The organism is Actinotignum timonense (assembly GCF_900155575.1).
In the GTDB taxonomy this organism is placed as follows: Bacteria; Actinomycetota; Actinomycetes; order Actinomycetales; family Actinomycetaceae; genus Actinotignum; species Actinotignum timonense.
The window spans coordinates 233,807-291,168 of record NZ_LT706966.1 but is presented as its reverse complement, the minus strand read 5'-3'; the positions used below and the strand labels follow the sequence as shown (position 1 = coordinate 291,168).

At 63.1% G+C, this 57,362-nt stretch carries 53 protein-coding genes (2 of these 53 running past the window's edge); 37 read left to right on the top strand and 16 right to left on the bottom strand.

From position 1 onward, the window contains the following. Together argS and lysA are read left to right on the top strand one after the other, a co-directional pair. Positions 1-923: the 3' portion of an arginine--tRNA ligase gene (gene argS, locus CZ322_RS01245; RefSeq protein WP_087069886.1), read on the top strand. The gene continues 754 nt to the left of window position 1, outside the view; only the last 923 of its 1,677 coding nucleotides appear in the window; its start codon lies beyond the left edge, outside the window; it ends in the stop codon at positions 921-923. Further along, positions 920-2,437 carry a diaminopimelate decarboxylase gene (lysA, locus tag CZ322_RS01240; protein WP_234984405.1) on the top strand — a complete coding sequence of 506 codons (1,518 nt, stop codon included), beginning with the start codon at positions 920-922 and terminating at the stop codon, positions 2,435-2,437. Before argS ends, lysA begins: the two co-directional genes overlap by 4 nt. 51 nt (positions 2,438-2,488) lie before the next feature. Here lysA and aroD read toward each other — a convergent pair whose 3' ends face one another. Continuing rightward, complete coding sequence (gene aroD / locus CZ322_RS01235; protein WP_087069885.1) at positions 2,489-3,295, bottom strand: type I 3-dehydroquinate dehydratase; 807 nt, start codon at positions 3,293-3,295, stop codon at positions 2,489-2,491. 248 nt (positions 3,296-3,543) lie between these two features. Between aroD and CZ322_RS01230 the strand changes: the two genes are divergently transcribed. From CZ322_RS01230 to CZ322_RS01125, 22 genes are all read left to right on the top strand, one after another. Then, on the top strand, positions 3,544-4,830 hold the full coding sequence (locus CZ322_RS01230; RefSeq protein WP_087069884.1) for a homoserine dehydrogenase: 1,287 nt from the start codon (positions 3,544-3,546) through the stop codon (positions 4,828-4,830). Continuing rightward, on the top strand, positions 4,830-5,714 hold the full coding sequence (gene thrB, locus CZ322_RS01225) for a homoserine kinase (protein WP_087069883.1): 885 nt from the start codon (positions 4,830-4,832) through the stop codon (positions 5,712-5,714). Before CZ322_RS01230 ends, thrB begins: the two co-directional genes overlap by 1 nt. 98 nt (positions 5,715-5,812) lie before the next feature. Beyond that, positions 5,813-7,843, top strand: a complete 2,031-nt coding sequence (gene rho, locus CZ322_RS01220) for a transcription termination factor Rho (RefSeq protein ID WP_087069882.1) — start codon at positions 5,813-5,815, stop codon at positions 7,841-7,843. 195 nt (positions 7,844-8,038) lie between these two features. Next, a complete protein-coding gene (rpmE, locus tag CZ322_RS01215; RefSeq protein ID WP_016441737.1) occupies positions 8,039-8,251 on the top strand; it encodes a 50S ribosomal protein L31 in 213 nt (70 codons plus the stop codon). 124 nt (positions 8,252-8,375) lie between these two features. After that, positions 8,376-9,482 carry a peptide chain release factor 1 gene (prfA, locus tag CZ322_RS01210; RefSeq protein ID WP_087069881.1) on the top strand — a complete coding sequence of 369 codons (1,107 nt, stop codon included), beginning with the start codon at positions 8,376-8,378 and terminating at the stop codon, positions 9,480-9,482. 24 nt (positions 9,483-9,506) lie between these two features. Beyond that, on the top strand, positions 9,507-10,424 hold the full coding sequence (locus tag CZ322_RS01205) for a N5-glutamine methyltransferase family protein (protein WP_087069880.1): 918 nt from the start codon (positions 9,507-9,509) through the stop codon (positions 10,422-10,424). Continuing rightward, positions 10,411-11,007: an L-threonylcarbamoyladenylate synthase gene (locus tag CZ322_RS01200; protein ID WP_087069879.1), complete on the top strand. Its 597-nt coding sequence runs from the start codon at positions 10,411-10,413 to the stop codon at positions 11,005-11,007. The genes CZ322_RS01205 and CZ322_RS01200 overlap by 14 nt, the downstream gene beginning before the upstream one ends. A gap of 78 nt (positions 11,008-11,085) precedes the next feature. Continuing rightward, positions 11,086-12,345 (top strand): glycosyltransferase family 4 protein, encoded by a 1,260-nt coding sequence (locus CZ322_RS01195; RefSeq protein WP_234984404.1) that lies wholly within the window; start codon positions 11,086-11,088, stop codon positions 12,343-12,345. Continuing rightward, complete coding sequence (locus tag CZ322_RS01190; RefSeq protein WP_087069878.1) at positions 12,342-12,794, top strand: hypothetical protein; 453 nt, start codon at positions 12,342-12,344, stop codon at positions 12,792-12,794. Before CZ322_RS01195 ends, CZ322_RS01190 begins: the two co-directional genes overlap by 4 nt. 166 nt (positions 12,795-12,960) lie before the next feature. After that, positions 12,961-13,779 (top strand): F0F1 ATP synthase subunit A, encoded by an 819-nt coding sequence (atpB, locus tag CZ322_RS01185; RefSeq protein WP_016441731.1) that lies wholly within the window; start codon positions 12,961-12,963, stop codon positions 13,777-13,779. 23 nt (positions 13,780-13,802) lie between these two features. After that, positions 13,803-14,021, top strand: coding sequence for an ATP synthase F0 subunit C (gene atpE, locus CZ322_RS01180; protein ID WP_016441730.1), 219 nt, complete (start codon positions 13,803-13,805; stop codon positions 14,019-14,021). A 3-nt stretch (positions 14,022-14,024) separates the two neighbouring features. Beyond that, positions 14,025-14,555 carry a F0F1 ATP synthase subunit B gene (gene atpF / locus CZ322_RS01175; RefSeq protein ID WP_016441729.1) on the top strand — a complete coding sequence of 177 codons (531 nt, stop codon included), beginning with the start codon at positions 14,025-14,027 and terminating at the stop codon, positions 14,553-14,555. Further along, entirely contained in the window at positions 14,555-15,394 is an 840-nt protein-coding gene (locus tag CZ322_RS01170; protein ID WP_087069877.1) for a F0F1 ATP synthase subunit delta, read from the top strand. The genes atpF and CZ322_RS01170 overlap by 1 nt, the downstream gene beginning before the upstream one ends. A gap of 9 nt (positions 15,395-15,403) precedes the next feature. Continuing rightward, complete coding sequence (atpA, locus tag CZ322_RS01165) at positions 15,404-17,029, top strand: F0F1 ATP synthase subunit alpha (RefSeq protein ID WP_087069876.1); 1,626 nt, start codon at positions 15,404-15,406, stop codon at positions 17,027-17,029. A 3-nt stretch (positions 17,030-17,032) separates the two neighbouring features. Continuing rightward, positions 17,033-17,965 (top strand): F0F1 ATP synthase subunit gamma, encoded by a 933-nt coding sequence (locus tag CZ322_RS01160; RefSeq protein WP_026429106.1) that lies wholly within the window; start codon positions 17,033-17,035, stop codon positions 17,963-17,965. Positions 17,966-17,994: 29 nt separating this feature from the next. Next, positions 17,995-19,455 (top strand): F0F1 ATP synthase subunit beta, encoded by a 1,461-nt coding sequence (gene atpD / locus CZ322_RS01155; protein ID WP_026429107.1) that lies wholly within the window; start codon positions 17,995-17,997, stop codon positions 19,453-19,455. Then, positions 19,455-19,730, top strand: coding sequence for a F0F1 ATP synthase subunit epsilon (locus tag CZ322_RS01150; protein WP_035277070.1), 276 nt, complete (start codon positions 19,455-19,457; stop codon positions 19,728-19,730). Before atpD ends, CZ322_RS01150 begins: the two co-directional genes overlap by 1 nt. 12 nt (positions 19,731-19,742) lie before the next feature. Then, positions 19,743-20,132 carry a DUF2550 family protein gene (locus tag CZ322_RS01145; RefSeq protein WP_026429109.1) on the top strand — a complete coding sequence of 130 codons (390 nt, stop codon included), beginning with the start codon at positions 19,743-19,745 and terminating at the stop codon, positions 20,130-20,132. Then, positions 20,133-20,828 carry an endonuclease NucS gene (gene nucS, locus CZ322_RS01140; RefSeq protein WP_087069875.1) on the top strand — a complete coding sequence of 232 codons (696 nt, stop codon included), beginning with the start codon at positions 20,133-20,135 and terminating at the stop codon, positions 20,826-20,828. A 9-nt stretch (positions 20,829-20,837) separates the two neighbouring features. Then, complete coding sequence (locus CZ322_RS01135; RefSeq protein WP_087069874.1) at positions 20,838-22,109, top strand: N-acetylglucosamine-6-phosphate deacetylase; 1,272 nt, start codon at positions 20,838-20,840, stop codon at positions 22,107-22,109. A gap of 125 nt (positions 22,110-22,234) precedes the next feature. Continuing rightward, complete coding sequence (locus tag CZ322_RS01130; protein WP_087069871.1) at positions 22,235-22,519, top strand: LIM domain-containing protein; 285 nt, start codon at positions 22,235-22,237, stop codon at positions 22,517-22,519. Between the two features lie 47 nt (positions 22,520-22,566). After that, positions 22,567-22,827 carry a type II toxin-antitoxin system Phd/YefM family antitoxin gene (locus CZ322_RS01125; RefSeq protein WP_087069873.1) on the top strand — a complete coding sequence of 87 codons (261 nt, stop codon included), beginning with the start codon at positions 22,567-22,569 and terminating at the stop codon, positions 22,825-22,827. Here the strand turns inward: CZ322_RS01125 and CZ322_RS01120 are convergent. After that, entirely contained in the window at positions 22,807-24,372 is a 1,566-nt protein-coding gene (locus CZ322_RS01120; RefSeq protein ID WP_087069872.1) for an IS1634 family transposase, read from the bottom strand. The two genes, CZ322_RS01125 and CZ322_RS01120, sit on opposite strands and share 21 nt — an antisense overlap. Positions 24,373-24,500: 128 nt before the next feature. On the opposite strand from CZ322_RS01120, the gene CZ322_RS01115 reads away from it, so the two are divergent. From CZ322_RS01115 to CZ322_RS09800, 5 genes are all read left to right on the top strand, one after another. Then, entirely contained in the window at positions 24,501-24,785 is a 285-nt protein-coding gene (locus tag CZ322_RS01115) for an LIM domain-containing protein (RefSeq protein WP_087069871.1), read from the top strand. 47 nt (positions 24,786-24,832) lie between these two features. Then, complete coding sequence (locus tag CZ322_RS01110) at positions 24,833-25,102, top strand: type II toxin-antitoxin system Phd/YefM family antitoxin (RefSeq protein WP_087069870.1); 270 nt, start codon at positions 24,833-24,835, stop codon at positions 25,100-25,102. A 71-nt stretch (positions 25,103-25,173) separates the two neighbouring features. After that, positions 25,174-25,950, top strand: coding sequence for an alpha/beta fold hydrolase (locus CZ322_RS01105; RefSeq protein WP_087069869.1), 777 nt, complete (start codon positions 25,174-25,176; stop codon positions 25,948-25,950). Between the two features lie 246 nt (positions 25,951-26,196). Next, on the top strand, positions 26,197-26,496 hold the full coding sequence (locus CZ322_RS01100) for a hypothetical protein (protein ID WP_145989739.1): 300 nt from the start codon (positions 26,197-26,199) through the stop codon (positions 26,494-26,496). Continuing rightward, a complete protein-coding gene (locus tag CZ322_RS09800) occupies positions 26,483-27,301 on the top strand; it encodes a hypothetical protein (RefSeq protein ID WP_143231796.1) in 819 nt (272 codons plus the stop codon). The genes CZ322_RS01100 and CZ322_RS09800 overlap by 14 nt, the downstream gene beginning before the upstream one ends. A 497-nt stretch (positions 27,302-27,798) precedes the next feature. Here CZ322_RS09800 and CZ322_RS01095 read toward each other — a convergent pair whose 3' ends face one another. The 3 genes from CZ322_RS01095 to CZ322_RS01085 form a co-directional block, all read right to left on the bottom strand. Beyond that, positions 27,799-27,987, bottom strand: a complete 189-nt coding sequence (locus tag CZ322_RS01095; RefSeq protein WP_087069867.1) for a hypothetical protein — start codon at positions 27,985-27,987, stop codon at positions 27,799-27,801. A gap of 77 nt (positions 27,988-28,064) precedes the next feature. After that, a complete protein-coding gene (locus CZ322_RS01090) occupies positions 28,065-28,283 on the bottom strand; it encodes a hypothetical protein (RefSeq protein WP_087069866.1) in 219 nt (72 codons plus the stop codon). Positions 28,284-28,532: 249 nt separating this feature from the next. Further along, positions 28,533-29,861 (bottom strand): cell division protein DivIVA, encoded by a 1,329-nt coding sequence (locus tag CZ322_RS01085; protein WP_087069865.1) that lies wholly within the window; start codon positions 29,859-29,861, stop codon positions 28,533-28,535. A gap of 300 nt (positions 29,862-30,161) precedes the next feature. Between CZ322_RS01085 and CZ322_RS01080 the strand changes: the two genes are divergently transcribed. From CZ322_RS01080 to CZ322_RS01070, 3 genes are read left to right on the top strand one after another with little or no spacing between them, the layout of a single operon-like run. Beyond that, positions 30,162-31,427 (top strand): hypothetical protein, encoded by a 1,266-nt coding sequence (locus CZ322_RS01080; RefSeq protein ID WP_087069864.1) that lies wholly within the window; start codon positions 30,162-30,164, stop codon positions 31,425-31,427. After that, entirely contained in the window at positions 31,420-32,445 is a 1,026-nt protein-coding gene (locus tag CZ322_RS01075) for a hypothetical protein (protein ID WP_087069863.1), read from the top strand. Before CZ322_RS01080 ends, CZ322_RS01075 begins: the two co-directional genes overlap by 8 nt. Position 32,446: 1 nt before the next feature. Continuing rightward, positions 32,447-33,334, top strand: a complete 888-nt coding sequence (locus CZ322_RS01070; protein WP_087069862.1) for a tetratricopeptide repeat protein — start codon at positions 32,447-32,449, stop codon at positions 33,332-33,334. 16 nt (positions 33,335-33,350) lie between these two features. Here the strand turns inward: CZ322_RS01070 and CZ322_RS01065 are convergent, their stop codons facing one another. Continuing rightward, positions 33,351-35,078 carry a glycoside hydrolase family 13 protein gene (locus tag CZ322_RS01065; RefSeq protein WP_087069861.1) on the bottom strand — a complete coding sequence of 576 codons (1,728 nt, stop codon included), beginning with the start codon at positions 35,076-35,078 and terminating at the stop codon, positions 33,351-33,353. Between the two features lie 12 nt (positions 35,079-35,090). Then, positions 35,091-36,200, bottom strand: a complete 1,110-nt coding sequence (locus tag CZ322_RS01060; protein WP_087071118.1) for a LacI family DNA-binding transcriptional regulator — start codon at positions 36,198-36,200, stop codon at positions 35,091-35,093. Positions 36,201-36,601: 401 nt separating this feature from the next. Between CZ322_RS01060 and CZ322_RS01055 the strand changes: the two genes are divergently transcribed. The 3 genes from CZ322_RS01055 (at position 36,602) to CZ322_RS01045 (ending at position 40,534) form a co-directional block, all read left to right on the top strand. Beyond that, positions 36,602-37,852 (top strand): sugar ABC transporter substrate-binding protein, encoded by a 1,251-nt coding sequence (locus CZ322_RS01055; RefSeq protein ID WP_087069860.1) that lies wholly within the window; start codon positions 36,602-36,604, stop codon positions 37,850-37,852. A gap of 64 nt (positions 37,853-37,916) precedes the next feature. Beyond that, on the top strand, positions 37,917-39,530 hold the full coding sequence (locus CZ322_RS01050) for an ABC transporter permease subunit (RefSeq protein ID WP_087069859.1): 1,614 nt from the start codon (positions 37,917-37,919) through the stop codon (positions 39,528-39,530). Further along, the gene (locus CZ322_RS01045; RefSeq protein WP_087069858.1) at positions 39,530-40,534 is read left to right on the top strand and encodes a sugar ABC transporter permease; all 1,005 of its coding nucleotides are present in this window, start codon (positions 39,530-39,532) and stop codon (positions 40,532-40,534) included. The genes CZ322_RS01050 and CZ322_RS01045 overlap by 1 nt, the downstream gene beginning before the upstream one ends. Positions 40,535-40,998: 464 nt before the next feature. Here the strand turns inward: CZ322_RS01045 and glgB are convergent, their stop codons facing one another. The 7 genes from glgB to glgX form a co-directional block, all read right to left on the bottom strand. After that, positions 40,999-43,281: a 1,4-alpha-glucan branching protein GlgB gene (glgB, locus tag CZ322_RS01040; protein ID WP_087069857.1), complete on the bottom strand. Its 2,283-nt coding sequence runs from the start codon at positions 43,279-43,281 to the stop codon at positions 40,999-41,001. 288 nt (positions 43,282-43,569) lie between these two features. Further along, a complete protein-coding gene (locus tag CZ322_RS01035) occupies positions 43,570-43,926 on the bottom strand; it encodes a hypothetical protein (RefSeq protein ID WP_087069856.1) in 357 nt (118 codons plus the stop codon). Continuing rightward, a complete protein-coding gene (gene treS, locus CZ322_RS01030; RefSeq protein ID WP_234984403.1) occupies positions 43,892-45,778 on the bottom strand; it encodes a maltose alpha-D-glucosyltransferase in 1,887 nt (628 codons plus the stop codon). The genes CZ322_RS01035 and treS overlap by 35 nt, the downstream gene beginning before the upstream one ends. A gap of 4 nt (positions 45,779-45,782) precedes the next feature. Next, complete coding sequence (locus tag CZ322_RS01025) at positions 45,783-48,194, bottom strand: alpha-1,4-glucan--maltose-1-phosphate maltosyltransferase (protein ID WP_087069855.1); 2,412 nt, start codon at positions 48,192-48,194, stop codon at positions 45,783-45,785. Between the two features lie 618 nt (positions 48,195-48,812). Continuing rightward, the gene (locus CZ322_RS01020) at positions 48,813-49,022 is read right to left on the bottom strand and encodes a hypothetical protein (protein ID WP_087069854.1); all 210 of its coding nucleotides are present in this window, start codon (positions 49,020-49,022) and stop codon (positions 48,813-48,815) included. Positions 49,023-49,109: 87 nt separating this feature from the next. Further along, positions 49,110-50,210: a tryptophan--tRNA ligase gene (trpS, locus tag CZ322_RS01015; protein WP_087069853.1), complete on the bottom strand. Its 1,101-nt coding sequence runs from the start codon at positions 50,208-50,210 to the stop codon at positions 49,110-49,112. Between the two features lie 141 nt (positions 50,211-50,351). Further along, positions 50,352-52,586 (bottom strand): glycogen debranching protein GlgX, encoded by a 2,235-nt coding sequence (gene glgX / locus CZ322_RS01010; protein ID WP_234984402.1) that lies wholly within the window; start codon positions 52,584-52,586, stop codon positions 50,352-50,354. 109 nt (positions 52,587-52,695) lie between these two features. Between glgX and nudC the strand changes: the two genes are divergently transcribed. Next, the gene (nudC, locus tag CZ322_RS01005) at positions 52,696-53,658 is read left to right on the top strand and encodes an NAD(+) diphosphatase (protein ID WP_159454965.1); all 963 of its coding nucleotides are present in this window, start codon (positions 52,696-52,698) and stop codon (positions 53,656-53,658) included. 98 nt (positions 53,659-53,756) lie between these two features. Here nudC and CZ322_RS01000 read toward each other — a convergent pair whose 3' ends face one another. Beyond that, positions 53,757-54,014, bottom strand: a complete 258-nt coding sequence (locus tag CZ322_RS01000; protein ID WP_087071116.1) for a mycoredoxin — start codon at positions 54,012-54,014, stop codon at positions 53,757-53,759. 103 nt (positions 54,015-54,117) lie between these two features. Between CZ322_RS01000 and CZ322_RS00995 the strand changes: the two genes are divergently transcribed. Beyond that, on the top strand, positions 54,118-56,112 hold the full coding sequence (locus tag CZ322_RS00995) for an ATP-dependent DNA helicase UvrD2 (RefSeq protein ID WP_087069851.1): 1,995 nt from the start codon (positions 54,118-54,120) through the stop codon (positions 56,110-56,112). Positions 56,113-56,250: 138 nt separating this feature from the next. On the opposite strand, the gene CZ322_RS00990 is transcribed toward CZ322_RS00995, so the two are convergent. Beyond that, positions 56,251-57,362: the 3' portion of a hypothetical protein gene (locus CZ322_RS00990; protein ID WP_087069850.1), read on the bottom strand. Its footprint extends 31 nt past the window's final position; only the last 1,112 of its 1,143 coding nucleotides appear in the window; its start codon lies off the right edge, out of view — the gene reads right to left on this strand; the stop codon is at positions 56,251-56,253.

Below are 57,362 nucleotides of genomic sequence, written 5' to 3'. Positions count from 1 at the left end.
CCGAATTTGATGTGTTCTTCCACGAACAATCCCTCCACGATTCCGGAGCGGTTGCCGCCGCCATTGAAAAGCTGCGCGAACGCGGTGTTATTTACGAAGAAGATAACGCGGTATGGCTGCGCTCCACCGATTTCGGTGATGATAAAGACCGCGTCATCGTGAAATCGGACGGGGAAACCGCCTACTTCGCCGGTGACATCGCCTACTACCTCGATAAGCGCCACCGCGGTGCCGATCACGCCGTCTATATGCTCGGCGCGGATCACCACGGCTATATCGGGCGCATGTACGCCATGGCCCGCGCATTCGGGGATACCGCCGGCAAGGGCGGCAATATGGAAATCCTCATCGGCCAGCTGGTCAATCTCAAGCGCGATGGTGTTCCGGTGCGCATGTCCAAGCGCGCGGGCACCGTGGTCACCCTGGAGGACCTGGTGGAAGCCGTGGGCGTGGATGCGGCACGCTACTCGCTGGTGCGCGCCTCGGTGGATACCACCCTGGAGCTGGACCTCAATGTGCTGGCTTCGCACACCAATGACAACCCGGTCTACTACGTGCAATACGCGCACGCCCGCACCGCGAATGTGGCCCGCAATGCGGCTGAACACGGGGTGCAGCGCGCGGATGCCTTCACCCCGGAACTGCTTGAGCAAGCCGATTCCGATCTCATCGGGCAGCTCGCCCGCTTCCCCGAAGTGATTTCCCTGGCCGCGGCCAATCGCGAACCGCACCGGGTGGCCCGCTACCTGGAAGAACTGGCCGGCGCCTACCACACCTGGTACGGCAAGGCCCGAGTCACCCCGCGCGCGGATGAAGAAGTCAGCGATCTGCACCGCACCCGCCTCTGGGTGAACGACGCCACCCGCCAGGTCCTCGCCAATGGCTTGCACCTGCTCGGGGTGAGCGCCCCGGAGAAAATGTGAGTGGCCCGGTGAGCACCCCGGTAACTAATCTCGAGCAGCTGCCCGCGCCCCTTCCCGAGGGTTCGCCTACCGGGGTGTGGTCCACCACGGTACGCCGCCTTCCCGGTGACCTGGAGGTGGGCGGGTGCTCGGTGCGCGCCCTGGCGGAACGTTTCGGCACCCCGCTCTACATCCTGGATGAAGCCGATGCCCGCGCCCGGGCTGCCGCCTGGGTGAGCGCGATGCGGGAGGCTTTTGCCGAGTTGGCGGGAGCGGATGTTTACTACGCCTGCAAGGCTTTTGCCAGCGTGGGCGTGGCCAGGTGGATGCTGGAGGAAGGTCTCCACCTGGATACCTGCTCCGAAGGGGAGCTGCGCATCGCCCTGGCGGCCGGAGCGCGCGGGCACCAGCTCGGCTTGCACGGCAATAATAAATCCGCGGCGGAAATCGAGCTGGCCCTGGATCACCAGGTCGCCCACCTGGTAGTTGATTCCCTGGCCGAAGTGGATTTGGTGGCGGCCGCGGCCGCGCGGCGCGGGCAGGTTGCCGCCGTCGTGGTGCGGGTGACGTCCGGTATTCACGCGGGCGGCCACGATTTTATTGCCACGGCTCACGAGGACCAAAAATTCGGTCTTTCGCTCGCCATCGGCGCGGCCTGGGAGGCGATTGAGCGCATCGAGGCCAATCCGTGGCTGCGCCTGGTGGGATTGCATTCGCATATCGGCTCCCAAATTGTGGCGACGGAAGCTTTCGTGGCCGCGGCGCGCGCCATCCTGGACCTGCGGGCCCGGGTGGCCCGCGAGCTGGGAACCGTGATTCCCGAAATTGACCTGGGTGGTGGTTACGGGGTGCGCTATACCGGCGCGGACCCGATTCCGCCTACCCCGCGTGACTTCGCCGCGGTGCTCGCCGCGGAAGTGGCCCGGCACAGCGCCCACAGCGGCATCCCTGCCCCGCGCATCTCCGTGGAACCGGGCCGCTCCATTATTGCCCCGGCCGGGATGACGCTCTACACCGTGGGAACCGTCAAGAACGTCCACGTGGATGCCACCCGCACCCGCACCTACGTTTCGGTGGACGGAGGCATGTCCGATAACATCCGCCCCGCCCTCTACGGCGCCGATTACACCGCGGCCCTCGTGGACCGCGTGCCGGCGAGCACCTGCACGGGCACCACTATTGAGGCCGACGCCGCCGCCGCGGCAAGCGCGGCGGGTCCCGCTGCCGGCGCGGCTGCCACCCAGGGGAATCCCGGAGGCACGCGCGTCTGCCGAGTGGTCGGTAAGCATTGCGAATCGGGCGATATTGTGGTGTGCGCCGTCGCCCTCCCGGAGGATATTCACGCCGGTGACCTGCTTGTCACGCCGGCTACCGGCGCCTACGGGCGGGTCATGGCCTCGCATTACAATATGCTGCCCAGCCCGGGAGTTATTGCGGTGCGCGGTGGCCGGGCTCGCTGGCTTATTCGCGGGGAAACCGTGGCGGACCTCCTCGCGCTAGACGCGGATTACCCGGCAACCGCAACCGAAAACTAGAGCTGCCCGCGCGCCGGCGCACTAACAGCTAAGCGCCGGCGCGTGCGGCACCTAATCCTCCGGTAGCACGGCCTCGCTCACCTGAGCGGGCTTTTCCCAGGTATCCGGGGCGCTGCTCCACGCCGAGATCGCGTCCACCACCGGGCGCAGTTCGGCCAGCGCGATCTGCCCGGCCGCGGTGGCCTGCCCGGCCTGACCCCAGGTACCCGCGGAGCCGAAAATAGCGGAAGTAATTCGGCTCATGGTGCCCAGCGCCCCCATGGCGATGGTGATGAGCGGAACGTGCAGCTCCTGGCTGGCCCGGTAGGTCGCGTTGAGCACCGTCACCACATCACCCGGATGCGCGGGAGTCACCGCAATTTTCGCGATAGATGCCCCGTGCACCTGCAAGAGCCGCAGACGATTCACGATTTCATCTTCGGGCGGGGTAGAACGGAAATCATGGTAGGAACCGATCACCGGGATCTGAGCCCGGGCCGCTTCCTGAATAATGCGTTCGGTCCAGGCCCCGGTGCGGAACAGCTCCGCATCCACCGCATCCACCAGCCCGGATTGGATGAGCCGGATCACCAGCGGCCCGTAATCATCGGGCATAATCGCTTTCTGGCCGCCCTCCGCCGCGGAACGGAACGTGCCCAGAATCGGTAGGTTCGTGGACTTACGCAAAAGGGTTCCCACCTCGGTGAGGGTGGCAAGATCCTCGAGGAAATCCACTCGCCATTCCAGAACGTCAATGTCATGTTTGGGAAGCTTCGCTACCTGCGTCCGCAGCTCGTCACCATTGGCGGGCGTAATGGACACGAGGATTTTCGTCGGCCCGGAGCCGAAGGTGACGTCCTTGATTTTCACAGTGGGCATCGCGCACCTCGCTTTCTCTTCGTGCATCGGTCGATGCATTTTCCATGGGGATATTGTACCCATCCGCGTGGCGGGCGCCACACCCAGTTTTCGCCGCATACCAAGCCCATACGCTCGTGGCGGGCGGGCCGGTGGCGCGCCCCGGCCCTACCTTCGCTAGGCTAGGACACGCGAGGACAGAGAGGCCGGCGCATCGCCCGGGCTGAGCCGGCATCCGCGCGGCGCGTTCGTCAAGATAAGGAGTAGGCGTGAAGGAAGTCAAGGTTGCCCTGCTGGGGGCGGGAACGGTAGGAAGCGCCGTCGTCCGCCTGCTGCAAGCCAATGCGGAAGAATTTAATCTGCGAGCCGGGGCGCGCCTGCGCGTGATCGGCATTGCGGTGCGCAACCTGGAGGCCCCGCGCGATCCCGCGATTGACCGCGCGCTGCTCACCACCGACGCCCACGCCATTATCGCCCAAGCGGATATTGTTATTGAACTTATGGGCGGCATCGAACCGGCACGCGAATATATTTTGGCCGCTTTTGCCGCCGGCGCCTCGGTGGTCACCGGAAATAAGGCGCTGCTGGCCGAGCACGGTCCAGAATTGTACGACGCCGCGGCGCGTGCCGGCGTGGACCTCTATTACGAGGCCGCGGTGGGCGGGGCCGTCCCGGTGGTGTACGGGCTGCGGGAATCCCTCGCCGGGGACCGCGTCACCCATATCCTCGGGATCGTCAATGGCACCACCAATTACATCCTCGACGAAATGACCACCAACGGGGAAAGTTTCGATGCCGCGGTAAAGAAAGCGCAGGAGCTCGGCTATGCCGAAGCCGATCCAAGCGCCGATGTGGACGGGTACGACGCCGCAGCAAAATGCGCCATCCTGGCTTCCCTCGCTTTCCACACCCGCGTCCAACTTTCGGATGTCCACACCCACGGAATCCGCGAGATCACCCCGGAGATGATCGCTTCGGCCGGGCGGGGCGGCTACGTGGTCAAGCTGGTGGCCTCCGCCAAGCGGCGCGCGGACGGCATCGAATTGTACGTGGGCCCCACCCTCATTCCCGCCCAGCATCCGCTCGCCACCGTGCACGGGGCCTATAACGCCATCGTGGTGGAGGGTGAAGCCGCGGATCGCCTCATGTTCTACGGGCCGGGGGCTGGCGGGGATCCCACCGCCACCGCGGTTCTTTCCGACCTGGTGGCCGCCGCCCACCACCGCGTGCACGGCGGGCTGGCCCCGCGCGAACTGGCCTACGGGGAGCTGCCAATTCTGCCGCCCACCCAGGCACGCTCGCGCTTCCAGCTGAGCATGGACGTGGCCGATCACGTGGGCGTCCTCAGCGAGGTCACCGGCACCTTCGCCCGTCACAATGTTTCCATTAGCGGAGTCAGCCAAGAATCGCCCACCTTGGACCACCTGTGCCGCCTCACGGTCACCACCCACGAAGCCCTCCAGGCCGATGTGGAAGCAACTATCGCGGATCTTTCCGCAGCCGAAGGCTTGGCAACGGTGCGCACCGCGAGCTTCGTGCGGGTGGAGGTGGCCTAATGCGTATCGCCACCTCCGAAGCGCGGGTGCGGGTCCCGGCCACTTCCGGCAACCTCGGCCCCGGTTTTGATTGCATGGGCATGGCTCACAATCTCTGGGACGAAGTCAGCGTGCGCCTGACCACCGGGGCCACCCGGGTCCATATTGAGGGGGAGGGCGCGGATGTCCTCCCCACCGGGGATGATCACCTCATCGTGCGGGCCCTGCGCCGCGGTTTCGAGGCCGCGGCCCTGCCCGGAGTCGGTTTCGAGCTGCGCTGCACCAACGCGATTCCGCAGGGTCGCGGCCTGGGTTCCTCCGCGGCGGCCGTGGTGGCCGGCTTACTTTTAGTGCGCGGCCTCGTAGATCGCCCCGATATGTTCGACGACGGCGTTCTCCTCTCCCTCGCCACCGAATTTGAAGGACATCCCGATAATGCCGCACCGGCAATTTTCGGGGGCGCCGTCGTAACGTGGATGGAAGGAACGCAAGCCCGAGCTGCGCGTATCCCCACCTCTGTGGACACCACTCTTCTTATTCCCGGCGAACAGCTCCTCACCGAAAAGGCGCGGGCCGCGCTCCCGGATACCGTTCCCCATGCCGACGCCGCTTTTAATGCCTCGCGCACCGCTATGCTCGCCCTCGCCCTCGAGCACTACCCGGATTTGCTCTGGCAGGCCACCGCAGATCGCCTCCACCAGGACTATCGCGCCGGGGCCATGCCGGCCTCCGCGGACGCGGTGCGGGCGCTGCGCGCGGCGGGATTCCCGGCCGTTATTTCCGGTGCCGGCCCATCCGTGCTAGTATTTTCACGCCTTGACGCTGACACAGTTTCTATGATGCAGCGGCGTGGATTTACGGTGAATACCGCTGGAATGTCCACACGGGGCGCTTATCTGGTGTAGACTGAGGTCTAACCGACGTTCTTATACCGGTTATTTCCCACGTACTTGAAATTGTCATAAGTGCGTTAACAACCCCTGAATTCCGAGGAAGGAACCTCGTGACGGAAACCCCAACATCAGGCGCAATCTCAACGATGCGGGTGCCGCAGCTGCGCGCGCTCGCCGAAGAACTCGGCCTGGACATTGACCCGAAAGCTAAGAAGGCGGACCTGCTCGCGGCCATTCGCGAAGTTCGCCCCGCGCGGCGCGGGCGGCCCCGCAAGGAAGATAGCCTCGCCAATATTACGAAGGCACCCGAAAAGTCCGCTGCTGCCACCACGGCAAAGACCGCAGCGAAGAAGGAAAGCGCGAAAGCCGCAGAATCGGCCCCGGCCGCCGCGGAAGCTCCGGCTGAGGCACCGGCTCCGGCCCGGAAAACGCGCACGGCCCGCTCTGCAGCGGCCTCGGCACCCAGCGCGGAAAGCGCTCCGGTAGCAGCCCCCGCCACCTCGGCTACTTCCACCGCACCCCGGGAAGAACGAGAAGATCGCGAGGAACGCAAGGTGCGGCGCCGGGTGCGCCGGGATCACCGCGAACCGGTCCATATCGATCTGCCCGAACCGAAGCAGGAAGCCGGCCAGGCCGCGCGCCGCTCCGATTCCCTCAGCGATGAAAATACTCTCGCGGCCCTGGATGCCATCGGCGATGCCGCGGAACGCCGCGCCGGTGACCATCATGACACCGCCTCGGAGCGCCGCCGCCGCAAGCGCAACCGCCGCGGTGAGGAACACGAAGAAGCCCGCCGCTCGCGGCGCACCTCGGATCGTACCGAGCGCACGGATCGGGGCGAAGGCGCGGAGCGCGCCGATCACGAGGCGGAAACCGCCGCCCCGGCCGTGAAGGTTGAGCGTGAAGAACGCCAGGATATCCCGGCCGGCAAGCGCCAGGCGGAAGATACCCTCGTTCCCGTTGCCGGCATTGTGGATACCCAGGGTAACCAGATGGTGCTGCGCACCGGCGGCTACCTGCCCGGCCCCAATGATGCGCAGATTTCCACCGCGCTGGTGCGCCAGTACGGTCTGCGCCGCGGGGATGCCGTGGTGGGTGCTATTCGCCAGCACGATGAGGATAATTCCTCGCATAATAACCGCAATAACAAGCGTAATCCGCGCCGTCGTTACAATAATCAAAACAATAACCGGTCCGGTAACCAGCTCGTCCAGGTGGATACTATTAACTCCCTGCCCGCAGCTGAAGCAGCGCGCCGCCCGGACTTTAATAAGCTCACCCCGGTCTACCCGGATGAGATTTTGCGCCTGGAAACCGAACGTAAGGGCCTGTCTACTCGCGCCATCGATTTGGTTGCCCCCATTGGCAAGGGCCAGCGCGGCCTCATTGTTTCCCCGCCGAAGGCCGGGAAAACCATGATTATGCAGCAGATCGCCAAGGCGATTGCCGCGAATGATCCCGAGGTTCATATCATGGTGGTCCTCGTGGATGAACGCCCCGAAGAAGTGACGGATATGCGTCGCATCGTCAAGGGCGAAGTGATTGCTTCCACCTTTGACCGCCCGGCTTCGGATCACACTATCGTCTCCGAACTGGCTATTGAGCGCGCCAAGCGCCTGGTGGAACTCGGTCAGGATGTGGTGGTTCTTCTCGATTCCCTCACCCGCCTTTCGCGTGCCTACAACCTCGCGGCACCGGCTTCGGGGCGTATCCTTTCCGGTGGTGTGGATGCCGCGGCGCTCTACCCGCCCAAGAAGTTCTTCGGTGCGGCGCGCAATATCGAAAATGGTGGCTCGCTCACGATTATCGCTTCCGCGCTGGTGGAAACCGGCTCGAAGATGGACGAAGTTATTTTCGAAGAATTCAAGGGCACCGGCAATATGGAGCTGCGCCTTTCGCGCCAGCTCGCGGATCGGCGTATCTTCCCGGCGATCGATATCAACGCCTCGGGTACCCGCCGCGAAGAAATGCTCTACAAGCCCGAAGAACTCAAGGTCATCTGGCAGCTGCGCCGGGCCCTGGGAACTCTCGGAGTGGATGAAGCGGCGGACTTCGTGCTCAAGCGGATGCGGAATACCGAAAATAACGCGGAATTCCTCGTGTCGATTATGCGTTCCATGCAAGGATCGCGCGGCGAATAAGCCGAATAAAAACGGCGGGAGGAGCCGGCCGGGTGGCCGGGTACCGAGCGCGTGGCGCACATAGTGATGTGATACGCGCACGGTACCTTGTCTCGGCCGGCCCGCCCGTGCCATAATTTTCTGTCGGCTCCCGGTTCACCGTGATATGGAGAACCATGCTCGGACCCGGGGGCAGCTACGAACCAAGGAGAGATAATGAAGCAGGGAATCCATCCCGATTACCACGAGGTCTCCGTGACCTGCACCTGCGGTAATGAGTTCACCACCCGTTCCACCTACAACGGTGACCATATGCGCGTGGAAGTGTGCAATAACTGCCACCCGTTCTACACCGGCAAGCAGAAGATCCTGGATACCGGTGGGCGCGTGGCTCGCTTCGAGGCACGCTACGGCAAGCGCAAGAAGTAAGCGCCACGGAAAGGAGCGTCACCGCAAGGGCGCTCCTTTTCTTTTTGCACCATTGTCGGTAGGGTCGCCACTCTCCGGTGGCGGCAGGGCACGCGCTGGGTGCGCGTGAAGAAAGGTCCTCGTTATGGCTGATACACGTCGTGAGGTTGCCGAGCACCATCTCGCTGAATTTGAAAAAATCGAAGCGGATATGGCCAGCCCGGAAGTTCTCTCCTCCCCGGATAAATTGCGTTCACTCGGGCGGCGCTATGCCGAACTCGGGCGGGTGGTACGCGTGTACCGGCGTTTCCTGCAGGCCGAACAGGACCTCACCGAAGCTAAGGAAATCATCTCCCAGGGCGGGGAAGATGCTGAACTCTTCCGTCCCGAACTTCCCGGAATGGAAGAACGCTACGAAGCAGCCTCCCAGGAACTCACGGAAGTCCTTATTCCCCGCGATGAAGACGACGCCCGCGATGTCATTATGGAGATCAAAGGCGGGGCCGGCGGGGAAGAATCCGCCCTCTTCGCGGGGGACCTGGCCCGCATGTACGAACGCTACGCCACCTCCAAGGGCTGGAGTTGGGAAGTGCTGGGTGCCAACCAAACCGAGCTGGGTGGCTATAAGGACCTTGAGGTTGCCATCCGTTCCCGCGGGCAGCTTGAGGATCCTTCCGAAGGCGTCTGGGCCCACCTCAAGTACGAAGGCGGGGTCCACCGGGTGCAGCGCGTACCCGTAACCGAATCCCAAGGGCGCATCCAGACCTCCACCGCCGGGGTGCTTGTTTTCGCGGAAGTGGATGACCCGGGCGAAGTGGAAATCGCCGCGAATGACCTGCGGATTGACGTGTACCGTTCCTCGGGGCCAGGCGGACAGTCCGTGAACACCACCGATTCGGCGGTGCGTATTACCCACCTTCCCACCGGGATTGTGGTCTCCATGCAGGATGAAAAATCGCAGATCCAAAATCGTGAATCCGCTATGCGGGTGTTGCGCGCCCGGTTGCGTCAGCTCCAGCTGGATCAACAGGCCGCTGAAAACGCGGAATTGCGCCATTCTCAGGTGCGTACCCTGGACCGCTCCGAGCGCATCCGCACCTATAATTTCCCGGAAAATCGTATTTCCGATCACCGCACCGGCTACAAGGCCCATAATCTCGACGCGGTTCTCGATGGGGACTTGGATGCCGTTATCGATTCGGCCCGGATTATGGACGAAGCGGCCCGCATGGAAGCCGCGGAAGAAAAGTAGAAAAGTAGAAAGTAGCCGAGCGCTATGACCACCTGGGCGGACTTGCTGGCCGGAGCCACCGCGCAGCTCACCGCGGCCGGGGTGGATTCACCCGCCGCGGATGCCCGGTGGCTGGCCGAAGCGGTCGCGGGCAAGCGCCCCCATCCGCGTGATACCCCGCCGCCCGCGCAGCGCGAACTTTTCGCGGCCTACCTAGCCCGCCGCGCCGCGCGCGAACCGCTCCAGCACATCACCGGGCGGATGTACTTCCGCTACCTCGAGCTTGTTTCCACGCCGGACGCGCTGATTGTGCGCCCGGAAACCGAGATCGTGGCCGAATGCGCCATCGCGCACGTGCGCGCCTGCGTGGCCGCGCAGAATTGCGGGAACGCCGCGTCTCTCAAGAACGACGACGCAGCGGCGGCGCGCTCCCGCGCCGCCGCCACAGCCGCAGGCCCCCTCGTTGTCGATCTGGGAACCGGCAGCGGGGCCATTGCCCTGAGTATCGCTACCGAAGTTCCCGCCGCCCGGGTCATCGGCGTCGACGCAGATCCCCAGGCTCTGCAACTGGCGGCCACCAATAATGCCCGCTACGGTTCGCCCGTCACTTTCCTCCACCACGATGTAGCCGAGCCGCTCCCGGAACTGGACCACGCGGCGAGCGTCGTCGTCGCCAATCCTCCCTATATTCCACCCGATACGCCGGTGAGCGTGGAAGTGCGTGCCGATCCGGCGCGGGCCCTGTGGGGCGGGGGAGCGGAGGGCCTGGACCTGCCCAAGCTTTTTGTGGCGCGCGCGGCGCAGCTGTTGCGGGGCGGGGGTATCCTCGTTCTCGAACACGCGGAGACGCAAAGCGCGGCTCTGCGCGAATATGCCCGCAGCCTCGGTTTCACCCGGGCCGCAACCGGCCGGGACCTGGCCGGGCGGGAACGTTTTTTGGAGGCAGAATATGGACACATGTGATGCCGCGGTAGCCGCCCTCGCGCGCGGCGAGCTCGTGGTTCTCCCAACCGATACCGTTTACGGCCTGGGCGCGGATGCGTTTTCGCGCGCGGCTGTCACCCGGCTCCTCACCGCGAAAGGGCGCGGGCGCGATAAGCCCTCCCCGGTGCTCGTCGCCTCGATGGAGGACGCCGCCCGTTTGACCTCCGCCATCCCGGCCGGCGCCCGCGCACTCGCCGCGGCGTACTGGCCCGGGGCTCTCACCCTCATCCTCCCCGCGAATAACAGCATCGGCTGGGACCTGGGCGAAACCCACGGAACCGTGGCGCTGCGCATGCCCGATCATCCGCTCGCTCTGGAGCTGCTGCGCCGCACCGGCCCGCTAGCCGTTTCCTCCGCGAACCTTACCGAGCACGCCCCGGCCCGCACCGCCGCGCAGGCCCGTGCGCAGCTGGGCGAGAAAGTCGCGGTGTACCTGGACGGGGGCACCGCACCGGGCGGGGTGCCGTCCACCATTGTGAGCTTCGCGGGAGAGCGGGCGCAGATCCTGCGCCACGGCGCTATTGCTGATGAGGATATTGCCGCCATCGTGCCGCTGGGCTGAAGCGATGCGGCGGCGCCGCACTGAAGCACGGTGCGAGCCGGCTAGACTGAACGGCAACAGCACTAGGAAGGAGAGAGCATGCGCGTCTACCTGCTCATGATGGTGCTCAGCTGCGCCATCACTTACTTCCTAGTTCCCGCGATTCTGCGCCTGGCGCTGCGCGTGGGCGCCATGACGCAGGTGCGCGAACGCGATATCCACACCGTGCCTATCCCGCGATTGGGTGGGGTGGCGATGTTCTTGGGATTTTCGGCCTCGTTCGCCATTGCCTCACAGATCCCCTACCTGCACCGGGTGCTCGGGCCTGCCTCCCAAGCCTGGGCGATTTGGCTGGGCGCCGGGCTCATGTGCCTGGTGGGTGCCATCGACGATATCTGGGAACTCGATTGGATGACGAAACTGGCCGGCGAAGTGCTGGCCGCCGGGGTCATGGCCTGGCAGGGCGTCCAGTTCGTCACGCTGCCCTTTATGGGGCTGACCGTGGGCTCCACCCGCCTATCGATTTTCTTCACCATCCTCATGGTGGTCATCACGGTGAACGCTGTGAATTTTATGGACGGGCTGGACGGGCTGGCCGCCGGGATCGTGGGGATTGCCTCCCTGGCTTTCTTTATTTATTCCTATATTCTTACCCGCAATGCCACCCCGGGGGATTACACCTCGGTTGCCTGCGCCGCCGCGGCGGCCACGGTGGGGATGTGCGCCGGGATTCTGCCGCATAATTTCCACCCGGCTCGTATCTTTATGGGCGATTCGGGCGCGCTTATGCTCGGCATGGTGCTGGCCGCCTCGGCTATCCAGGTCACCGGGCAGATCGATCCGCAATCCACCTCCCTCGGCTACGCGCTCCCGGCGTATTTGCCGCTGCTGCTGGCCCTCGCCGTGGTGGTGCTGCCCCTCTCTGATTTCATCTGGGCCGTCACCCGGCGCCTGGCCCGCGGGCAGTCTCCTTTCCACGCCGACGCCGGCCACCTCCACCACCGCCTGCTACGCCTGGGCCATTCGCATACCGGCACCGTGCTCATTCTCTATCTGTGGACGGCTATTTTCTCCTTCAGCTGCATTCTGCTGATTGTGCTTCCGGCCCGGCACGTCGCCCTGATTGGCGCCGCCGGGGTGGTGCTCGGTTGCGTGGTCACCTTCGGAATGTTCGGGCGACGGCGGAGCTCGGCCGCGCGCGGGGAGCGCATTCCGGATGAGAACGCCGGTGATGCGCCCATGTCCGAAGTTGAGCTGGAACGGGAAGCGGTGCAGGTTCCGGAAATTGGGCTGCCGGCATTGGAAACGCTGCCGGCATCGGAAACAGAGCCCGTGCAGAAAGCTGAGGAGACACCATGAGGGCCCAATCCAGCCGGCCGGCCGCCCCGGGCGGAGGTGCCGCGTGCTTGCTCTACCGCGCCCAACTGAGCGCCACGCTCGGATGCGTCGTCGTCGGAATAATAGGGGCGGCGGGATGCCTGCTTGCCGGTCAAGCCGAGCACGCCCGTGCCGTGGGCTGGGCCACCCTCATCGCGCTGGTACTCCAGGCGATCAGCTGGGCCAGTGCGCGCTATCTGCCCGGCGGGGCCGGATGGGCGCTGGGCGGTTACGCGGTCAAACTCGCGGTGGTGCTCGGCGGGCTCGGAGCCTGGCGGGCCCTCACCGGGGCCTCGGTGGGAACCGCGGCGCTGGCACTGGCCGGGCTGATTATTTGCGCGCTCGCGGTGCAATCTTGGGTGGTGCTGCGCGCTGATCTGCGCGGTGATAGTAGCGTTGATCGACAGGAAGATCTGCGCACCGGGCGCTAAGTCCTAGCCAGGAACGAGCCGTAAGAGTAACGTAGGACACTGCTCACGGCGGGAAAGTTCAGCGCCGCAGGGTGATGACAAATGTGATTTCCACGCTAAGATAGGTTAGCAGTGCCGTTTAGGCGGGGTTCCCGCCGCGGAAAGATTCGATGGAGAGGGTGAGCGCATGGCAGTCGGTTCGTTCGCGAATCTGAGCATGCTCGGCCTGCCGATGGAGAACGACGGGTTCCACGCCCCGGGAGTTGAGGAATTCTTCCCCGCCCCCATCTTCTTCGCCGGCACGCCATTTGAGATGAATCGCGTGATGGTGATTCGTCTTCTTGCGGCTTTAGTTCTTCTGGTTTTCTGCGTTATCTACGCCAAGCGCGCCAAGCTCATTCCGGGTCGCGCGCAGGCCGCGATGGAATCCCTGCTGGACTTCTCGCGGGTGCAGATCGGTGAAGAAATTCTCGAAGGGCAGGCACGCAAGTACCAGCCCCTGCTCGCTACCATTTTCCTCGGCACTCTCTTTATGAACTTAACCGGCGTCATCCCGGGCTTGCAGCTCGCGGGTACGTCGGTTATTGGTATGCCGCTCATTTACGCCGTGGTGGCGTACGTGGCCTTCATTATCGCGGGTATGAAGGAACGCGGGGCGGGTACCTTCTTCAAGGAACAGCTCTTCCCGCCCGGGGTGCCTTGGCCGATTTACATCATCATGACGCCCATTGAGCTGCTCTCCACCTTCATTATTCGGCCCGTCACCCTGACGGTCCGTCTCTTGGCCAATATGCTCTCCGGGCATATGCTGCTCGTGCTCTGCTTCCTGGGCACCCACGCGCTCTACTTCTCCATGGGTGGGGGCCTCGGCATTGGCCTGGGTACGGTCACGCTGGTGGCCGGTATCCTCTTCACCGTCTTTGAACTTTTCGTGGCGTGCCTGCAGGCGTATATCTTCGCCCTGCTCACCGCCGCGTATATCCAACTTTCTATTTCCGCCCACTAAAACAACAAGAAAAGGACAATCCCATGACTGGATCTGCAGCAGTTCTCGCGACCATCGGTTACGGTCTCGCGGCTATCGGCCCCGGCATCGGCGTCGGCCTCATCGGTGCGAAGAACCAGGAAGCTACCGCACGCCAGCCCGAGATCCGCGGCTACCTGCGCGTCAATATGTTCCTGTCCATCGCCTTTACCGAAGCACTCGGCCTGATCGGCTTCGCCGCGGGCTTCGTGTTCGGAGCTTAAGCAATGTATCTCGCTGAAGAACACAGTGTTATCATTCCGGCCATTCCGGATCTGCTGTGGGGCACGGTATCCTTCCTCATCGTCGCCATCGCGGTGTATAAATTCGCCTGGCCGACGCTGACGAAGATGCTTGATGAGCGGCGGGAGAAAATCGAAGAAGGTTTGCTCGCTGCCGAACGTGCCCGGGAGGAAGTGGCCCAGGAACGCGCCACCATCCAGTCCGAAAAGGATGCCGCGGTGCGTGAAGCAGCGGATATCCGCGCCCAGGCACAATCCAATGCCTCCGATATTATCGAGCGTGCGCGCCGGGAAGCCGGCGAAGAAGCGCGGCGTATTTCCGCCGCGGCTCAGGTTCAGATTAAAGCTGATACCGACGCCGCCGCGCGGATTCTCCGCGCGGATTTGGGCACCATGGCCTCGCAGCTGGCCGGTCGTATCGTGGGTGAACAGATTCGCCTCGATCCGAGCGTGAACCAGGGCGTTGTTGATTCGTTCCTCGATAATCTCGAGGAGCAGGCGCGAACGGGGGCGTAATGCGGTCCACGAGTAAGCAATCCGCCGCCGCGGTCACCGCCGAGTGGGACGCGCTGCTTCAGGAGCATCCCGGCCAGGAAATTGACTTGGCGCGCGAACTTTTCGCCGCTGCAGACGCCATCAATGCTTCTCCTTCCCTGCGTGGCACCCTCGCGGATACCACGCGGGCCGGGGCGGCACGGGAAAGCCTGGCAAGCGCCATTTTCGCCGCCCACGTGAGCGCACCGGTTCTCGCGGTGCTGCGCGCGGTGGCGGGGCGCACGTGGACGGAGGACGCTGATCTCGTCACGACCGTGGATACCCTCGGTGCGCACGCCGTGCTGGTGCGGGCGCGTGGCGCCGGGGTGCTCTCCGGCGTGGAAGATGAGCTCTACCAGCTCATGCGCACCCTCAAAGAAACTCCCGATCTGCGCATTACGCTCTCTCGCGAGGAATACTCCGCGGAGGAACGCGCCGCGCTCTTTGATCGCGTGGTTCCGAATATCCGGGAGGAAACCCGGGTGCTGGCACATCGCGCCCTGGCGCGGGTGCGGGAAGCAACCCTGGCGGCCTCGCTCATGGAATACGCGGCCCAGGCAGCTGAGTTGGGTGAGGTTTCCGGCGTATCGGTGCTGGTAGCCCAGCCGCTCACGGCCACGCAAGAAGAACGCCTCCAGCGCGCCCTGACCGCGATGTACGGAACTGAAGTTTCCATTCACGTCTCGGTAGATCCGGCTGTGGTGGGCGGTATGCGCATCCAGCACGGTTCGGATGTTATTGACGCGACGCTGCAGTCCAGAATTAAAGATGTACGCGATAAAGTCGCGGTCATGCCGGCGGCACCGGCGAGCAACAGGTAAGGAAAAAGAATGGCTGATCTGACAATCCAGCCCGAAGAGATTCGGGCAGCGCTCGATAACTTCGTGCGTAGCTACACGCCGGAGCAGTCCGAGAGTGAGCAAGTTGGTCACGTCACCATGACGGCGGACGGCATCGCCCGCGTGGCCGGCCTGCCCGGTGCGATGGCTAATGAACTTCTCGTTTTCGAGGATGGCACCCGCGGACTGGCGATGAACCTGGAAGAGCGCGAAATCGGCGTCGTCGTTCTCGGTGACTTCTCCAATATTGAAGAAGGCCAGGAAGTGCGCCGCAGCGGTGAGGTGCTCTCCGTCCCGGTGGGCGACGGATACCTCGGCCGCACGGTGGACCCCCTCGGCAAGCCGATTGACGGCCTGGGCGAAATCGAAAATCTCAGCGGCCGGCGTGCCCTGGAGCTGCAGGCTCCCGGCGTAATGATGCGCAAGTCGGTGCACGAACCGCTGGAAACCGGTATCAAGGCTATTGACTCGATGACCCCGATCGGGCGCGGGCAGCGCCAGCTCATCATCGGGGACCGCCAGACCGGTAAAACCGCCCTCGCGATTGACACCATCCTCAACCAGCGCAAGAACTGGGAAACCGGGGATCCCTCCAAGCAGGTGCGCTGCATTTACGTGGCCATCGGCCAGAAGGGTTCCACCATCGCTTCGGTGCGCGGCACCCTGGCTCGCTACGGGGCGCTGGAATACACCACCATCGTGGCCTCCCCGGCATCCGATCCGGCTGGCTTCAAGTACCTGGCTCCCTACACCGGTTCGGCCATCGGCCAGCACTGGATGTACGAAGGTAAGCACGTGCTCATCGTGTTCGATGACCTCTCCAAGCAGGCCGAAGCCTACCGCGCTGTGTCCCTGCTGCTGCGCCGCCCGCCGGGGCGTGAAGCCTACCCGGGCGACGTGTTCTACCTGCATTCGCGCCTGCTGGAACGCTGTGCCAAGCTCTCCGATGAGCTGGGCGGGGGTTCCATGACGGGCCTTCCCATTGTGGAAACCAAGGCGAATGACGTCTCGGCCTACATTCCGACCAACGTTATTTCCATTACCGACGGTCAGATCTTCTTGCAGTCCGACCTCTTCAACTCCAATCAGCGCCCGGCCGTGGACGTGGGTATTTCGGTATCCCGCGTGGGTGGCGACGCGCAGATCAAGGCTATGAAGAAGGTTGCCGGTACCCTGAAGATCACCCTGGCGCAGTACCGCTCCCAGGCGGCCTTCGCGATGTTCGCCTCCGATCTTGACCCGGCCACCCGCCAGCAGCTCACCCGCGGTGAGCGCCTCATGGAGCTGCTCAAGCAGCCGCAGTACACCCCGTACCCCATTGAGGAACAGGTTGTTTCGGTGTGGGCCGGCTCGAAGGGCTACCTCGATGATGTCCCGGTGGAGAAGGTGCACGATTGGGAAGCCCGCATGCTCGACTACGTGCGGCACAACTCCAAGGTGCTGGAAACCATTGCCTCCACCGGTGAGATGGATAAGGATCTCGAAGCCGAACTGGAAGCCACGGTCAGCGCCTTCACGGAGTCCTACCGCACCGCCGAAAACCTGCCCGCGGGCGGGGAAGAGGATGTCCCGGCCGAGCAGGCCCGTGAAACTCTCGCGCGGCCGACGAAGGGTTAATCGATGGCCGGCGAACAGAGGATTTACAAGAGCAAAATTCGGGCGACGAGCACCTTGCAGAAGGTGTTCCGCGCGATGGAGCTCATTGCGGCCTCGCGTATCGGCTCGGCGCGCCGGGAGGCGCAGGAACTGGACCCCTACGCGCGGGCGGTAACCCGCGCGCTCGGGCTGGTGGGGCGCCATGATTTTGATGCCCAGCACCCGCTGATGCGCGAACGCACCGATACCAATCGGGTGGCGGTACTCGTGGTGACCTCCGACCGCGGCATGGCAGGAGCCTATTCCGCCAATGTGCTGCGCGAAGCAGAACGCACCGTGGAGAATCTGCGCGCCGAAGGTAAGGACCCGGTGCTGTACGTGACCGGCCGGCGCGGCCTGCAGTACTTCAAATTCCGCGGGGTGAATATCGCCGGGGAGTGGAGCGGCACCTCGGATAAGCCCGATCCGGAGCAATCCGATGAAATCGCGCGTACCCTTCTCGATGCTTTCACCGCCCCGCCGGAAGAAGGCGGCGTCGCCGAAGTACATGTGGTCTACACCCGCTTCGAATCGATGGTGAGCCAGGTGGTGCAGGTGCGCCATATGCTGCCGCTCGCCATCGTGGACTACGGGGAAGGCGATCTGGAGGATACCGGATCGGAATTCTCGGGCGGTGGCACGGAAGAAACCGAACCGCTCTACGATTTCGAACCTTCGGCACACGACGTTTTCGAAGCGCTCGTGCCCATGTATGTTCGCAAACGTATCTCCTCGATTCTTCTCATGGCAGCGGCCTCCGAACTCGCCTCGCGCCAGCAGGCGATGCACGCGGCCACCGATAACGCCGCCGAACTCATCGAGAAGTACACCCGGCTCGCCAATAACGCGCGCCAGGCTGAAATCACCACCGAGATCACTGAAATCGTCTCCGGTGCCGATGCACTAAGTAACGGATAACGCGCTTCGTAACGGATAAGGAACACACTATGACTGCACAACTAGAGGAGCAGACCGCGGACCTGGCCACAACCGGCCGGATTACGCAGGTCATTGGCGCCGTCGTCGACGTCGAATTTCCGTCCGACGCGCTTCCCGATATCAATAACGCCCTGAAAACCACGGCCACCCTCCCCGCCGGTGACGGAAGCGTCATCCAGCAGGAGATGGTCCTGGAAGTGGCCCAGCACCTGGGCGATAACGTGGTGCGCACCATCGCGATGAAACCGACGGACGGCCTGGTGCGCGGCGCCGTCGTTATCGATACCGGTGCCCCCATCACCGTTCCAGTCGGGGACGTTACCCGCGGGCACGTCTTCAACGTCGTGGGCGAACCGCTCAACGTTTCCCCCGATGAGATCGACGTGAAGGAACGCTGGTCGATTCACCGCCAGGCTCCCGCCTTCGATGAACTCGAGCCGGAAACCCAGATGTTCCAGACCGGCCTCAAGGTTATCGACCTGCTCACCCCGTACGTGCAGGGTGGCAAGATCGGCCTCTTCGGCGGCGCGGGCGTGGGCAAAACGGTGCTCATTCAGGAAATGATCCAGCGCGTGGCCCTCGACCACGATGGCGTTTCCGTATTCGCCGGGGTGGGCGAACGTACCCGTGAAGGTAACGACCTCATCCACGAAATGGACGAAGCCGGGGTGCTCGATAAGACGGCCCTCGTCTTCGGCCAGATGGACGAGCCGCCGGGGGTGCGCCTGCGCATCGCCCTGTCCGGCCTGACGATGGCGGAGTACTTCCGCGACGTCGCTAACCAGGACGTGCTGCTCTTCATCGATAACATCTTCCGCTTCACCCAGGCCGGTTCGGAAGTATCCACCCTGCTCGGGCGCATGCCTTCCGCGGTGGGCTACCAGCCCACCCTGGCTGATGAAATGGGTGCGCTTCAGGAACGTATTACCTCCACGCGCGGGCATTCCATTACCTCGCTGCAGGCCATTTACGTTCCCGCGGACGATTACACCGACCCGGCGCCGGCAACCACCTTCGCCCATCTGGATGCAACCACCGAACTGTCGCGTGATATTGCCTCCATGGGTATTTACCCGGCGGTGGATCCCCTCGCCTCGACCTCGCGTATTCTGGATCCGCAGATCGTGGGCCAGCAGCATTACGAGGTTGCGACCCGCGTCAAGGCGATCCTCCAGAAGAACCGCGAACTTCAGGACATTATCTCCATCCTCGGTGTGGATGAACTCTCCGAAGAAGACCGCCTGACCGTCGCCCGCGCGCGCCGGATCCAGCAGTTCCTTTCGCAGAATATGTACACCGCGGTGAAGTTCACCGGCGTGGAAGGCTCCACCGTTCCGGTTGCGGAAACCGTTGAAGCGTTCCGCCGTATTTGCGACGGCGAATACGACCACGTCCCCGAGCAGGCCTTCTTCAATATTGGCGGCATCGAGGATCTGGAACGCAAGTACCACGAACTGCGGAGCGAATAATGCTGGACGTTGAGATCGTTTCCCAGCGGGAGCTGGCGTGGCGCGGGAATGCCGAATCGGTGACCGCGCCCGGCACCGAAGGCTCGGTGGGTATCCTCACGGACCACACCCCGCTCGTTGCTCTCCTCACGGAAGGTAACGTCGAGGTGCGCGGCTGCGCGGACGGACGCGATCGCAGCTTCACGATGTCCGGCTCCGGCTTCCTTACCGTGACCGCTAATCAGGTCATCGTGGTGGCCGATTCGGTCAGCGAGCAGTCGGTCACCGAGCGGTAGGCGAGAGCGCGAATGAGCTGGCAAAGCGTAGCACTGATCGTCGTGCTGGTTCTCCTCGCGCTCCTCATCTACTTCCTGGCGCGGGTACGCTACCTCTTCAACCAATGGGGCTCCTCCCAGGCCGCGGTGCGCCGGCAGCACCGCTGGCACACCGGGGTGGTGTTTTTCCGCACCGATGCGCTGGAGTGGTTCCGGGTGGCCTCCTTATCCTGGCGCCCGGCGCTGCGCCTGGACCGGCGTTCCCTGAGCATCAACCTGGTCAAAGTGCGTGATGATATCGCCACCGCCCGGGTGGGGGATGCTCATACAGAAATTGATATGGCCATGAGCTGCCAGGCGCATACCGCGCTGGTGGCGTGGGCGGATTCGGCCCCGCCCCGGGGAGATTGGGTGTTGTTCTAGATGCGCGTTGTTTTTGCTACCTGTTCGGTGGATTACTCCGGACGCCTGGATGCGCATCTCGAACCGGCCACCCGCCTCCTCATGGTCAAAGCCGATGGCTCCGTGCTGATTCACGCGGATACCGGCTCGTACAAGCCCCTCAACTGGATGATGGGCCCCACCCTCTTCACCGAAGAAGAACCGAGCGCGGCGGAGCGCGAGGCGGGCGTGCGCACCATCTGGAATGTGGAGCACAAGAAAACCGACGACCGCCTGGTCATCCGCATTTACGAGGTCTTTTCTGATTACGAACAGGACCTCGGGGAGGATCCCGGGCTCGTCAAAGACGGTGTGGAAGCGCATCTGCAAAAACTGCTGGCCGAACAGGTGGAACGTATCGCCCCGCATGCCAGCTTGGTGCGCCGCGAGTACCCCACCGCCATAGGCCCGGTGGACCTCATGGTGCGCGACGGCGAGGGCGGCTATATCGCCGTCGAAATTAAACGCCGCGGGGAAATTGACGGGGTTGAACAGCTCACCCGCTACCTCGATTTGCTGCGCCGCGACCCCCTCCTCAATCCGCTCCGCGGCATTTTCGCGGCCCAGGAAATCAAACCGCAAGCCCGTGTACTGGCCGAAGACCGCGGCATTGACTGTATGATCTTGAACTACGACGATATGCGTGGCATAGACCACCCGGAGGATCGACTGTTTTAGGACGGGATAATGGGGTTCTTATACGGCCGGGCAGCGTTGCCCGGCGGCGTGCGCGAATGCGATATCGCGTGGGACAACGGAGTTTTCACGCGGGTAGCGCCTAGCGAAACGCGAACACACACAACTACTAAGAACGACGACGCAGCTCCCGGCCACCAGGCCGGCGCGGCCGCGCATGCTGATGGTGGGGCGCGCTCGGGTGCCGCTGGTGCCGCTGGTGCTGATTCGGGCGGTGAGCTGCCCGAGGGCTGGCTTATCCTGCCCGGGCTTGTGGATGAACATTGCCACGGCGGGGGAGGAGCCTCCTTCCCGGATGCGGAGGATAGCGCGGAGGTGGCGCAGGCGGCCGGCGAGCACCTGGCCCACGGCACCACCTCCGTAGCCGCGGCCCTCACCACCCTGAGTGTGGAACGCATGGAAGCCGGGGCGAGTCTCATGGCCGACGCGGTCGAGGATGGCACCCTGGCCGCGATCCTTATCGAGGGGCCTTTCCTTTCCAGCGAGCGGGCCGGTGCTCAGAACCCGGCCTATTTGGAATCTCCGAGCGTGGAGATCGCCACCCGGCTCCTCGATGCGGCCCGCGGGCACGCTTGGGGGATGACGCTCGCCCCCGAACTTTCGGGGGCGAGCGAGGTGGTGGACCTCCTGCTTGAGCGCGGTGTGGTTCCTACCTGGGGGCATACCCACGCGGAGGCCGGCCCGGCGCGTGAGCTCCAGGAGCGGGCGGTGGCGGGCGGGGCCATCCCGGTGGCCACCCACCTGTTTAATGCCATGCGCGAATTGCGTCACCGCGCGCCCGGCCCGGTGGCCGAGTATTTAGCTGCCGCGCGCCGCGGCAGCTGCGTCGTCGAACTTATTGGAGACGGCGTGCATATTAGCTCCGAGCTGGTGCGCAACGTGGTCGAAATCGTGGGCCCGGAAAATATCGCGCTCATTACCGACGCGATGGCGGCGGCCGGCATGGCGGATGGCACCTATGAGCTGGGCGGGTTGCGCGTGCACGTGACCGACGGGCAGGCGCGGCTGCGCGGGGGTAATCTCGCGGGTGGCACCTCGCATCTGCTTGATATTGTGCGTACCGTCGTCGGCGCGGGAGTGGAGTTGAACGACGCCGTCACCATGGCGAGCGCCACCCCGGCCCGCGTGATGGGCTTGGATGATCGCGGGGCGCTCGAGGTGGGCAAACGCGCGGATCTGCTGGTGGTGGATGAGGAGCTGCGCCCGCGGCGGGTCTACCGCGCCGGCAAGCTGGTCGCGCAGGACGGCAAGCTGGTGGCATAGCGGGCGTGCGCATCTGTAGTGCAACGTGCGCATGCATAGTCCGGCGCGTGCGTAGGTAGCCAGGCGGCTGCGGCATCGTACGGCGTGCTAGTGGACTCCGCGCGCCAAGCGGCTACCATGGAAGAATGCGCCGGTCGAAAAAGTACTCCCGTCCCGTTCGCCCGCTGAATATCAGCGCGGCGATGGGTGGGCTGCGCTATGAGAACGGCCGCGATGGCGCCACCTACAAGGTGCGGCGCATCGCCAGCGCCGCGAAGGACTACGTGTGCCCGGGCTGCGGCGGGATTATTCGCGCCGGCGAACCCAATATTGTGGCCTGGACGGAGGACACCATCTGGGGCGCCCAAGCTGGGGTGGATGCGCGCCGCCACTGGCATCCGGGCTGCTGGCAGCACCGCGGCCGCGCCTAACGGGATTCCCATTGTGTGACCGGCGCAAGTAGTTTTATATTTGCTTTATGCCCATGACCGAGACTCAGGTGAGCACCCGGGAATTACGCGAAAATCTTTCTCAGATTCTTGAAGGAACTGCCCAAGAAGGAAAGCGCTTCATCATCGCGCACGAAGGTAAAGCTGTTGCCGCTCTCGTCGCCATCGACGATCTTCACGCCTTGGAGGAATTCGAGATAGCTCAGGATATCGCGGCCTATGAGCACGCCAAGCGTACTGATGACGGTGTACGCCTGAGTCGTGCAACTTTAGTGACCCAGATTGTCTAGGATTTCTTGGGCTTGGGGTGGGATAGGATCACTGGAACGGATTTCGTGGCCTTGATAAAGGATGGTTTGTTCCTGGATCGGGCGTAGCGTGCGTACGAGCTTTTTAGTCGTGACCCCGGTTTTCTGGTAGAGATAACGGGAGATGGCCAAAGCAGCCATCACCACGGTCAGGTGCGCTTCGATTGCTTCACGGCGCCGGTGGAATATCGGCCTGGCTCGTAAATCCGATTTAGACATACGGAAAGACTGTTCCACGTGCCACAATTCGTGGTAGGAATCAACGATTTGCGTTGCCGGAGCTACCGCGGCCGGGATATTAGTGACATAGCCTTTCAATCCTTCTAGCCTCCGGGCGCGTTCAAAGGCCACCTCATCGAAACTACAACCGTTACGAGTGGTTTTCACGAACCTGGGTTTACGCGCGGGTTTGACGCCTTCTATCGCCTCCATAGCACGCCGGCGTTGGGCTTCCAGGGTGAGTCCATCCCTGCGGGCTCGCCTTGCGGAGTACTGCCAGATAGCCCGCCAGGACTTGACCATAGTCTCATCCCACACAGGCTCGTCTTCCTTCAACTTGTCATTGACTTTCGTGTTGGCATGCCTGGGCGTGACCGTGTCGATAATCTGCCCGTCAGTAAAAGACGCGCCATGCCAGTGGAAATGGGATTCCAGGTCGTAGGGTGCTTTGGTTTGCCTGGCCCCGACTATGAACCTGAACCCGGCTGCGTCTAATTCCTTGAGGTTGTTGGCGCTGAGCATTCCTGCGTCTGCTACCACCACGAAACTATCTAACCCGTGACGGGCTTGAAAGCCTTTCACGACTGGGAGAATGGTTTTAGTTTCGGCTTTGTTACCCTCAAAACAACCGATCTCCAAAGGGAACCCGCCACGGTCTACCAGCAAACCCACCACGATTTGAGGGTCAACACGTCTTTCTTTCGAGTACCCAACTTTCCGTAATCCCTCATTCGCGTCCCCGTCCTCGTCCTCGCGTTCAGCTTCGAAATACAAGGTAGTCACGTCATACAACACCAGTGATAAATCCCCGGATTTTGTGGCGTTGCCGAAACACGCCCGGGCGAGTTGGGATCGGTAGTCTTTATCCGCGCAGCGACGCAGGGTAGTGAATATGGTACGCAAACTCGCGTGCTCAACCCCGAGCTCGTCGAGGATACGGATCGTGTCGGCTTTCGATGCCGGTTCAACAATTCTGGCTAAAACCAACTGCTCGAATACGTTGTCTCTAATAGCCTGGTCGAAGCCCACTACCCGGTAGGCGTCCTGGAGGACTTGCCACAGTAGTGTTGAGCGTTTACCCAGGGTAGAAGCGCGTGGGCTACCAGGGCTACCGCTATCGAATAAGTCGAGTTTTAACTGGCCCGGGGACAGTTCTTGGCGGCCTTTCTCGAGTAATGCCGCCAGTGTGGCCTCGTCGTGTGCCGAGCCGAGGTGTTTGATAACCCGGTTTACCCGGCCTTGTTTTTCCACTATCTGCACGGCCGTGGCACCCGAGGCGGTTCTCACTTTACGTAGGAATGGCGCCATGATCCCAGTCTAGCTAAAACACCACCAGCCTTTTAGTGACCCAAAACCACCAACCACAACCCTCTGACCAGGCCAAACACCCGAGAAAACCCCAAAACCTCAAAAAGTTGCACGAGTCAGGTGGAAGAATGCGCCGGTCGAAAAAGTACTCCCGTCCCGTTCGCCCGCTGAATATCAGCGCGGCGATGGGTGGGCTGCGCTATGAGAACGGCCGCGATGGCGCCACCTACAAGGTGCGGCGCATCGCCAGCGCCGCGAAGGACTACGTGTGCCCGGGCTGCGGCGGGATTATTCGCGCCGGCGAACCCAATATTGTGGCCTGGACGGAGGACACCATCTGGGGCGCCCAAGCTGGGGTGGATGCGCGCCGCCACTGGCATCCGGGCTGCTGGCAGCACCGCGGCCGCGCCTAACGGGATTCCCATTGTGTGACCGGCGCAAGTAGTTTTATATTTGCTTTATGCCCATGACCGAGACTCAGGTGAGCACCCGGGAATTACGCGAAAATCTTTCTCAGATTCTTGAAGGAACTGCCCAAGAAGGAAAGCGCTTCATCATCGCGCACGAAGGTAAAGCTGTTGCCGCTCTCGTCGCCATCGACGATCTTCACGCCTTGGAGGAATTCGAGATAGCTCAGGATATCGCGGCCTATGAGCACGCCAAGCGTACTGATGACGGTGTACGCATTACCCTGGAAGATTTCAAGGCGGGGCTCGCGGAAGAGCACTAAAGAAGCCCACCGAGGAACGCCAGGGCCGCCGTACCCGGGTTAAGTTCCGGGAACGGCGTTACAATCGCAGTATGAAACTTGCCACACATATTCACGAAGGTGCGGGTATCCCGCTTGTTCTGCTCCACGCTATGCCGATGACGTCCCGGATGTGGGAGGGCGTGCGCGCTGAGCTTTCGGATCTGCACACGATTGCTATTGACGCCCCCGGTTTCGGGGACTCACCTTCCGGTTCTGAGGTCGACGACGCCGCGGGCGCCACCACGCCACATATCAATTCCTACCTGACTGCACTCAAAGAAACCTTGGCGGAATACGATTCCATCGTGCTCGCCGGAATTTCCATGGGTGCTACCGTCACCGCAGCTTATGCCTTGCGCAATCCCCAGCAGATCGCCGGGCTGTCGCTGCTGGACGGCTCGATTTTGGGGCCGGAGCCCTCGCCCTCCCCGCGAGAAAAGGCCATCGAGAAGCTCGCCTCGGGCCAGAGCTGGGACGTGCTGGCTGGCTGGGTGGATACCATGCTGAGCTCGGCAGCCAGCCCGGAACTCAAGGAGAAGGTTGCTGCCTATTTCAAGACGGTAGATGCCGGGGCTTTCTCCTGGTTGCAGCAGATGATGCTGACCCGCCCGGATACTCGCGGGGTTATGGAGCTGAATGTTCCTGTCCTGCTGCTGCGCGGGGTGGATGATCCGAATGCGAAGCACGAAGAATTCGCACAGCTGCACGAGGTACGCCCGGACCAACCGTTCGTGGAACTTGAGGGCGCCAGCCACTTCTCCGCGGTGGAAAAGCCGCACGAGGTCGCTACCGCGCTGCGCGAGCTGTACGAGGCAGCTACCCGCTAGCCGCTGAAGCGCTCGCGCTAACTGTACTTGAGGGCGTGGCTGGGAGACACGAAAAGTGCTCCGGCCACGCCCTCGCAGTGTTTCTCAACCGTTATCCACAGTGTATTGCTGGTAGAAGTGAGGGAAAGTAGGCTAGGTGAAGAAGCGGTGCAGCCGCGCAATCTTCACCAGAAACGTGCTAATGCACGCGACTCTCATAATCTGGGTTGAGATGACGAAGGTACGAAAGGGGATGTGGATATGGCTATGAGGGATTTTGAAGTGCAGCTATTCTTCGGTGCGCCCAAAGGCACTGATATTCACCGAGCTAGTTCCGCTATTGAGGATGCGGCGCGTGCCCTGAACCTTGTAGGTACCGATGTTTGCGTTTCTCCTTATGCGAACAGCATCATTTTGACGTTCTACGTTCGAGCTGAAAAATTCCACGAGGAAGATGCGGATCGCATTGCCAAGGAGCTCCTTGCTCTCTCCGGGTATTCTTTCTCTCTTGATGCAGCTGAGGGGCGGCGCTTGCGTGATAACGGAGTTGGGCTTGTCTACGCCTAATGACGAGACGGTGCTTCGTGTCTGGCATTTCTTGGAGCGACATGCGGCCACAATATTTACCGCTATTGCCGCTACCGGGCCGGTGGTTTTCTCGATAAGCGGCGGTTCCCTTGCCGGCTTGCCACGATGGGCTTGCCTCCTTTCTCCACTTTTCGGTATTCCGGCGTTTGTCGTGCAGAACAGGCAACAAGTTGCGAGCGCTTCTCTTCAGTCTGACTTAGAGGACGCTCTCACCGAGAAAGACCGAATGGAGGAGCTTTACCGGCACCAATCCGGTATTGTCTGTCAGGCTCTAGATCATCTGATGGCGAGAATAGCCAACGGGCTGAGCCGTCCCGGGACCGTTTTGAGGGGATCTATATATCGCCACAGTGGTGACATCTTTTTCCTCGTTGCGCGCTGGAGTTCAAATCCTCGTTTAACTCAAGTAGGTCGCAGAACTATCCCAGATGATAAAGGTATTCTCGCCCGCGCGTGGGAGACTGGATTTTTGGCTCGTTCGAAAATGCCGGAAGACCGGGAAGAATGGAACGAGGTACAGACTTTTAATTCTGGTCTCACCTTGGAAGAGGCAGCTTCACTGACGCTCCATGCTAGGTCCATAGCCGCTTACCGCCTCGAGCACCAGTCCCAACCAGTAGGTGTTTTCGTTTTAGAGTCACCAAGTGCTCAAGGAGTGTCTTCGTCTACTCTTGATAAGCTGGCGTCTTTACCCGATATGGCAACACTAGCCTTATTGATCTCTTTGCCACCACATGAGGTTTTGCCGCTTCACTCATTGCGGGAAATACCCGAGGATGCATAGTTCCCTCCCACCGACACTAGCGTGGCACCTTTGGAAAAGCCAGGATTCCAATCCGTTAGGCTTCCGCCGGTGTACTACTAATTCTTGGTAGCATCCTCGTTTTCTTCGCTTTCGGAATCGGATTCCGCCACTGCTACGTCTTCAGCTTCTGCATTATCAGGCTGATCCGCGGCTTTCTCACGGTCGCAGCGGAGGACGCTGAATCGTCCGGATAGTCGCGGGGTGGTTGGCCTAGCGGTGGCAGGAACGCTCGTTGACACCGGCACCGTCGGCGAGCGTTGAGTAGTGGTCACGGTAGGGGCATTCGGGCGCCGGGCGAGATTGCCAGTTCGGTCAGGGCGTGCAGTTTTGGTTGCGCTGAGTGTGCATTTTTCCTTGCGCTAGGCGCGCAGATTTAACATTCTCTTGACAGCCCGGGATTCATGTGGATCTCGGGCGCTTCTCACACCGTCACTAACAGTTGCTTACAGCGATTCCCAAGAGCTGCGCCCTAGCGTTTAGCGGCTTCCCTCGCGGGAATCGGGGGATTCTCCAGTGTTATCGGGTTTCTTTGCATCCGACCAGAACATAAGTAAACCGGCTAAAGCCCCGGTGATGCCACCGGCGAAATTCTTTGTGAGTATCAAAATTCCAGAGCCCATTCCCAATAGGGCATAACCGATTCTGCGGAACGGGGAATCCTTCATGTGTTTTCCTTTATGGCAAAGCTCCTTCGGTGAGCTGAGGTTGCGATCAATAATCTAGCGCACCGCCTTCTGTCTATTTATCCGCTGAGCTTGTCTTCATCAGAAAGCGCAAGCTCTTCGAACCTCTTGAGCGTTCGGTATTCCGGACGGTAGTCAGCCTCCCGCTGATTGAGAGTGTACTCAGCCATCCGTTCCTCATATTCTTCGCGCGAGATATGAAGATCGGCAAGAATTTCCTTCATACGATCCTGTATCTGCTCCAGGCTCGTGTACGTGGGGCCATAGACGATCGACATGGTGCCAGCATATCCACAATGGGACGTTCGCACGTAGTATAAGCAACGGTTGAAAAGTAGCCCAATTGCGCCGGTCGCTCATAGCTAATCATGTTCTCGAATATTCCGCTCGGAATGTGACAAACGAATGGCGCCCGGGATCCTGGTGATCTCGGGCGCCACGCGGATATTGGAGCAGTTGGGGAAGCTGGGATTCCAGCCCGTTAGGCTTCCGCCGGAATACTACTGAGTTACTGATTAGCCGGGGTGCTACTGATTATTGGTAGCTTCCTCGGTGTCTCCACCGGCGGCATCAGATTCCACGGCCGCGGGGGAGTGATCTCCTGCCAGTTCTCCGGCCTGTGCCTCGCCCGCGGAAGGTGCGTCCGTTACGGAAGATTCGCCAGCCCGGGCATCCTGATCGCCAGCCTGACCGGCTTCAGCCGCCTCCGCGGCGGTGCGCTCCTCGGCGCTGCCCACGATTTCATCCAGGGCCAGCGGGATATTCGAGGTGGCCAGCATGGTGCGCATATCCTCCAGGTACGAGGTGAGGGTGCGCCGCTGCTCCTCCAGGCCCGCCACGTGGGCATCGGCCTGGCGATGCGATTCCTCGGCGGCCTCGCGCGCTTCCCGCCGCATCCGCTCGGCATCTTCACGCGCCGCGCTCACCAATTCCCGGGCCTCGGTCTGGGCGGCGCTCAGCGCCGCACTCGCCTCAGCTTCCGAGGATGAAGTCAGGGCATTAGCCCGCTTCGTGGCTTCCGCCAGGCGGCGTTCCGCACTGGCAGCCCGAGCCTCGGCGTCGTCGACAAACTTCGCCATGGCCGTACGCGATTCTTCATCGGAACGCGCGCGGGCCGCGGCCGAATCCGCCCGCAACTGCGCAACCTCACGTTCGGCCTCCGCGCGGATCTTCGCGACCTCGGCCTCCGCCTCGCTACGCAAACGCGCCACCTCAGTTTCCGCCTCGGTACGCAATTGCGTGACCTCTTCTTCGGCCCGGGTACGCGCCTGCGCCAATTCCTGGGCCAGAGCTGCGCGCCGCTCCTCTTCCTCGTGGGTGAGCCGCGTATTCAGCTCGGCCTCATCGTGGCGCATTTTCGCCTCCAAACGCTCAGCCTCGCGCTGGGCCGAGGTCACCAACTCCTCGGCGGTGCGCCGCGAAGTAGTAGTCAATTCGGTAGCTTCCGCCTCGGCACGCTGGCGCACCTGCGCCGCCTCGGTACGTGAAGAATCCAAAGTTTCCTGGGCTTCTTTTTCCGCCGCGGAGGTGAGATTTTCCGCCTGGGAGCGCGCCCGGGAAACCAGCAACTCCGCATCGGAATTCGCCCGGCTCATCACGTCCATCGCCTGCTGTTCCGCCCCGCGCAACAGCCGCTCCACCCGGGTACCCAGCCCCGAATAGGACGGGCGCTCATCCTCGCGCAAACGGCTGTGCAACTCGGTGAGCTCCCCGGACATGCGCAGCACCTGCGCATCCAAACCCGCTACTCGCGACCGAGCCTCGGCGAGCGCATCAGCCAGCTGGTGAATGCGTTCATCGACCTGAGCTTTGTCGTAACCCTTGCGTACTGTTGGAAACAGTTCAAAATCCGCCATAACACCCTCTCCGCGCGCTGCTGGATAGAAATTGCTGCCCTAAGCCTACCGGTCAGCGCACCCGGTGGGGGTAGTGCTGGGCGGGTGGTGAACGTTGTGGAGCTCGCCACCATCGCCCGCACCAGAGTTTTATAACGGTTAGATAACGGTTAGGCTTTTCTCTAAGCCTAAAAGCGCGGCCGTGCGCCGAAAAATTCCGCCACCGAGCAGGTCACGCGGTAGTTTTAATGTAGGTATGTGTTGTCGATGGTCTTTCGCCGGTGCGGTCGTACCGGGCCGCGAACCGCAGTGAGAAGGGGAATGATGAAGAAGAACGGAGGAGTCGGTCTCGCGCTCGCGGGCCTGGCGATCCTGGTGGTGGGCATTTTGCTCGGCACCGTGTGGAAGCCGGTCTCGAGCGTCTCCGCCACCGTGGCGCCGGAGGGGAAAGGCGTGCTCGTCACCGCCCCCGGCGTCCTGGATATGGGCGGGACCGACGTAGACGTATCTGTCTCTGGCCCGGCGCAGGACACCATTTCCGTGGGCGCCGGCTTTTCCGGTGACGTGCTCGCGTACGCGGAAGGCGTGCCCGGCGCCACCATTACCGGTATGAACGACGACGCCGCACTGACGCTGACCACCTCCCAGGGGGAAGCGGACCCGGGCAAAGTCCTCGCCTCGGATATGTGGTTCTCTAAGGAAGAAGCCAAGGGGAAGGTGGAATTCACCTACACCGTGACCTCCCCGGGAGCTGAATCACTCATTATGCAGACGTCCTCCGGGGCGCTCCCGCAGGTGGAACTCACCTGGGCGCTGCCCGGCGGGCGGAACTGGTCTCTCCCGGTGAGCTTGCTCGGGCTTATCGTGGGGATTATCGGGGTGGTGCTGCTCATGACCGCCACCAAGGATCAGCGCAGCTTCGCCGCGAAGGTGCGGGCCGGCAAGGACGAACGTGTTTCGCGTGCCAAGCGGGCCGCGGATGAAACAACGATTATGCCGGCGGTGAGCGCGGGAATTGGCGGTGCGGCTGGTCAGTCTGCCGCGGGTGACCGGGTTACGGCAACAGGCGGGGCTCTGGGCGCGGGTATCCTCATGGAAAGCCCGCGCGCTCAGGAACTGCGCGAACGTCCCCTCGATCCGGCTGACCGCATTGAGTTGGCTGTTCCGGAAGAAGGCGTTTCGGAAGAAAAGCCGGAAGAAGATCCGGAAGGAACCGTCGCAGAAGAATCGGTTCCGGAAGAAACGCCCGCGGAAGAACCCGAGGCTGAAGAACCGGCAACCGAGGAAACGGAAATTGAAGAACCGGCGGCCACGCTCCCCGGCCCGGATGACGAACCCGGCTACCGCGGCTCGCGTGCCGAATGGCAGGCCGCGGCGGATTCGGGCATCCTCCCCGCCATCCGGATGAAGGACGGCGTGCCCGTCAAGCCCGCGGAGCTCAGCGATACGGACCGCTCGGAAACTTCCGGTGCCACCGGCAGCGATGGCGATACCGCCGCGGAATCCGATCCGCAAAGCTGGTGGAGCATCTGGGGTCAAAAACAGCCCGCACAGAACGACGACGAGGAAGGAACGACCCATGCGTAAGGCCCTGGCCACCCTCGCGGCACTGGTATTACTGGGCGGTTGCTCAGCGAGCGCCGTCGTCCTGGAACCCACCCCGGCTCCGGCAAGCCCGCGTGCCGCGCTCTCCGATAAACACTTCACCGAGCGGGTTGCCCCCGCGATTTTCGAGCAGCTGACCAAGGCGGATGCAGCCGCCAGCCCCGAAGAATTCAGCGGGCGCGGCTCCGGCCCCTTCAGCGTGGAACGCAGCGCCCACTACGCCCTCAAGCGCATCCTGGCCGATAGCTACGATATGCCCGCGCTGTCCACCACCATCGATTCGGTGGCGATTTCCGGGGCGGAAGGCTTCCCGCGCAGCGCGCTCGCGGTGGTCAATTGGCCGGCGAATACCACCTCGCAGGGCCTCAATGTTTTCACCCAGGGCGCGGCTCGGGAAAACTGGTCGCTGTGGGCGGCCATGGATATTCTTCCCGGCAGCGTGATCCCGGAGATCCCCGCCGGCCCGGCCGGTGCGCAGCGGGTGGCGGCGGATAACGGCGAAGGTGCGGTGGCGTCCCCGCAGGCTGCCCACGATGGCTATATCGGCACGCTCAACGCCAGCGGTTCGGCCCTCAGCTACGGCTCGGATGCGGACCCGGCCGCCCCGGACGCGGTGCGCACTCAGCTTTCCCAAACTTACGATTCCCTGGCCGGCGCGGTGCAGGGCGTGGGCGCGGTCAGCCAGGCTTTCGGCCCGGCCCAGACCACCCCGGAAAGCTTCCGCGCCAGCGACGGCGGTATCCTTACCGTCTTCCAGGTCAATCAGGCCCTCGAAATCCGCCACACCGCCCAGGGCGGCTCCATCAAAGTTACCGACGCGAAAATCGCGGGGCTGGCCACCGGCCAAGCCAATACCGAGGTCACGGTCCAGGGGAGCATGCGCCTCAACTATTCCTTCACGGTGGCCCTGAAAATCCCGGCGGCGGGCGCCACAAACACAACGATCACCACGGTAGCGGCATCGAAACCGGTGCTTACCTCGGTGCAGAACGGAGGCTAATATGGCAGATATGTCCATGCGCGGCCCGGTCGATTTAGCGGCCCTGGCAGCGGCGAAAAAGCAGGAAAACGCGGCGCCCGTGCCCGGCGCTTACCTCACCACACTCACCGCGGCCGGTCTCAACGCCGAAGTGCAGCTTTCCGCGCAGGTTCCGGTTATCGTGCTTTTTGTGGCCGACGGCGCGGCCGGCGAGCTGGGCACCACCCTGGAAGCCGAAGCGCGCCGGCGCGACGGCCAGATCCGTATCGCGGTGGTGAACGCCAGCACCGAAGCGGAACTTGTCCAGGCCTTTGGCGTGCGGACCATCCCCATGGGTATCGCGCTCGTGGGCGGCCAACCCGTCCCACTTTTCCAGGGCGCACCCACCACCGCGCAGCTCACCGAGCTCGTGAACCAGCTGCTCGCCGCAGCTAATCGCGCCGGCGTGGCCGGCCGGGTGAGCGGGAAAGCCGATGAAGCGGGCGAAGCCCCCGTCAATCCCCATCACCTGGCCGCCCTCGAAGCACTCGACCGGGGAGACCTCGACGCTGCGGAAGCCGAATTTGAGGCACTCGCGGCAGAAGACCCGGATAGTGAAGTCGCGCAGGTGGGCCGCGCCCAGGTGCGCCTGCTGCGCTCCACCCGCGGGCAGGACCCGCAGGCCGTCATGGCCGCGGCGGATGCCGGCGGCCCCGGGGATGCGGCGGCGCAGATCGCCGCCGCCGATATTGAGGTGGCCGCCGGTCGCCCCGATCTAGGATTCACCCGGCTGATCAACGCCATTAAGGTCACCAGCGGGGATGCGCGCGAAGAACTGCGCACCCACCTGCTCGAACTCTTCACCGCGGTGGGAGCCGATACGGAGGTAGTGCGCAGCGCTCGCCGCGACCTTGCCTCCGCGCTCTTCTAAAGCGATTCCAGCTCGGCTACTCGACCGGCACCAGCCAGACGGTGGTATCTGCCGGGATCATCTCCCCTTCGCCCAAGGCGCTGGCGGCCGGATCGGAGGCTAGCAGGACCCGCCAACCGGAGGGCAGCGGGGCGGCGTCGTCGAATACCGTGAGCATGAGTACGGGTGGCCGCTGCGCATGCGCGGCCCGGTTGGTATTCGCGGCGCGATTGACATAAGCGAGCACGCCGGCGCCGTACTCATCGCACACATCCTCGAGGGAACCCACCCCGAGCTCCAGCTCGTCGCGCAGGCGCAGCATGGTGCGGAAGAAATGCAGCGGAGAATGCGGGTCGGCCTCCTGCACATCCACCGTGTAACGCGCCCAATCCGCGCCCTGGGGGAGCCAGGTGGCGCCGTCCGGGGAGAAACCACAACCGGGGCGATCCGATTCCCAGGGGAGGGGGACCCGGCAGCCATCCCGGCCCAGCTCCTTGCCGTGGGTGCGGGCGAAGGTGGGATCTTCGCGCACCTCGTCCGGCAGCGAGGTATGTTCGGGAAGATTACGTTCCTCGCCCTGGTAGATGTAATAGACCCCCGGCAGGCCGGCGGTGAGCTGATGCCAGGCCAGGGCACGGCGCGCCCCGAGCTCGCGGTCCGGTTGCGGATCATTCGCACCGATGCCGTTCGCCCCGCGGGAGGTATCCCGGTAGCCCAGGCGCGAGCACACCCGCACGCCGTCGTGATTCGAGAGCACCCAGGTGGTGGGCGCACCCACCCGATCCGATTGGCGCAGCGACTGCACAATAATCTCGCGCAGCGCCTCGCGCTCGAAAGGCGCGGCCAAATAAATGAAGTTGAAAGCCTGGTTCATTTCATCGGGGCGGATATAGCGGGCCAGCCGCTCCTCGGTATCCGCCCAGGCCTCCGCCACCAGAATGCGCTCGGGAGAATATTCATCCAGCACCGCGCGCCACTCGCGATAAATCTCATGGACCTCATCGCGGTCAAAGAAGGGCGCCGGCTCGGGCTTCTCCGTCACCCCGGCCATTTCCACCGCCCCGGACCAATCGGGAAGCGCCGGATCTTTCATGAGCCCGTGGGCCACATCTACCCGGAAGCCATCGGCGCCACGATCCAGCCAGAAACGCAGCGTCGCCAAAAATTCGGCACGCACCGCCGGGTTCTGCCAATTGAGATCGGGCTGCGAGCGGTCAAAAAGATGCAGGTAGTAGAGGTCTTCTTCCGCGGCCGGGGTGCCGGCAACGAAGGGGAGGTCGCGCACTCGCGACCAGGCCGGCCCGCCGAACACCGAACGCCAATTGGTGGGAGGCTCGCTGCCCCCGTTCTTCCCCTCGCGGAACCAGAACAGCTCCCGTTCGGGGGAGCCGGGGCCGGCCGCCACCGCGCGCCGGAAAAGCTCGTGATCCCAGGAAGTGTGGTTAGGGACGATATCAACGATGATGCGCAGCCCGGCTTCGTGCGCGGCCTCAATAAGGTGCTCGGCGTCTTTCAGGGTGCCGAAGCGCGGATCAACATCGCGGTAATCGGACACATCGTAACCGGCATCGAATTGCGGGGAGCGGTAGAAAGGCGAAAGCCACACCGCATCAATTCCCAAATCCGCCAGGTAACCCAGCCGGCTCTCGATGCCGCGCAGGTCCCCGAGCGGCCCGCCCGAGGACGCGAAGGAACGCGGGTAAATCTGGTAAATAACGGCGTCGCGCCACCAGTTTTCGCGCTCGGAAGCAGGGTGGAGGAGCATAGCGGTGTCCTTTCAGTTGGAGGTGGAGGAGGGCGCGGGCGCGCTAATGTGCGCGGGCGCCGCACCGGTTGCGCGGGCCGTGCCGGCAGTTTCCGCACCGGGCGCCGCAAGTGGCGCACCCGCGGTGGTGGAACGCACCAGCAATTCGGCCGGGAAGCTCATGGAGGCTCCCGCCTTCGTGCGCTGTGCCGGCGCAAAATCTTCCATGGCGGCCCGCAGGGTAGCGCAGGCCGCGTGGGCGATGGCCGCCACCGGCTGGCGCAGGGTCGTGAGCGCCGGGCGCATAAACCGAATGAGCGGCGAATCATCAAAACCAACAATCGAGACATCCTCGGGCACCCGCACCCCGCGCCGCTCCAGGGCATCAATCGCGCCGAGCGCCATGATGTCCGAGCCGAACACCATGGCCGTGCAGCCGCGCGCCAGTAGGGCTTCGGCCGCTCGCGCCCCGCCGTGAGCCGTGAAAAAAGTTTCTGCAACAATCACATCGGCGCCGGGCAGCATCTGGGAGATCGCCTCGCCAAAGCCCTGTTCTTTACGCTGGCCGGGAATATAGCGGCGCTGCCCGATACCCAAACCGATGCGGCTGTGCCCGAGCCCGGCCAGGAGCCGCACCGCCTGCCGCATGGATTCGGCGTCGTCGGTAGAAAAATCAGGGGCCGGAACCCGCGGATTCGCGCCGTTAATCGTGACGAAGGGGAGGCGTTCGGCCAGCCGCACGTACCGCTCCGGCGAGGCCTTGGAATCCGCGTGCATCCCCGATACAAAAACCAGCCCGCACACGTCGCGGGCGGTGAGCGAAGCGACCGCTTCGTCCTCGGTGAGGGCGCCGGGCGCCTGGGTGGCCAGGGTGGTGGTGTACCCGGCGGCGGTGAATTCGCGTTCGAGCTCCTGGTAGAACACCGGGAAAATGGGGTTGGTTAGTTCGGGGAGCAGCAGACCCACGGTTCCGCTCGCCTCGCTCAGGCGCGGCGGGCGCTCGTAGCCGAGCATATCGAGGGCCGCCAGCACCGCGGTGCGCGTATCCTCGCTGACATTGCCCTTCTGGTTAATCACGCGCGATACGGTCGCCACGGACACCCCCGCGTGGGTGGCAACATCTTGCATGCGAATTTTACTCATGGGTACCGAGACGTCCTTGTGCTGGTCGGCGCGGTGCGCGCCGTCGTGCAACATCGTACTGAGGCTTTTCTGAAAACTCCAGCGGTGCGGTGCGCGGCTGGATGTGCGGAGCGGTGGGAACGTCCCGCCGTACTTCTGTTTCCGCCCCGTCACGGTACAGCACGACGACGCAGCTCCCCGCCCGCCGCCACCCCAACCGTGAAAGTATTTCTAAAAACAGCGCGGCCCGCAAAGCCCGTAAAACCGCGGAAAATTCCACACTAACCAACCTCCGGTATGTAAAGGCGTAAAAAAGGCTGCAAAAAGGGGTGAAAATTACCGAATGATGCGCTACCCTCAGAGATAACGGGGAGCGTGATGGTGCGATCCCGCGTAGCGAAGAATCAACGCAAGGAGTAAAGATGCGACGGAGCATAAGCGCGATGGCCGCGGTATCCGCGCTGGCGTTTGTTTTAGGCGCCTGCGGTGGCAACGGCGGTTCGGCTGATAAGAGCGAAGCACCTGCCGGAGCCACCTCGGCAGCACCGGCAGCCGGTGGCGGGGCCACCATTACGGTGTGGACTGATTCCAACCGCCAGCCGGCCTTGGAAAGCGCCGCGAAGAAATTCGAATCGGAAACCGGCAACCACGTGGAGCTCGTGGTCAAGGAATTCGGGGATGTGCGCGCGGAGTTCCTCACCCAGGTCTCCAACGGTCAGGGCCCGGATATCACCGTGGGTGCCAATGATTGGCTCGGTGAGTTCGTGGCGAACGGCGTCGTCGCCCCCATCGAATTAGGCGATAAGGCCAAGGACTTCAATGACGTGGCCACCACGGCCTTCTCCACCGGCGGGAACCTGTACGGTCTGCCCTACGCGCTGGAGAACCTCGCGCTCATCCGCAATACCGCGCTGGCGGATTCCACCCCGGCCACTTTCGATGAGATGATCGCCAAGGGCAAGGAAGCCGGCGTGAAGTACCCCTTCCTCGTCCAGACCACCGATAAGGGCGATCCTTACACCTATTACCCCTTCCAGCAGTCCTTCGGGGCGCCCGTTTTTGAGACGAATGCGGACGGTTCCACCTCGAAGAACCTTGGCATGGGCGGGGCCAATGGCGAAGCTTTCGCCACCTGGCTGAGTGAGCAGGGCAAGGCCGGCGTTTTCGAAACCGCGATGACCTACGATATTGCGGTTGATGCGTTCAAGAAGGGTGAATCGCCCTATATCCTGGGCGGCCCGTGGATGATTGAGGACTTCCGCAGCGCCGGCCTCAAGGTCGCGGTGGAGCCGATTCCGGCGCCCGGCCCCAAGGCGGCTACCCCGCTCGTGGGCGTGCAGGGCTTCTATGTTTCCGCGCAGTCCAAGAACCAGATTGTGGCCAACCAGTTCCTCGTTGATTACATGGCCACCCCGGAGGTGCAGCTGGATATTTACAAGGCCGGCAACCGCCTCCCGGCGCTGACCGCCGCGGCTCAGGAAGCCCAGAAGGATGAAGTCACCGCAGGCTTCGCCAAGGCTGCCGAAGGCGCCCAGCCGATGCCCACCATCCCCGAAATGGGTGCGGTGTGGGTGCCCTGGGGCGTCACCGAAGCTCAGATCATTGACGGCGCCGAACCGGTGGCCGCATGGCAGAGCCTCATCCAGAATCTGCAGGCAGAACTAGCCAAGTAAGCTGCGAACGCGAGGGTGGCTCGGAGGTTTCCGGGTCACCCTCGCGTCAGCGAAGAGGTAAGTCATGAGTACGGAAACGGAGAACCGGGCCGGGCGCCGCGCCGAGAAGAAAATCCCGGTGGTGGGAAGCTCGCACGCGCGCACCTGGTCGGTTGGTTTTATTATCAAGCTGGTCCTCATGGCGCTGGTCAATGCGCTGGGGATCTACATTATCGCGGCGGCGTTCAACGAAGGATCGTGGATTCTGGTGGCCGTTTTCACGGTGCTGCTCGTCATCGTGGATTACGTGTATTTCTCGCGGAAGCACCTGGCCCCCAAGTACCTCACGCCGGGGCTGGTTTTCCTCGCGATTTTCCAGGTGTTCGTTATCCTCTACACCGGCTACATCGCGTTCACCAACTACGGCGACCGCCATATGCTCACCAAAGAACGCGCCACCGAGGCACTGCTGCTCACCTCCACCCAGCGGGTCGAAGGCAGCGCGCAGTACCCCCTCGCGGTCGTGGACGCCGGTGGGGAACTCGGCTTCGCTATTGTGAACGACGACGGCGCAGTGCTCGTGGGCACCGAGGAAGCTCCCTTCGTACCCGCGAAAAATGCCCAGGTTAATGGCAAGCGCATCACCGAGGTGCCCGGGTATGAGATCCTCACGCCCGCCCAGATCGGGGCGCGCCAGGCGGAGATCACCGCGCTGCGCGTTCCCATGAGCGAAGACCCGGGAGATGGGTTTATTGGAACCCAAACAGCCACAACCGGCTTTGTTTTCCAATCAACCCTCAAGCACGATGCGGCGGCCGATACCCTCACGGATATCACCACCGGCAAGGTCTATCACGCTGATTCCAGCGATGGCTTCTACCGGGCCGACGACGGTGAAACTCTCAATACCGGTTGGCGGGTGACGGTTGGCTTCAAGAACTTCGCCGATGCCTTCGGGGATGCCCGCTATGCCAGCCCCTTCCTCAAGGTGCTGGTGTGGACGTTCGCTTTCGCCTTCCTCTCGGTGGCGACCACCTTCCTGCTGGGCATGTTCTTCGCGCTGGTCATGAATGATGAGCGGATGCGCGGGCGCAAAATCTACCGCACGATTATGCTGCTGCCCTACGCTTTCCCCTCCTTTATGACGGCTTTCCTCTTCGCCGGCATGCTCAACCCAAAGTACGGGTTCTTCAACCAGGTGCTCTTCGGGGGTGCGGAGATCGGGTGGCTCACCGATCCGTGGCTGGCCAAGCTGTCCGTGATCCTGGTGAATTTGTGGATGGGCTTCCCCTACATGTTCCTCATCTGCACCGGGGCGCTGCAATCCATTCCCTCCGAACTCAACGAGGCGGCGGAGATTGACGGGGCGGGCGGATTCAAGCGGTGGCGGTATATCACCTTGCCGCAGCTCATGATCCAGGTAACCCCGCTGCTCATCTCCTCCTTCGCCTTCAACTTCAATAACTTCAACCTCATCTACATGCTCACCCGCGGCGGCCCGCAATTCGCGGACGCCTCGGTGCCGGTGGGGTCCACGGACATCCTCATTTCGATGGTGTACCAGATTTCCGGGCTGTCGGGCGCGGCAACGAAGAACTACGGGCTGGCTTCGGCCATGTCCATCCTCATCTTCGTCATCGTCGGCACGATTTCCCTCATCAGCTTCCGGCGCTCGCGTTCAATTGAGGGGGCACAGTAATGGCAAGCGAATCTACAGTTATGGCGGTTCCCGGCGGCGCTGGCGCGTCCGGGCGCGGCGCGGCATCCGGTGGCGCGGGCGTGACCGCGCGCGGCGCTGTTCCCGTGATCGAGGAAAAGATCAGCCATAGGGAACGCCACCACAATAAGGTGAGTTTCGGGCGCTGGTTTTCCCAAGTGGGCTTCCGGCACCTGGTCGGGCTTTTCGCCGTCGTCTATTCGGCTTTCCCGATTATCTACGTGCTCTCCGCGGCCCTCAACCCGAATACCAAAACGACGCTGACCTCGGCGAACTCCCTCTTCTCGGAGATCTCCACCCAGAACTTCGCCCAGCTAGGCAGCTCAACGATGTTCTGGCGCTGGTTCGCCAATACCCTGGAGATCGGGATTTTCTCCGCGCTGGGGGCGGTGCTCATGGGCGCGGCCGCGGCCTACGCATTTTCGCGCTTCCGCTTCCGGGGGCGCAAGGGCGGGCTGCTGGCCCTCATGGTCATCCAGATGTTCCCGCAGCTGCTGGCCTTCGTGGCAATCTTCTTGCTGCTCAGCCAGCTGGGTGAGATCGTGCCGGTACTCGGCCTGGATTCCAAGCTCTCGCTCATCTGCGTGTACCTGGGCGGGGCTTTGGGCGCCAATACCTTCCTCATGTACGGCACTTTCAACTCCATCCCGATGGAGCTGGACGAAGCCGCGAAGATCGACGGCGCTAGCCATTCGCAGGTCTACTGGACCATCGTGCTCCCGCTGGTGACTCCGATCCTCGCGGTGGTGGGGCTGCTAGCCTTCATCGGAGCCTTCAACGATTTCATCCTGGCCTCCACGATTCTCTCCAAAGAAGAGAACTGGACCCTGGCCATCGGCATGAATATTTGGGTGGGCGGCAATGAGAAACAGTGGGGCTGGTTCACAGCCGGCGCGGTCATCTCCGCACTCCCGATTCTGCTCCTCTTCCTCTTCCTGCAGCGCTACATCGTTTCGGGACTGACCGGTGGGTCGGTGAAGGGGTAGCCTGGCCGCACCCGAAATAGTTGCTCATAACCCGGACTTTCGCTCGGTGATACGCCGAGGAAAGTCCGGGTTATTGGTTCTTCAGCGGGGAGGGACTATGTGTTTTCCGAGATGTACGTCATTTGTCGTACATGCGAAGTACACCTCGGAAAAAACACCCCTGCCTGCTGCCGCCGGCTCGGGCCGATTTGGCTCGGCAGGTCGGCGCTGAGGGCGTGTGTGTCCGGCGTAGTGGTACTGGAGAACATCGGGCCTGACAGAGTGGTACTGCACGACAGAAAATCGGGTGTTGGCTGTAGCTCCAGTACCACTTTGTGCGTAGGCAAAGGAGTGGGCCCGGTGGTCGAGTAGTCGATCACCGGGCCCACTGTTGCGCCGCTGCCAGGCGCCACCGCGAAGGAGCTAAGACGCGGCACGCGCTCTGAGGCGGCTGTTTTAGGAGGTGCCTCTATAAGGCGACCGCTTTAGGCGGCTGCGGCTGCCTCGGATTCCTTGCCATCCGCGCCCATTTCACCTGCGGATTCGCTAGATTCGGCTGCGGGCATGGAATCTTCGGCCGCGATCTCCTCCGCAACTTCCTCCGGCGCGTGGTGCAGGTAGACCACCCCGAGCGGGGGAAGCTGCACCGGGGCCGAATAGGGCCGGCCGTTCCAGCCGACCTCCTCCGCGTGGACCTCCCCGAGGTTGCCGACCCCGGAACCGCCGTATTCCACCGCGTCCGTATTGAGGACTTCCTTCCAGGTGCCCCCGGCCGGCAAACCGATGCGGTAATCGTGGTGGGGGATACCCGCGAAATTGCAGGCCACCACAACCACATCCTTGCCATCGGCAGAGCGGCGCAGGAAGGTAATGACGTTATTATCAGCGTCCGATCCGTCAATCCATTCGAATCCGTGCGGGGTGAAATCATCACTCCACAGGGCCGGGTGATCCACGTAGATCTCGTTGAGCCGTTTCACAAGGGACAAGATGCCATCGTGTTCGGGCTGGTCGGTAAGCCACCAGTCGAGAGATGCGTCGTCGTTCCATTCACGGATCTGAGCGAATTCCTGGCCCATGAACAGGAGCTGCTTACCCGGGTGCGCCCACTGGTAGGCGAGTAATTCGCGCACGCCGGCGCGCTTTTGCCAGTCGTCGCCGGGCATCTTTTGGTAGAGCGAGCCCTTGCCGTGCACTACTTCGTCGTGGCTGAGGGGCAGCAGGTAGTTCTCCGAATAGGCGTAGACCATGGAGAACGTGATTTCCCCGTGGTGCCAGCGCCGATTGACCGGCTCTTCCTCGAAGTAGCGGATGGTGTCGTTCATCCAGCCCATATTCCACTTGAGGCCGAAGCCCAGCCCGCCGCTATCCGTCATCGCCGTGACGCCCGGCCAGGAGGTGGATTCTTCCGCGATCATCATGACGCCGGGGTTGCGCCGGTAGGCGGTGGCGGTGACTTCCTGGAGGAAGGAAATCGCCTCGAGGTTTTCCCGCCCGCCGTAAATATTGGGTTGCCACTGCCCGGCTTCCCGCGAATAATCCAGGTAGAGCAGGGAGGCCACGGCATCTGCGCGGATGCCGTCGAAATGGAATTCTTCCAGCCAGTACAGCGCATTGGCCACCAGGAAGTTCCGCACTTCGCGGCGCCCGAAGTCAAAGACCAGCGTGCCCCAATCCGGATGCGAGCCGCGCTGCGGATTCGGATCCTCGTAAAGCGCCTGGCCGTCGAAACGCGCCAGCGCCCATTCGTCGGTGGCGAAATGCGCGGGCACCCAGTCGGTAATTACCCCGATGCCGGCCTGGTGCAGCCGGTCAATGAGGTAGCGCAGATCATCGGGGGTGCCGTAGCGCGAGGTGGGCGCATAGTACCCGGTCACCTGGTAGCCCCACGAAGGGGTGAAGGGATGCTCCGCCACCGGCATGAATTCCACGTGGGTGAAGCCGCAGTACTTGACGTGCCCGATGAGCTGGTCGGCGAGCTCCCGGTAGGACAGCCCCTTACGCCACGAACCCAGGTGGACTTCGTAAATGGAAACCGGCCCCGATGCAGGGTCATTGCGCTGGGCCATCCAGGCGTCGTCGTTCCATTCGTAGGTGGATTCGGTGACGATAGAGGCGGTAGACGGCGCTGTTTCGCTGTAGCGGGCCATCGGATCGGCCTTCTGGTGCCAGCTCAGATCCTTGTACTGGATTTCGAATTTGTAGCGCGCCCCCGCGCCGGCGCCCGGCACGAAGAGTTCCCACAGCCCGGAGCTACCCAGGGAACGCATGGCGTGCAGCGAACCATCCCAGCCGTTGAAATCACCAACCACCCGCACGGCGAGCGCATTGGGCGCCCACACCGAGAAGGCCACGCCGGTGACATCCCCGAGGATCGAGGGGAAGTGGCGCACATGCGCACCCAGCGCATTCCACAATTCTTCGTGGCGCCCCTCCGAGATCAGGTAAATATCGGTTTCTCCCAGGGTGGGCAGGAAACGGTAGGGGTCATCCCCGCGGCTTTCCACGCCCCCGTAGGAGGCCACCACCCGGTAATCGGGCACGTTCGGGGTATCGAGCACCGCGCGCCAAATCCCGTTGTATTCGTGCACGGCCGGCACCCGCCCGTCCAGCGTTTCAATAAATACCGCATCCGCGAGCCGCCGAATGGTACGGATCGTGACGGTGCTGCCGTTGGAATGGGGGCCGAGGACATCGTGGGGTGCGTAGTACCAACCCTTGGAAACAGCCTCGAGCGTGCCTTCATCAACTTCTACGTAATCAGACATGTGTGCCTCTCTGCACGATGGAGCGTAGGCGGTCAGAGCGGGAAACCACCCGCGCGCGCCGGTGGTGTGCTGTGTCCTGCCAAGCGGTACCGCGGAATTTCCGGAAGTGCCGCGCGACTATCTACATATCCCAGGATACCTGAAAGATGCGCGATCCCGGGCCGCGGGCGCCTGCCGTGGACAGCGTGCGGGGTCGGGTATGGGGAGCTTGCGGGCGCGGGCGGGTACGGTGGAAGGGCGACGACGCCGCAGCCCGCCGCAGCCGCGGCGGGCTGAGCTGCCCGGCTGCTAGTTCTCCAGCAGGCGGTGGACCCCGCCCAGGGGCAGATCAATCCAGTCGGGGCGCTGATTGACCTCGTATACAACTTCGTAAAGCGCCTTGTCCAGGAGGAGGGCGCGCAGCAGAGGCTGGTGTTCGGTGGGAATCGCGCCGTAGCCGGCCAGGAAAGCACCTTCGGCGGCGCGGGTCCAGGCGCGCATGCGAGCGGCGGGCTGGCCATCGCGTTCGCCCTGGCCGCCGGCATAATCAAAGGAACGCAGCATGCCGGCTACGTCACGCAGGGCGAGGTCGGGAGCCACACGCTCGGGGAGCGGGCGCAGGGGTTCACCTTCAAAATCGAGGGCCACCCAACCGCGCCCGGGCACATCCACCACCTGACCGAGGTGGTAATCCCCGTGAATACGCTGGAGGGTCGGCCAGGGNTGCCGGGCGGGACAGCGCCGCGAAATCCACTGGCTCCCCGCTTTCCTCGGCGCGGGCGCCCTCCACCGGGCCGGGCTCGGCCTGCCCGGGCGCATCCAATTTGAGCCAGAAGAAATCGCGGCTGCCCAGTGTTACGTCGTAACTGCCATCCGCGCCAACCGCCGGGAACCCGGCCCCGCCAAACACATCCGTGGCCAGCCACCCGGCGTAAGTGGGCAGCTCAACGCGCCCTGCGCGCGGGGTATTGGCCAGGTTCATAATGCAGAGGATGGTTTCCTCCGGGCAGGAGCGGGTGAAGGCGAGGATTGCGTCGTTATTCGACTCGCGCAGCACGAAATCACCCGAACCCATCGCCGGGTGCCCGCGCCGCACCTCCAGAATCCCATGAATCCAATGCAGTAGCGAAGCCGGCTGCGCCAGCTGCGATTCCACATTGACCGCCTGGTAGTTATAGGTCAGCGAGGTAATGGCCGGCAGGTAGAGCTGGCCCGGATCCGCGGTGGAAAAACCGGCATTGCGATCCGGACTCCACTGCATGGGGGTGCGCACGCCGTCGCGATCCGGCAGCCAAATATTGTCACCCATCCCGATTTCGTCCCCGTAGTAGAGGTAGGGCGAGCCGGGTAGCGAGAGCAGCAGCGCGTGGGCCAGCTCAATTTCCGCCCGGGAATTCCCCAGCAGCGGGGCGAGGCGGCGGCGGATTCCCACATTGGCGCGCATGCGCGGGTCGTCGGCATACCAGCCGTACATGAGGGCGCGTTCCTCCGTGCTCACCATTTCGAGGGTGAGCTCATCGTGATTGCGCAGGAACGTACCCCACTGGGCCCCGGCCGGAATCGCGGGGGTGCGCTCCAAAATCTCCCGGATTGCGGTGGCACGCTGGTCGCGCAGCGCGTAATAAATTCGCGGCATCACGGGGAAGTGGAAGCACATATGGCACTCGGGCGCTTCCTCCGTACCGAAATATTCGACGACGTCCTCCGGCCACTGGTTAGCTTCGGCCAGCAAGAGCGTGCCGGGAAATTCCTCATCGAGGACTCGGCGCACCTTCGCGATAAAAGCGTGGGTTTCCGGGAGGTTTTCGCAATTCGTGCCGTCCCGCTCGTAGAGGTAGGGGATGGCGTCCAGGCGCAGCCCGTCCACACCCAGCTCGCACCAGAAGCGGAAAATATTGAGGACAGCTTCGTGCACCTTGGGATTATCGAAATTCAGATCCGGCTGGTGGGAGAAGAAACGATGCCAGAAATACTGCTTGCGCACCGGATCGAACGTCCAATTCGATACCTCGGTGTCCACAAAAATAATTCGGGCATCCTCGTATTTTTTATCGGTATCTGACCACACGTAGAAATCCCCGTAGGGCCCGTCCGGATTGGCGCGGGAGGACTGGAACCACGGGTGATCCGCGGAGGTGTGGTTGATAACAATATCGATAATGACGCGGATGCCGCGCCGGTGGGCCTGATCAACGAGCTCCCGAAAATCATCCATCGTGCCGTAGCGAGGATCCACCGCGGTGTAATCGGCAACATCGTACCCGCCGTCCCGCCCCGGGGAGGGGTAGAACGGCGGGATCCAGATGCAGTCGATCCCCAACCACTGGATGTAATCGAGGTGCGCGATGAGGCCGCGGATATCGCCGACCCCATCGGCATCGGTATCCCCAAAAGCCTTGAGCAGGACCTCGTAAAACACCGCGTGGCGATACCACTGCGGATTATCGCTGAGCCCGCGATGTTCGGACTGGGCGATGCGGGGCCCGGACGTGGCGGCATTGAGGGAAGGAAGGGACATGCAATCAGGCCTTTACCGAGAGGATATGTGCCGGGCTGGTGAAGGGGTTGAGGCGCACGAAAGGCCGGTTATTCCACTGGAAGTGCCCGCCGCCCAGCTCGTCCACCACCTCGATCTGCTCGGGTGCTTCGCCCAGCGGCAGGCCGCTGGCGTCGAATGCACCGAAAGCGGACATATCCAGGGAGATCTCCGCTTCCTGGGTGGTGTGCGGGTCGAGGTTGATCACCACGATCACCCGGTCCGCGGTTCCCGACGGAGTTTCCTCCGGGCGCGCCACCTTCGTGAAGCACACAATATTCGGGTTCGACGTGGGATTAATCGTGATCCCGCGCAGGCGCTGGAGAGCCACGTGCTCTTTGCGGATCTCATTGAGGCGGGTGAGAAGCCCCTGGATACCGTACGGATCACGGCTGTAATCCCGCGGGCGGTATTCGTACTTCTCGTTATTATTCATTTCCTCGAAGCTGCCGCGCGGCTCCGATTCCACAAATTCATAGCCGGAGTAGATCCCGTAGGAGGGCGAACCCATCGCCGCCAAAATCGCGCGGATCTTCCACCCGTTCGGGCCCGAATGCTGCAGGTAGGGGGTGAGGATATCGTGCGTCGTCGGCCAAAAAGTGGGGCGCAACATCGCATCCGATTCCCGGCCTACCTCCCACAGGTAGTCCTCAATCTCCTTCTTTTCGTTACGCCACGCGAAATAGCAGTACGACTGGTGGAAGCCCACCGCACCCAGGCCGCGCATCATCGGCGGGGCGGTGAACGCTTCGGCCAGGAAAATAACCTCCGGGTGGGTCTGGCGGAATTCGGCCAGCAGCCGCTGCCAGAAACTCACCGGCTTGGTATGCGGATTATCCACCCGGAACAGCGTGACCCCGTGCGAAACCCACGTTTCGAGCACGCCCTTGACGGCCTGGTAGATACCTTCCGGATCGTCATCGAAATTGAGCGGGTAAATATCCTGGTATTTTTTCGGGGGATTCTCCGCGAACGCGATGGTGCCGTCCGGGCGGTGCAAGAACCATTCGGGGTGCTCGCGCAGCCACGGGTGATCCGGGGAGCATTGCAGCGCAATATCGAGGGCGACCTCCATGCCCAAATCCCGCGCGGTAGCCACAAAAGCATCGAAATCTTCGAAGGTGCCCAGGTCCGGGTGGATGGCATCATGCCCGCCGGCCTCGCTGCCGATAGCGTAGGGCGAGCCGGGTTCGCCGGGCTGGGCGATCAGCGAATTATTCTTGCCCTTGCGGTCGGTCAGGCCAATCGGGCTAATCGGGGTAAGGTACACCACATCGAAGCCCATGGAGGCGATGCGGGGCAGATCTTCCGCCGCGGTGCGCAGGGTCCCGGAATGCCAGGTGCCTTCGTCATCGCGCCACGCACCGACCGAACGCGGGAACATTTCGTACCACGCGCCGTGCAGGGCCAGTTCGCGGTCCACGGCCAGGGGGAAACGCGCCGATTCGCTCACGAAATCGCGCACCGGATAGCGCTGAATAATATCTTCGACGACGCTGGAGGTCACGGCCGCGAAACGTACCGAAGCCGGGATGGACTTTTTTCGAACGACGTCGATAGCGTCATTAATCGCCGGCCGGTCCTGTGAACCGCGCGGCAGCAATTTCGCCACCCTCTTGAGCAGCTGCTCGGCCTCGAGGAACACCAGGTCAATATCCTGGCCAACCGGGAGCTTCGCCTCGGCGGTATGGCGCCAGGTGGCCAGCGGATCCGACCATGAACGCACGAAGAATGTCCAATCGCCGGGCTCGGTGGGAGTGAGCCAGCCTTCGTAGCGGCCCAGGCCCGGGCGTACCAACACCATGGGGGCGCTCTGGACTTCGCGGCCCTGCGGATCCACGAGGACGGCTTCGCAACCGAACAGGTCGTGGCCTTCGCGCCACACGGTGGCCTGCACGGGGAAAGCTTCATTGACGGTGCCCTTGGCTGCCAGCGAGCCGTTTTGCACGCAGGGTGTCACATCCATAATCGGGATGCGGGCGATATTCGCGCGCGGCGCGGGAGCCGGGGCCATCGGTGCCTGCGGGAACGCGGGAGGGTAGCCTTCCGGGTTCGGGCGGCCGTGGGTGGTGGGGGAGGGCGCGGTTTTCGCGGTTGTTTTCGCGGTTTTTGTGGTTTTTGCCGTGCCGGTAGTTTTCGCCGTGCCGGTGCTTCGCGTGGACTTCGCGGCGCTGGCCTTGGCGGGGGCTTTTGCCGTTGTGGTGCCCTTCGCCGTGCCGGTGCTCTTCGCTGAACTGGTGCTCTTCGTCGAGCGCCGAGTGGTCGCGGGTTTCTTCGCGGCTGCTGCCTTTGTGGCGGCTGACTTCGTGGCCGCGGGCGTAGTTGCGGGCGTGGCTGCCGGCTTCTTTTCGGGCGTGGGGGCCGAATTCTTCGCGGGCGTCGTCGGTTCAATGGACATGGCTTATCTCCTCGTATCCTCGGGCGACATATGGCGGGCGTGCGCGCAAGCGGCAGCAATCCCACGGCTCGCGCGGCGGCGCACGAGCCGATGATGCGTCTGTGTAAGGATGCTCACAAGCTCAATCCTATTAGGTTTCCGGGCTTCTGGCACACCGGCCCGCGGGGGTGGACGCGCGGCCGGTTGGCTGCGTCGTCGTATATAGAAGCCTGGGCGCGGCGCGCGGGAGGGACTATGTGTTTTCCGAGCTGTACTGCATCTGTTGTACATGCGAAGTACATCTCGGAAAAACACTCCGCCTCCCGCCGCGGCGGGATAGGCAGAGTTGGCCATTCTCAAGATTCACGGCTACAAAACGTGCGTTGTGGACCGTGAACCTCGTGAAATGTACGTCCCTGACATAAATCCGGGCTAAATATGTCACTGGCGTACATTTTGCGGGCGGGCCACAGCCGGGAGGTGGCTGCCGCGGTGGGGTGAGGCTATCGGCCTGCCCTGCGGAGGGTGTGTTTGACCGTTGTAGTGGTACTGGAGAACAGCGGGCCTTACAAAGTGGTACTGCACGACAGAAAATCGGGTATTGCCTGTAGCTTCAGTACCACTTTGTTGCCGGGGCGCTCAGTATTTCCTGAAAGCCCGCAATTTCTCAGCTTTCTCCGCGCGCTCTGCCGCTTTCTTCCGCGCGAGCTCAAGCTGCGCCTGTAAAACCTGCCTGCGCTCCAACAGTTCGACCGTTAGCGCCCGCAACTCCTCGGGATCGGTGGGCAGCTGAGCTTCCAGTTCGCTACGGGTTCTCGCTATGATCTGGTCGCGTTGCCTTTCATCCATAACCGTGGGACTACCTTCCTGATGAACTCAGCTTTCTGAGCGGTGCAGCCGGGCAGACTCCGGCGCCCCGCGCCCGCCGCGTCGCGGCTAGTACACCATCTGGAGCGCTTCGCGCACCTCCGCGAGCGTCTTATTGGCGCGCTCGTTAGCCATCTCGATACCGCGGCGCACGATCCCGTCCACATAGCCCGGATCCTTAGCGAGCTCGGCGCGCTTGGCCCGGATGGGGGCAAACATCTCATTGATCGATTCGGTGACGATCTTCTTGAGGGTCCCGGCCCCGCCGTCGCCAATTTCCTCCGCGATCTCCACCGCGGGCCGCCCCTGCGCCAGCGAAGCCAGCAGCAGCAGATTCGACACTTCCGGGCGGCCCTCCGGATCGTAGGTAATATGCCGATCCGAATCCGTGACCGCCTTCTTGATGCGCTTGGCGGTTTCATCGGCGCTCATGCCGATTTCGATAGTGTTTCCGCGCGATTTGCTCATCTTGGCGCCGTCCAGCCCCAGAATCGAGGTCCCTTCGGAGAGCAGGGCTTGCGGGCGCGGGAAGACCGGGGTTTCCCGCCCGGCCGGGCGCCCGTAGCGCGCCTCGAAACGGTCGGCGATCACGCGGGCTTGTTCGAGGTGGGGGAGCTGGTCCTTGCCCACCGGCACCAGATTGGCCTTGCAGAAAAGAATATCCGCGGCCTGGTGCACCGGGTAGGTGAGCAGTAGCCCAGACAGGGGCCGCCCGCCGGTTGCCTCGTGTTCCGCCTTGACGGTGGGATTGCGGCGTAGTTCGGCGTCGGTCACCAAAGAAAGGAAGGGCAGCATGAGTTCATTGAGGCCGGGAATGGCCGAATGCGGGAAAATAACCGCGGCATCCGGGTCGATACCCACCGCGAGGTAATCGGTGGCCAGCGAACGCACCCGCTCCCGAATGGGCCCGGTGCCGTCGCGATCCGTAATGACCTGGAAATCGGCGATGACCAGCCAGGTTTCCACGCCCTTGCGCTGCAATTCCACCCGGTTGCGCAGCGAACCGAAGTAGTGCCCGAGGTGGAGATTACCGGTGGGGCGATCCCCGGTGAGAACCCGGAATTCCTCCGGAGAAGTATTAATCTTCTCCTTGATTTTCTCACTCAGGCGCTGCGCATGCGCCAGGGATGCGGCGGACGTGGACCGTTCGAGGGATTCCTCGACACTCATACCTTGCTCCTTCAGTCATACCCAGGCCGCCCCGAGTTCCCCGGGAGCGTGCTCTGCTTGTCTATTGTAGGCGCCGCCGCGACAGCTTTTCTTGCGGTTTCCGTTTCGCGGCCGCGTATAGCACGACGACGCAGCGCCCCGCTACCGCTCCGGGTTGGCGAAGTAGAGCTGCATCGTCAGCGGCTCCACCCGGGTGGAGGCCCCGGGCTGGTAGATACGCTCCGAGGAGCGCGGGGTGGGCCAGGAGGAATCCCAGGCCAGCGCGAAGGGATTGCCGCGCCCCTGCGGGAATCGGATAGGAACATGGTGGTTCGAGCCGTTAATGACCACGAGCGCATCGGCGTCGCGCTCAGAACCGGAACGCAGCATTTGCAGTAACCGATTCGAGGGATCGAACCACCGGTGTTCGGGCATCGGCTCGCCGGTATCCGCAAACCACTGCAAATCGGGGATGTGATCGCGCCCGGAGGGCGATTCGGTGTAGAACATGCTCGGGCGCAGCACCCGGTGTTCGGAACGCAAGCGGAAAAGATAGGCCACGGTGGCCTGGAGTTCGCGCTGCCATTCCTCGTGGTCCCAATCCAGCCAGGACACGTGATTATCCTGGCAGTAGGCGTTATTGTTGCCGAATTTCGTATCGGCAAATTCGTCGCCGCCGTAGAGCATGGGGACTCCGGCGCTGAACACCAGCGTGCCGATGAGGTTGCGCATGGTGCGGGTGCGCGCGCGTAGCACGTGCTCGGGGAGCGGGGCGGTATCGCTGCCTTCCCCTTCCACCCCGTGATTCCACGAGCGGTTGTTATCGGTGCCGTCGCGCCCGTTTTCCCCGTTGGCTTCGTTGTGTTTGGAATCGTAGGAGACCAGATCGTAGAGGCTGAAGCCGTCGTGGGCGGTAATGAAATTGACGGAGGCGAGCGGCCCGCGCCCGGAGGGGGAGCGCCCGTGTCCGAATAGATCGGCGCTGCCGGCTAGCCGGGTGGCCACATCCCGCAGGTCCCCGCCCAGGCCCCCGCCGGCCACGGCGCGCTGGTCGGCCACCCAGAACTGGCGGATGGAATCGCGGTAGCGGTCATTCCAATCCGCGGTGGGCGGTAGGAAATTGCCGGTTTGCCAGCCGTTGGGCCCCAGATCCCAGGGCTCGTTAATGAGCTTGACGTTGGAAAGAATCGGATCGGTGGCCATGGCCAGGTAGAGGGGATGGTTGGTATCGAAATGATCGCCGCGGCGCGCCAGGGTGGCGGCCAGGTCGAAACGGAACCCGTCCACGCCGATCTCGCTGACCCAGTAACGCAGCGAATCCAGGGTGAGCTGGAGCACCGGGGTGCGCCGGAAATCCAGGGAATTCCCGGTGCCGGTGGTGTCATAAAACTGGCCGGGCTGGTTGGGGACCTGCATGTAATAGGTGGTCTGCCCGAAGCCGCGCAGCGAGACGGTCGGCCCGTTCACCCCGCCTTCGCAGGTGTGGTTATACACAACGTCGAGGATGACTTCCAGGCCGGCATCGTGGAGGCGGGCCACCATATCGCGCACTTCCTGGAGCACGGCCAGGGGGCCCGCGGCCCGCGCGGTGGCGGTGGCCAGGCTCGGTTCGGGAGCGAAATAGGAGAGGGTGGAATAACCCCAATAATTGGTGAGATCGCGTTCGGTGAGGAACGGTTCGGACATTTTCGCGTGGATAGGCAGCAGCTCAACGGCCGTCACGCCCAGGGAACGCAAGTAATTCGTGACAATCGGGTGCGCCAGACCGGCGTAGGTTCCGCGCAATTCTTCGGGAAGCGCCGCCAACTGCTGGGTGAGCCCGCGCACATGCGTTTCGTAGATCACGGTGTGGGACCAGGGCGTATACGGGTGGCGGATATGCGTTTCCGTGGGTGCGGTTACGACGCCGCGGCACATGGCTTCCAGGGAATCGGTATCGTCACGCTGAGGTGGGAGCGGGACGGGATCCAGGGCGTCATTTACCTTGTGCCCGTAGAGTTCGGGGCCTAGGCGCGGGGTGCCGGTAATGGCCCGCGCGTAAGGATCGAGGAGGAATTGGGCGGGGTTGAAACGCATCCCGGTATCGGGATTCCACGGGCCATGGACCCGGTAGCCGTATTCTTGACCGGCGCGCACCCCGGACACATGCCCCACCCAGGTGGTGAAACTCGCGTCCCGATGCAGGGAATAGCGACGCTCGGTGATACCCGAGGCACTGCGGTCAATCAGGCACAGATCAACCGCGGTCGCGTGCGGAGCCAGGACGGCGAAATCCGCCCCGGTATCGGTGAGGTGCGCCCCCAGACGCACGGGCCGCAAGCGCACGGGCAGGGCGCGTTCGGAGGCGCGCGCCACGTACCGAGATGCGGTCGGGGAAGTAGCCGGTAATGAAGTCACCTTCGTATTGTCGCAAAATATCGGCGTTCGGCAAGAATCCAGAAGAGTGATATTAGAATTTTGGTGGAAGGGTGACCGGCACGCGTCCGGTTCCGGAAGGGGCACGATAGTGGGGTACGACGGCGATTTAATCCTGGCGCGCGGAAATTTGGACCGGGATGAACTCTCCCGCAGCTCACCGCAGCGCCTGGCGGAATTGGCGGAAAATGCGGGGTATCTGCTTATTTCCGGGTGGGGCGCGGTGCTGGATAAGGATGATGCACCCCTGCTGTTGAACCGCTCTGAGCTCCCGCGCACCACCGCGGATTCACCAACTGTTTACCTGGGGAAAGTTGCCGGGCGTCCCTATTTTGCGTGCGATCTCACCACCGTGATCGGGGGCGGACCCACCCGTGATAACCCGGAAGTGGATGCGCCGGGGTACCGGATTGGCTCGCTGCAAAATTACGCGCCGTCGTGGAGCGCGGATATGTGCGCGCTGGTGACCGCGGCGGTGGCAATCCTCAATACCTGGCGGGCTACCCGCTGGTGCGCGGTCTGCGGCCAGCGCATCACCGTGGATACCGGTGGTTGGAGCGGGCACTGCCCGGAAGGCCACGTGGTTTTCCCGCGCACCGACCCGGCCGTCATTATGGCGGTGCTTGATTCTCAGGATCGTATCCTGCTGGCGCATAATGCGCGTTGGCCGGCCGGGCGCCATTCGGTGCTCGCAGGTTTTGCCGAGGCGGGGGAGTCCCTGGAAGCGGCGGTGCGCCGCGAAGTGCGCGAAGAAGTGGGAGTGCCGCTGGGCGAGATTCGCTATTTCGCCAGCCAGCCCTGGCCCTTCCCGCGCTCCCTCATGATCGCCTACGTGGCGTGGGTGGATCGCCAGGCCGAAGCCCGGGCCGGCGGGGCAGATAGTTTGGTGCGCCCGGATGGGGAAGAAATCGACCACGCGGCTTTCTACAGCCCGCCCGAGCTGGATGCCGCCCTGCGCGAGGGCAGCCTCAGCCTGCCCGGGCCCTCCTCGGTTGCCGCGGCCCTCATCACCGACTGGTACGGCCCCGGGATTCGCCCTCATCTGGGCTGGTAGGAAGCCGGAGCCGCGGCGATCTTGCGGCGGGTGCTGGCGGTGGCGCGGGCACCCGCCCTTGTTTCTGGATCGCTCTACCACCGCCCCGAGTGTGAGTTTTAGCTCCCGGGGGAGGCGAGTTCGGCGAGTTTTGCCTGCACCTCTTTCAGGCTCGGATTCGTCAGGGTGGCGCCGTCGGCAAACTCAAGAGTGGGTACCACTTTATTGCCACCGTTGAGGGCCGCAACCTTCACGGCCGCGGCTTCATCCTCCTCAATATTCACCTCATTCCAGGTGATGCCGGCCCGCTTGAGCTGGGCGGAAAGGTTACGGCAGTAGCCGCACCACGACGTTGTATACATTGTGAGATCAGCCATGAGGTGATCGTACGGGCTGGGCGCGCGGCTCGCCACGAGTTTCGATAAGGGGAAAATTTCTGTCGTAGGCGTGTGGCATCCTGAGAGGGCAAGGAGGAACACGATGGATTCACCCGAGGAATTGCTGGAATTTCTGGACCCGGATCAGCGCGCGGTCGCCACCGCATTGCGCGGGCCGGTATGCGTGCGCGCCGGGGCGGGCACCGGGAAAACCCGCGCTATCACCTACCGGATCGCCTACGGGGTGCGCAGCGGGGCCTACGTACCGCAGAACGTGCTGGCAGTTACCTTCACCTCCCGCGCGGCCGGGGAATTGCGCTCGCGCTTACGGGACCTCGGGGTGGGCGGGGTGCCGGCCCTCACCTTCCACTCCGCGGCACTGCGCCAACTCTCCTACTTCTGGGGCACCGCGGTGGGGGGAACCATCCCGCGGATTACCGAATCGAAATTCGGGCTGGTTTCCCAAGCCGCCGGCCAGATCGGCCTGCCTACCGATAAAGTGAGTATCCGGGATCTCACCGCGGAAATTGAATGGGCCAAAGTCTCCATGATCAGCCCGGATAATTATCCAGAAGCCGCCCTGGCGGCCGGGCGCGGGGAAGTCGCCGGTCAGCTCAGTACCGATATCGCGCGCTTGGCGAAAGCTTATGAAGAAGTGAAAACCGAACGCCGCGTCCTCGATTTTGATGATGTGCTCCTCCTCCTCGTGGGCATCCTGCTCGATCGTGCGGATATCGCCCGCCAGATACGCGAGCAATACCGCCACTTCGTTGTGGATGAATACCAGGATGTGTCCCCCCTCCAGCACCGCCTGCTCCAGCTGTGGCTGGGGGACCGCAAGGATCTGTGCGTTGTCGGGGATGTTTCCCAGACCATTTATTCCTTCGCCGGGGCATCCTCCACTTACCTCGCCCGTTTCCAGCAGGAATACCCGCGCGCTCGCGTTATTGAACTCACCCGTGACTACCGTTCCACCCCGCAAATCGTGGCGGCCGCGAATACCGTGATTGCCGATGATGTTTCGGAAGGCACGGTGCAGCTGGTTTCCCAGCGTCGCTCCGGGCGCCCGGTTACTTTCCAAGAATACGAATCGGATGGGGCGGAAGCCGCCGGTGTGGTCAGCGCTATCCAGGCGCTCGCGGCGGAAGGTACCGCGCTCTCAGAAATCGCCATCCTCTACCGCACCAATGCCCAATCGGCTGAATTTGAGGCGGCGCTGTCCAAGGCGGGGGTGTCCTACCAGGTGCGCGGTGCGGAAAAATTCTTCTCGCGCCGCGATGTACGCGAAGCTATGGTGGCCATGCGCGCCGCGGCACGCTCCGGGGTGAGCGGCCCGCTCGCGGATAATGTGCGTACCGTGTTGCGCCAGATGGGCTGGCGGGATGAAGCTCCGGCTACCGCCGGCTCGGCCCGGGAAAAATGGGAAGCGCTCCACGCCCTCATCACCCTCGCGGAAGATATGGAGGATAGCCGGGATGCCTCCATGATGGATTTCGTGGTGGAACTGGAAGAACGCGCCGCTACCCAGAACGTCCCGGAATTGGAAGGCGTGACCCTGTCCTCCCTGCACGCCGCCAAGGGCCTGGAATGGGAAGCGGTCTTTTTGGTGGGGATGAGCGAAGGGCTCATGCCTATTTCCCTGGCGAAGAAACCCGCGGCCATTGACGAAGAACGCCGCCTCCTCTACGTGGGAATCACGCGGGCCCAAGAATTTTTGCAGATCTCCTATGCCGCCTCCTCGGGGCATCGCTCGGGAAAGAAAGTCTCCCGCTTCCTCACCGGCTTGTGGCCACAACCGGAAGATGAAGAAACCTCGCGGGCCACCCGCTACCGGCGCCGCTCCCGCGCCGCCGCGGAAGAATTCGCCGCCGCCTACCCCGAAGATGTGGCGCTTTTTGAGGAACTCGCGGCCTGGCGCGCCCAGCGCGCCCAAGCCACCGGCAAACCGGCCTACACAATTTTCCATGACACCACGCTGCGCGCCCTCGCCATAGCCAAACCGCGCAGCATCCACGCCCTGGCCCAGATCAAGGGGGTGGGAGCCACGAAACTCGCTATCTACGGGGAAGAAATCCTCGCCCTGCTGGCTGGGCACTGAGAATGATCAAGCACCCTAGAGTAAGCGGGCAATGCGAGCGCGGCTGGGTATGGCGGGTGCCGGTCGCCACGATGGATACGCGATCCAGCCATTGCTCGCGGGCGGGTGCGAAGCATGCGCAGGCTTGTAGTGGTGCGCTTACGGCCCCGCGGGTTCTGCTTCGCACGAGCAACTCTCATGCGGGGCCAGCGTAACCCGGTAGGGGAAACCGGGAAGCGGGGGCACCACCCACTGGGATCCGCGGGCCCGCTCGGCGTGCCCGCTCAAAACCAGGAGCGCGCCATGAACCGCAAGCGCAGCCGCGAGGGACACCGCGGGGCTAAACGGAGCACCCCCGCGGGAACTAAAAACCTGCGGAGCCAAGTAACGCCACGCCGGATCCGCATCCATCGCTGCGAAAAGCAAACACCTGGCACACGGCCCATTCCCGGGAACCACCACCGGCCCCACCCGAATATCAATATCCTCCGCATAAGCCAGCAGATAAGGAATCCGCTGCCTCTCCCACAAAGCACATCGCTGCGGATCGGGCAAGTGCACAGACGTCACCAAAGCCAGCGCCGGCGGGCCGCACTCCACAGCCGTTGGAGTCCCCGCAGCCCAAGAGGCCGAATAATTCCCGCGCAGGGTGGTCCCTGCCGCTGCACGAGCGTCCCGCCCCGTAGACCCCGCGGCTCTGGCCGCACCCGTTGACGCACGAGTACCGCGCCCCGCGGCGCCCGCGGCGAAACTCCCGTGGCCCGCGGCCCGCCCCATCCCCAGCGGCGTGACTGGCTGCGCCTGTGCATCAACCTCGATAACCGTGGTACCCCAACCGCGCTCGCGAAAATAACTCTGGAGAACCTGCTGGCGGGCAAAAGTACGCCACGTCGGCCGCCGGAAAATCGGGTGATCACCGCTGTGCGGCCTACTCGTATCCGGAGTGAGAATATAACCCAAGCCACTCGCGGCAAGATGCAGACAAATCTCCACCGCCAGCGGATCCAAACGCTCCACGAAAACCGCACGCCAGGCCAGATCAGGGAAAGCAGGCGGAGAAACCTCCAGCAGCCCCGCATCACGAAGCGCACCCAGCAGCGAACGCGCCCGCACCTCACTCACCCCGTGCAGCTCACACGCAGCAAAAAACTCAATTTCCGTACTGGCAGATGTCAGGGAAGAAACCGCCCGCTGTTCCGCAGTGGAAAGACCGCGCAACCGCAGCGCTACCCGCGGATCCAAACCGACCTGCACTTCGTGCGTATCCGACC

Coding starts and splice junctions, on each gene's coding strand:
- aroD (WP_087069885.1), bottom strand. CDS start 3,295: ATGCCCACTGTGAAAATCAAGGACGTCACCTTCGGCTCCGGGCCGACG.
- thrB (WP_087069883.1), top strand. CDS start 4,830: ATGCGTATCGCCACCTCCGAAGCGCGGGTGCGGGTCCCGGCCACTTCC.
- rpmE (WP_016441737.1), top strand. CDS start 8,039: ATGAAGCAGGGAATCCATCCCGATTACCACGAGGTCTCCGTGACCTGC.
- prfA (WP_087069881.1), top strand. CDS start 8,376: ATGGCTGATACACGTCGTGAGGTTGCCGAGCACCATCTCGCTGAATTT.
- CZ322_RS01205 (WP_087069880.1), top strand. CDS start 9,507: ATGACCACCTGGGCGGACTTGCTGGCCGGAGCCACCGCGCAGCTCACC.
- CZ322_RS01200 (WP_087069879.1), top strand. CDS start 10,411: ATGGACACATGTGATGCCGCGGTAGCCGCCCTCGCGCGCGGCGAGCTC.
- CZ322_RS01195 (WP_234984404.1), top strand. CDS start 11,086: ATGCGCGTCTACCTGCTCATGATGGTGCTCAGCTGCGCCATCACTTAC.
- CZ322_RS01190 (WP_087069878.1), top strand. CDS start 12,342: ATGAGGGCCCAATCCAGCCGGCCGGCCGCCCCGGGCGGAGGTGCCGCG.
- atpB (WP_016441731.1), top strand. CDS start 12,961: ATGGCAGTCGGTTCGTTCGCGAATCTGAGCATGCTCGGCCTGCCGATG.
- atpE (WP_016441730.1), top strand. CDS start 13,803: ATGACTGGATCTGCAGCAGTTCTCGCGACCATCGGTTACGGTCTCGCG.
- atpF (WP_016441729.1), top strand. CDS start 14,025: ATGTATCTCGCTGAAGAACACAGTGTTATCATTCCGGCCATTCCGGAT.
- CZ322_RS01170 (WP_087069877.1), top strand. CDS start 14,555: ATGCGGTCCACGAGTAAGCAATCCGCCGCCGCGGTCACCGCCGAGTGG.
- atpA (WP_087069876.1), top strand. CDS start 15,404: ATGGCTGATCTGACAATCCAGCCCGAAGAGATTCGGGCAGCGCTCGAT.
- CZ322_RS01160 (WP_026429106.1), top strand. CDS start 17,033: ATGGCCGGCGAACAGAGGATTTACAAGAGCAAAATTCGGGCGACGAGC.
- atpD (WP_026429107.1), top strand. CDS start 17,995: ATGACTGCACAACTAGAGGAGCAGACCGCGGACCTGGCCACAACCGGC.
- CZ322_RS01150 (WP_035277070.1), top strand. CDS start 19,455: ATGCTGGACGTTGAGATCGTTTCCCAGCGGGAGCTGGCGTGGCGCGGG.
- CZ322_RS01145 (WP_026429109.1), top strand. CDS start 19,743: ATGAGCTGGCAAAGCGTAGCACTGATCGTCGTGCTGGTTCTCCTCGCG.
- nucS (WP_087069875.1), top strand. CDS start 20,133: ATGCGCGTTGTTTTTGCTACCTGTTCGGTGGATTACTCCGGACGCCTG.
- CZ322_RS01135 (WP_087069874.1), top strand. CDS start 20,838: ATGGGGTTCTTATACGGCCGGGCAGCGTTGCCCGGCGGCGTGCGCGAA.
- CZ322_RS01130 (WP_087069871.1), top strand. CDS start 22,235: ATGCGCCGGTCGAAAAAGTACTCCCGTCCCGTTCGCCCGCTGAATATC.
- CZ322_RS01125 (WP_087069873.1), top strand. CDS start 22,567: ATGCCCATGACCGAGACTCAGGTGAGCACCCGGGAATTACGCGAAAAT.
- CZ322_RS01120 (WP_087069872.1), bottom strand. CDS start 24,372: ATGGCGCCATTCCTACGTAAAGTGAGAACCGCCTCGGGTGCCACGGCC.
- CZ322_RS01115 (WP_087069871.1), top strand. CDS start 24,501: ATGCGCCGGTCGAAAAAGTACTCCCGTCCCGTTCGCCCGCTGAATATC.
- CZ322_RS01110 (WP_087069870.1), top strand. CDS start 24,833: ATGCCCATGACCGAGACTCAGGTGAGCACCCGGGAATTACGCGAAAAT.
- CZ322_RS01105 (WP_087069869.1), top strand. CDS start 25,174: ATGAAACTTGCCACACATATTCACGAAGGTGCGGGTATCCCGCTTGTT.
- CZ322_RS01100 (WP_145989739.1), top strand. CDS start 26,197: ATGAGGGATTTTGAAGTGCAGCTATTCTTCGGTGCGCCCAAAGGCACT.
- CZ322_RS01095 (WP_087069867.1), bottom strand. CDS start 27,987: ATGAAGGATTCCCCGTTCCGCAGAATCGGTTATGCCCTATTGGGAATG.
- CZ322_RS01090 (WP_087069866.1), bottom strand. CDS start 28,283: ATGTCGATCGTCTATGGCCCCACGTACACGAGCCTGGAGCAGATACAG.
- CZ322_RS01085 (WP_087069865.1), bottom strand. CDS start 29,861: ATGGCGGATTTTGAACTGTTTCCAACAGTACGCAAGGGTTACGACAAA.
- CZ322_RS01080 (WP_087069864.1), top strand. CDS start 30,162: ATGATGAAGAAGAACGGAGGAGTCGGTCTCGCGCTCGCGGGCCTGGCG.
- CZ322_RS01075 (WP_087069863.1), top strand. CDS start 31,420: ATGCGTAAGGCCCTGGCCACCCTCGCGGCACTGGTATTACTGGGCGGT.
- CZ322_RS01070 (WP_087069862.1), top strand. CDS start 32,447: ATGGCAGATATGTCCATGCGCGGCCCGGTCGATTTAGCGGCCCTGGCA.
- CZ322_RS01065 (WP_087069861.1), bottom strand. CDS start 35,078: ATGCTCCTCCACCCTGCTTCCGAGCGCGAAAACTGGTGGCGCGACGCC.
- CZ322_RS01060 (WP_087071118.1), bottom strand. CDS start 36,200: ATGAGTAAAATTCGCATGCAAGATGTTGCCACCCACGCGGGGGTGTCC.
- CZ322_RS01055 (WP_087069860.1), top strand. CDS start 36,602: ATGCGACGGAGCATAAGCGCGATGGCCGCGGTATCCGCGCTGGCGTTT.
- CZ322_RS01050 (WP_087069859.1), top strand. CDS start 37,917: ATGAGTACGGAAACGGAGAACCGGGCCGGGCGCCGCGCCGAGAAGAAA.
- CZ322_RS01045 (WP_087069858.1), top strand. CDS start 39,530: ATGGCAAGCGAATCTACAGTTATGGCGGTTCCCGGCGGCGCTGGCGCG.
- glgB (WP_087069857.1), bottom strand. CDS start 43,281: ATGTCTGATTACGTAGAAGTTGATGAAGGCACGCTCGAGGCTGTTTCC.
- CZ322_RS01025 (WP_087069855.1), bottom strand. CDS start 48,194: ATGTCCATTGAACCGACGACGCCCGCGAAGAATTCGGCCCCCACGCCC.
- CZ322_RS01020 (WP_087069854.1), bottom strand. CDS start 49,022: ATGGATGAAAGGCAACGCGACCAGATCATAGCGAGAACCCGTAGCGAA.
- trpS (WP_087069853.1), bottom strand. CDS start 50,210: ATGAGTGTCGAGGAATCCCTCGAACGGTCCACGTCCGCCGCATCCCTG.
- CZ322_RS01000 (WP_087071116.1), bottom strand. CDS start 54,014: ATGGCTGATCTCACAATGTATACAACGTCGTGGTGCGGCTACTGCCGT.
- CZ322_RS00995 (WP_087069851.1), top strand. CDS start 54,118: ATGGATTCACCCGAGGAATTGCTGGAATTTCTGGACCCGGATCAGCGC.